The organism is Kitasatospora sp. UYEF31 (assembly GCF_057291755.1).
Genome location: NZ_JBXAWK010000027.1, coordinates 1 through 57,671 on the forward strand (window position 1 = coordinate 1; position 57,671 = coordinate 57,671).

The window sequence follows — 57,671 nt, forward strand, 5'->3', positions numbered from 1 at the left end:
TGCTGCTGAGCGTCGGTCACAAGATCAATCTACCGGCCAGGCAAGACCACTCCGCACCAGACCGCAGCTCACCGACCATCCAAAACAGTCACCTTCGGCGAGTGATCACCCTCAAGCAGTTCGCGATATGCAGTGGGTGATACAACTGGCGACCTGCCGTTGAGCGCAGCATCTACATCGGCACTGCGACCACCGGTCAGCGAATCAGAAATTGCATTTGTGTCTACGGCTACTTCATTGGAGCTGTACGGCGCGAGCCCGAGCGGGTCACTCCAGAGCAGCGGGTTGTCGACGTAGCTGTGCTGATTAGGTGCAGGGACCAGGCCCAGTGGGTCAGGGCTGAAGTAGTGGCTGCTGTTTGGGTCGTAGTAACGGAACAGATTGTAGTCCAGGCCGGTCTCCGCATCGTGGTACTGCCCAGGGAACCCGAGTAGACACGACCCGTCGATCTGGGCCCCGGAAGGCACGCCCCATAAAGTGGCGCTCCGCCGCCAGTCGATCTCTCCGTCTGGGGCAACCAGCTCGGTCGCGGTGCCGACCAGATCGGTGACGATGGCGTGGAACCGGACGTCGACCACATCCTGCTCCGCGTCAGCGAAAGCGCGCCGCTCGGTGGTCTGGGTCAGCGGTCGGTGGCTGCCCGGATCGTATTCCCAAGTGATCGACGCCCCATTCGCAATGGTTTGCCCAGCCAGCCGGGAACCGTCCCAGCAGAAGTACACCGCGTCGGCCACCGAACCGTCAGCATCTTGACGCTGTTTGGCCGTACGGCGGCCCAGCGGGTCATACAGATACCGCCACCGCGCGCCGTCCGGGGTGGTCACTCCGGTCATCCGATCGTCGGCGTCCCAAAAATACCTCCACTCCTTCACGCGGCCGGACAGCAACTTGCGGGTGTGCCGTACCACCCTGCCCTGCTCGTCGTGCTCATAGCGGGTGCGCCCGGCCCTGCGGATCAGCGTGCCGGAGAACGTACGGGCTCCATGCGCTCCGTTGTCCGGCCCCGGATGCTCGGCGGACGTGGTGTTCCCGAGGCTGTCGTACACGTACCGCTCCGACCAGCCCCGCGCGTGCACGGCTGTCACCCGCCCGCTCACGTCCAGGTCGAAGCGCTTGATCCCGGTGGTCGCGTCATCGATCTGAGTGAGGTAGCCGTCGGCGCGATAGGTGTAGTCCCGGCGGACCGCCTCACGCGGCGCACTCGCGGGATCCATCGCGGCGACGAATTTACTGACCGGGTCACCCACCCGCAGGGCCTGCATCGTGAGCCGGTCGGCGGAGTCCCACTCCTGGGCGAGCTCCACGGTCGGGCTGATCCGGCGAGAGGTCTCCCGGCCGCACTGGTCGTAGGCGAAGGACATGTCGTTGCCGCCCGTGGACAGAGATGTCGGGCGCCCGGCGGCGTCCCAGGACCAGGTGCTGACTTGCCCGGCTGGAGTCCGGCGTTCGGTGCGGCGGCCCAAAAGGTCGTACGTACTGGACAGCGTCCGGCCGTTGGAGGTCTCCGACAGCACCCGGCCCATCACGTCGTACGTGAAGGACAGATCGGCGTCGGGGTTCACGGTGCGGGACAGACGGCCGGCGGTGTCGAATTCAAATGTCGTGGTTCGGCCGGTGTCCACATGTAGTTGCTCAACGACACTGCCGCAGACATCCCGGGTGTACTCGACGCGTTCTCCCGCACCGTTGGTCCGGGCCGTCAACTGCCCGGCTGAGTCAAATCCGTAGGCCAGAGTGCGGCCGTTGAAATCGGTCTCGCCGGTCAGCCGCCCGGCCGGGTCGTACGCATACGTCCAGGCCAGGCCATGGGGATTGGTCACGCCGGTCAGCCGCAGTTCGGTGTCGTAGGCGAACTCGTACCGCACCCCGTCGGCGGTGGTCCGGGCGGCGGGCAGGTCGAAGGCCGCGTACTCCATCGTGGTCGGGTTCCCGGCCGGGTCCCGGTGCCGCAGCAGGTTGCCCTCGCCGTCGTACTGCCACTCCTCCCGGCGGCCGTCCGGGTATTCCCGCCAGGCCGGTCGGCCCTCGACCGTCCAGCCGAAGCGGACGGTGCCACCCAGTGGGTCGGTGACGGTGGCAGTGCGGCCGTAGGCGTCGCGGGTGCAGCGGGTGATCCCGGTAGGGCCGGAGATCTCCAGCGGCAGCCCCGCCGGGTCACAGACGACTGACACGGAGGTGCCGAGGGGATTGGTGACCGAGGTGAAGGCACCGCCCGCGCCGTGCGAGTACTCCGTCCGTGCGCCCATCGGGTCGTTGGCGGCGATGCGATTGCCGTAGGCGTCGTATTCGTAGGTCCGCACCAGTCCGTCGGTGCCGGTGACTTCGACCGGGTTGCCCAGGTCGTCGTAGACCACGGTGACCGTCGAGCCGTCGGGACGCGTGACGGTCAGGAGGTTGCCCAGATCGTCATAGGTTGCCCGGGTCGTGCGACCCAGTGGGTCGGTGATCGCGGTCAGGTTGTTGTACAGGTCCCATTCCTTGACCACGCTGTGGCCCAGTGGGTCGGTCTCCCGGACGATCTGCCCGGCCGCGTTGTATCCGAAGACCGACACCTGCCCCAGGGAGTTGGTGTGCACGGTGGTGCGGGCCGACCGGTCGTAGGCGAAGACACCACTGAGATACCCGCCGCTGCCCGAGGTCCTGACGCACCGTCCGGCCAGGTCGAACTCGTAGCGGTAGTCCATGCCGTTGCGGTCGGTCCACGACGTGATCCGGTGGTCGGCGTCATAGCCGAACACCAAAGGCTCCCCAGAGGAGTTGTAGACCTCGGCCAGGTTCCCCGCCGCGTCGTAGCCGTAGCGGACCAGGTCGGTGCCGTCGGCACTGTCAGCGTCATCGGCCCGGTCGAGCAGCCGCAGGCCGGTGATCCGACCACCCTCGGTGTCCACGCCGATCCGATAGCCGCCGCTGTGCCGGATCCCGCACAGCATCCCGCGCCCGTCGTAGTCCAGGTCGATCCGGTTGCCGTTGCGGTCCTCCAGCGCGCGCAGCGGCAGCACGACCGCCGCGCCGGAGCGCTGCGGCGGAACACCGTCCAGCGGGGCGAAGTACGCGCCGCAGCCGGTCTGCGGATCGGCGACGACCATCTGCCCGGACGCCGCGCCGTCCCAGCCCAGCGGCAGCGCCGGGCCGGCGACGGGCCACACCCTGCCTCCCGCCTGCGGGACGGGGTAGTGCAGCACGAGGCCGTCGGCGGTGGTGTGCACCACCCCGTCCTGCGACAGTTCCATCCGCTGGTCCAGCATGGAGGCCCAGGACGGGCCGAACCAACGTCCCTGCCGGAAGGACGAGTTGTGCCGTCGGGCCAGGACCAGCGACAGGAAGCCGGGCAGCCTGACGTCGGTCTGTTCCAGGACCATTTCGCCGGTCGCCACGTCGATCGGGTCGTCCTTGCAGACGATCTTGTCCTTCGTGATGCCCTTGGAATTGACCGGTGTGATCTCGGCCGGATCCCCCTTGGGCCGGGTCCCTTTGGGCCCCGGCAGTGCGGCGGTGGTCCCGCCCAGCAGTACGTCAAGGAGCGTGACCGGCTTGTCGAGGAGGAGGTCGGTGCCCGCTGTGGTGAGCGCGCCCACCGTCATCCGGCCGGGGATCGAGGTCAGTTTGGTGAACTTGGCCGGCAGGCCGCCCAACGGCCCCATGAACGCGCCGCCGACCATGCCCGGCAGGGCGACGTCCTTCACGTGCGCCAGTGACAGGTCGACGCCCTTTTGGTCACCGAAGACCATCTTGAACGGCTGGGCCACGGCCAGGTCCAGCGTCACCGCGGTCAGTCCGCCGATCACAGACCCGGTCACCGCCATCGCCGCGAACCCGACAATCGCGGCGGCGAGAGTGCCCTCCGCGGCGATCCCCGCGGTGACCGCGATCCCGCGCGCCGCGGTCATCGCCGCCGCGGCTACCCCGGCCGACCGGCCGGCGCGTACTACAGCGGAATGTTCCCGTGCCGCCCCCGACCCGCCGGTGCCGAAGCCAGTGCCTCCGCGATCCGCCGGCGCGTGTGCTTCGGGTCGATCACCTCGTCCACCACACCCAGCTCCACCGCCCGGTCCACGCCGCCCGCGATGCGCGTGTGCTCCTCCACCAGTCCCGCGAGCACCGCGGGGCGGTCCTCCGCGGACGCCGCCGCCAGCGGGCGCCGGTGCAGGATCCCCACCGCCGCCTCCGCGCCCATCACCGCGACCTGGGCCGTCGGCCACGCGAACACCGCGGTGGCGCCCAGCGAACGGGAGTTCATCGCGATGTACGCGCCGCCGTACGACTTCCGGGTCACCAGCGTGATGCGCGGCACGACAGCTTCGGCGAACGCGTAGAGCAGCTTGGCTCCACGCCGTACGACGCCTTCCCATTCCTGTTTCACCCCCGGCAGATAGCCGGGCACATCGACCACCACCACCAGCGGGACGCCGAACGAGTCACACATCCGCACGAAGCGGGCCGACTTCTCCGCCGACAGTGAGTCGAGGCAACCACCTTTGCGGATCGGATTGTTCGCGACAATCCCGACCGTCCGGCCGCCGAGCCGTCCGAGCCCGACGACCATGTTCGGCGCCCACTTGGCCTGCAACTCCTCGAAGTCGCTGTCCCCGTCCAGGATCGCCGCGACCAACGGCTTGACGTCGTAAGCGCGTTGCGGCCGTTCGGGAAGCAGCGACTGGAGGTCGCGGTCCTCCTGGACCGAAGCAGGGTCGAACATGCCGGGCTTCGCGAGCAGGCCGGTGAGCCGCCGGGCCCGGAGCAGCGCGTCGGCCTCGTCGGCGGCGAGCACGTGCACCACACCGGACTTGCGGCCGTGCGCGTCAGCGCCGCCCAGGCCCTCCATGTCGATCTCTTCGCCGGTGACCGACCGTACGACGTCGGGCCCTGTGACGAACACCCGGCCCAGCGGCGCGAGGATGACGATGTCCGTCAGCGCGGGACCGTACGCGGCACCACCGGCCGCCGGGCCGAGCACCACGGAGATCTGCGGGACCCGGCCGGACGCGGCGGTCATCGCCGCGAACATCAGGCCGATGCCGTCGAGCCCCTGGACGCCTTCGGCGAGGCGGGCCCCGCCGGAGTGCCACAGGCCGATGACGGGGGAGCGGTCGCGAAGCGCCGTCTCGATCGCGGTGACGATGTGCCGCGCGCCGACCGTGCCGATCGCACCGCCCATCCTTGACGCGTCCGTGCAGTACGCGACGACGGGTGTGCCGTCGATGCGGCCCTTGACCGTACGGACCCCGCTGTCGTCGGCGACGGTGAGCGGGACCAGCGAACCGGGGTCGAGGAGTCCGGACAGCCGCAGCATGGGGTCGCGTGGGTCGGCGATCGTGTCGGGCCGGCCGCGCTGCCCCGGAATTGTCGTCATTGCCGCGACGGTCCCGGCGTTGGTTGTCAAGAGATCCCCAGTTCGTTGTCGATGAGGTCGAAGATGTCATCGTCGGAAGCCGTGTCGAGCCGGTCGGACAGCGCCGCGTCCTCGGCCGCGCCCGGGTCGAGCTGGTACAGCAGTTCCCGCAGCCGGCCGGCGATCCGGTCCCGGTCCGTGTCGCTCAGGTCGCCGGCTGTCTCAGCCGTCTGGTCGAGCAGGGTCAGGAGTGCCGCGGACGCGTCCACCGGCGCGGGCGCGAGCTCCCGGCCGAGATACGCGGCCAGCGCGGCGGCGGTCGGGTAGTCGAAGATGAGCGTCGACGGCAGCCGCAGCCCGGTGGCGCTGTTGAGCCGGTTGCGCAGCTCGACCGCCGTGAGCGAGTCGAACCCCAGCTCCTTGAACGCCCGGTCGACGGAGATGGTCCCGGCCGCCGTGTGACCCAGGACGGCCGCGGCGTTGCTCTGCACGAGGTCCAGGAGCAGCGCCTGGCCTCCGTCGGCGGACAGTCCGGCGAGCCGGTCCGGCAGCGAAGTGACCGCAGCGGCAACGCTGTTGCTCCGCGCAGGTGCCCGCACCAGTCCGGCGAACAGTGCGGGCAGCGTGCCGTCGGCCGCGCGGTCCCGCAGGGCACCGACGGCCAACCGCATTGCCACGGACAGCGGCTGACGCGTACTCAGCGCCGCGTCGAACAGGGCCAGGCCCTGTGCCGACGCCAGCGGCAGCGCGCCGGTCCTGGCCAGCCGCGTCACGTCGGCCGCGTCCAGGTGCCCGGTCATCCCGCCGGCCTGCTCCCACAGTCCCCACGCCACCGAGACACCCGGCAGGCCGAGGGCCTGGCGGTGGTGCGCCAGGGCGTCCAGGAAGGTGTTCCCGGCCGCGTAGCCGGCCTGGCCCGCGGTGCCGAGCGTTCCGGCGGCCGAGGAGAACAGCACAAATGCCGCCAACTCGCTTTCCAGCGTGAGCTCGTGCAGGTTCCAGGCCGCGTCGGCCTTGGGCCGCAGGACGGTGTCGATGCGGTCCGGCGTGAGGGAGCTGACGACTCCGTCGTCGAGGACACCCGCCGTGTGGATGACAGCGGTCAGCGGCTGTCCGGCGGGGATCGTGGAGAGCAACGACGCGAGCGCGTCCCGGTCGGCGGCGTCACAGGCCGCGACGGTCACCGAAGCGCCGAGCGTACGGAGTTCATCCGCGAGTCCGGCCGCTCCCGCGGCCTTGGGGCCCCGGCGGCTGGTGAGCAGCAGGTTCCGTACGCCGTGCGACGTCACCAGGTGACGGGCCACCAGACCGCCCAGCGCACCTGTCGCGCCGGTGACCAGGACGGTCCCCGCCGGGTTGAGCGGAGCCGGCAGGGTCAGCAGCGTCTTGCCGGTGTGCTTGGCCTGCCCCAGGAAGCGGAACGCCTCCGGCGCGTGGCTGATGTCCCACGCGGTGATCGGCAACGGCTGCAACACTCCACGGTCGAACAGGTCTAGCAGTTCGGCGAACATCTCGCTGATCCGGCCGAAGTCGACCTTCATCAGGTCGTACGCGGCGTAGCTGACCCCCGGGTGCGCCGCCCCGACGACGCCCGCGTCGCGGATGTCGGTCTTGCCCATCTCCAGGAAGTGTCCGCCGCCCGGCTGGAGCCGCAGCGACGCGTCCACGTACTCGCGGGCCAGGGAGTTGAGCACGATGTCCAGGCCGCGCCCGCCGGTGGTCCGCAGGTAGTGCGCTTCGAAGTCGAGGTCCCGGGAGGACGCGATGCGGTCCTCAGCGACGCCCAGCGCCCGCAGCCGGTCCCACTTGCCGGGACTGGCCGTGCCGTACACCTCAAGCCCGAAGTGCCCGGCGAGCTGGATCGCCGCCATGCCGACGCCGCCGGTGGCCGCGTGGATCAGCAGGGACTGTCCGGGCCTGGCGTCGGCCAGGTCGACCAGGCCGTAGTAGGCCGTGAGGAAGACGACGGGGACGACGGCCGCCTGGTTGAACGACCAGTCCCGCGGCATCGGGGAGAGCAGCCGCTGGTCGGTGACCGCGACGGGTCCGGCCGCACCGGTGGGGAACAGGCCCATCACCCGGTCGCCGACGGCGAAACCGGTGACGCCGGCCCCGACCCCGGTGACGACACCCGCGCCCTCACCGCCGATCCGGGCGTCGTCACCCGGGTACATGCCCAGACCGACCAGGACGTCCCGGAAGTTCAGTCCGGCGGCCCGCATCGCGACCCGGACGTGACCGGCCGCCAACTCGCCCGCCGCTTCCGGCGATTCGAGCAGTGCGAGGTTTGTCAGCGTTCCCTTGCGGGTCACGTCGAGCCGCCACGCGGGCTGCCCGGCCGACGGCGTCAGGACCTGTACGGCGTCCTGCCCGCGAACCAGGCGCGGCACGTGCAGGTTGCCGTCGCGCAACGCGAACTGGGCCTCCCCGGAGGCGAGCGCGTCCGGCAGCGCGGCCAGCGAGGCGGGCACCCTGTCGGTGTCCACGAGCGTGAACCTGTCCGGGTTCTCGGACTGCGCGGAGCGCACCAGACCCCAGACGGTGGACGCGGCGAGGTCGGAGATGTCCGGGCCCGGGTGCACGGCGATCGCACCGTGTGTGACCACCACAAGCCGGGAGGCGGCGAACCGCTCGTCGGCGAGCCACTGCTGAACGAGGCTCAGCGTCCGGTGCGCACAAGCGCGGGCCCCGGCGACCGGCGGACCGTCCCCGGTGACTGTGACCAGGACTGTCCGCGGGATGTCACCGGTCAGTTCAGCGAAGCCGGCGTACGGAGTGCTGCCCGCGAGCGCGTCGGCCAGTCCCAGTGGGTCCGCGCCGACGATCGCGACAGGCTGGCCGGCAGCCGGAAGAAGCGGCAGCGACGGCCACTGCACCAGGTGCAGGGGGAGTGCTGAGGCACCGGTGACAGCGCGGGTGACCAGCCGGTCGACAGTCGCCACCGGTGCGCCGGCGGGGTCCGTGAGCGTGATCGACACGGCGTCCGTGCCCGCCGGGGACACCTTTACACGCAGGGCCGTAGAACCCGCGGTGTGCAGCTGCGTGCCGCTCCACGAGAACGGGAGCAGGACCTTCCCGGAAGCGTTCGCGCCGAGAACCGCGTCGAGTGCGACGGTGTGCAGCGCGGCGTCCAGGAGTGCCGGGTGGATCCCGAACCGGCCCGCGTCGACACCAGCCGGCAGCCGGACTTCGCCGAACAGGTCGTCGCCGAGCCGCCAGGCCGCGGTGAGGCCCTGGAACGACGGGCCGTACTGGTAGCCGGATTCCGCGAGGCGTCCGTACAGCCCCTCGATTCCGACCGGCACGGCCCCGGCAGGCGGCCACACACCGTCGGATCCGGCAGCGGCAGCGGCGGAAACCGTCAGCACACCGGTCGCGTGCCGGACCCACGGCTCGACGCCGTCGGCCGAGTGCACCCGGGACCGGACGGTGACCGTACGGGATTCATCGTCGCCGGGCGCCCCCACGGCCACCTGGAGCTGAACGGCCGCCCCCGCCGGAACGACCAGGGGCGCCTCCAGCGTCAGTTCTTCGACGCGCGGAGTCCCGGCCTGCTCGCCGGCCCGGACGGCCAGCTCCACAAAGGCGGTTCCGGGCAGCAGTACGGTGCCGTCCACGGCGTGGTCGGCCAGCCACGGATGGGTGGGTACGGAAAGCCGCCCGGTGAGGACCACGTCCCCGTCCTCGGAGAGCTCGACGGTCGCGCCGAGCAGCCCGTGCGCGACCGCGTCGAGACCCGCTGACACGATGTCAGGCGCGGCGGCCGACGGCTCCAGCCAGTAGCGGCTGCGCTGGAACGGGTACGTGGGCAGGTCGACCCGTACGCCCGCGGTCAACGCGGACCAGTCGACTGTGACGCCGTGCACATGGGCCTGGGCGAGGGATGCGGTGATCCGCCGCAGCCCGCCCTCGTCGCGGCGCAGCGTGCCGAGCGCGACGACCTCGGCGGTGTCCTGGATCGCGTGCGTGAGCACCGGGTGCGGGCTGGACTCGATGAACGTGCCGTAGCCGTCGGCGGCCAGCGCGCGGACGGTCTCCTCCAGGCGGACCGGCTGCCGCAGGTTGCGGAACCAGTACTCCGGCGTGAGCTCCGTCGTGTCGGCGAGAAGCCCGGCGGTCACCGTCGAGTAGAACGCGATGTCCGAAGAAAGCGGCGAAATCCCGGACAGGGCCTTCAGGATCGGCTTGCGCAGGTCTTCAACGTGCGCGGAGTGCGACGCGTAGTCGACGGGGATGTCCTTGGCGCGGATGTCCAGCGCCGCGCAGTAGGCGAGGAGTTCATCCAGCGCGGACCGGTCACCGGAAACCACCGTGGACGCCGGGCCGTTCACGGCGGCGACGCCGATGCCGTCCCACTGTGCGAGCAGGCTCTCGGCCTCGGCGACGGGCAGCGGCAGCGAAACCATGCCGCCCCGCCCGGCGATGGCGGCGATGGCCTGACTGCGCAGCGCGACGATCCGCGCGGAGTCCGCCAGGCTCAACGCCCCGGCGACGTACGCGGCGGCGATCTCGCCCTGGGAGTGGCCGACGACCGCGTCCGGGTGGACGCCGTACGAACGCCACAGCGCCGCGAGGGAGATCATCACGGCCCACAGTGCCGGCTGGACGACGTCGACCCGGTTCAGGTCGGGCGTCCCGGGCCCACCGCGCAGGACGGCGGTCAGGTCCCAGTCGGTGTGCGGGGCCAGCGCTGCGGAACAGTCAGCGATCTGCCGGGCGAACTCAGGCGAATCATCCATGAGTTCGCGCGCCATGCCGGTCCACTGCGCACCCTGGCCGGGGAACACGAAGACCGTCCGTCCGGTCTTGCCGGCGACACCTTCGATGACGTCGGAGGAGGCGGTGCCGGAGGCCGCGGACTCCAGTGCCGTACGGAGACCGTCCCCGCCGAGCACCACCGCGCGGTGTGCGAACAGACTCCGCGACGTGGCCAGCGCGTAGGCCGCCTGCGCCGGGTCGGGCAGGTCCGCGAGCCGGGCGGCCTGGGCCCGCAGGGCTTCGGCGGTCCTGGCGGACAGCAACAAGGGGGAGTCGGTCGCCGGGGCGGTCCCAGCCGGCGCGGCGGCCTGCGCCTCTTCCAGCGGTGCCTCTTCCCGCGGTGCCTCTTCCAGCACGATGTGCGCGTTCGTCCCGCCGATGCCGAACGACGACACGGCGGCCCGCCGGGCCTGCTCCCGGACCGGCCAGTCCTGAGCGGTCGTCAGCAGCTCCACCGCGCCCGCCGACCAGTCCACGTGCGGGCTCGGCGTCCCGGCGTGCAGCGTGCGCGGCAGTACGCCGTTGCGCAGCGCCATGACCATCTTGATGATGCCGCCGACCCCGGCCGCCGCCTGGCTGTGGCCGATGTTCGACTTCAGCGAACCCAGCCACAGGGGCCGGCCCGCGGCACGACCCTGCCCGTACGTGTTGATCAGGGCCTGCGCCTCGATCGGGTCGCCCAGCTTCGTGCCCGTGCCGTGCGCCTCGACGGCGTCCACCTGGTCCGGCGTCAACCGGGCGTCGGCCAGTGCCGCCCGGATGACCCGCTGCTGTGCGGGGCCGTTCGGCGCGGTCAGCTGGCTGCTCGCGCCGTCCTGGTTGACGGCTGTCCCCCGGACGACGGCGAGGATCCGCCGGCCGTTCCGCCGGGCGTCCGACAGTCGTTCGACAAGCAGCAGGCCGACGCCTTCAGCCCAGCCCGTACCGTCGGCATCGGCGCTGAACGCCTTGCAGCGGCCGTCGGCGGACAGACCGCGCTGACGGCTGAACTCCACGAACGTGCCCGGCGTCGCCATCACGGTCACACCGCCGGCCAGCGCCATCGAGCACTGGCCCGCGCGCAGTGCCTGCACAGCCAGGTGCAGTGCGACGAGCGAAGCCGAGCAGGCGGTGTCCACCGACACCGAAGGCCCTTCAAGACCAAGGGTGTACGAGATCCGGCCGCACGCGACGCTGCCCGCGCTTCCCGCGCCGAGGTAGCCCTCGTAACCGTCGGGCGCCGTGCCGAAACGCGACGCGTAGTCGCCGTACATGACACCGGTGAACACGCCCGTGGCCGAGCCGCGCAGTGACACGGGGTCGATCCCGGCCCGCTCGACCGCCTCCCACGCGGTCTCCAGGAGCAGTCGCTGCTGGGGGTCGGTGGCCGTCGCCTCGCGCGGGCTCATCCCGAAGAACTCGGCGTCGAAGTCGGCGGCACCGTAAAGGAATCCGCCCTCGCGGGCGTACGACGTACCGGCCTTGGCGACGTCCGGGTCGTACAGGTTCTCCAGGTCCCACCCGCGGTCCGTGGGGAAGCCGCCGACCGCGTCCGTGCCGTCGGACACGAGCTTCCACAGGTCCTCGGGGGAGCTGACTCCGCCCGGGTAGCGGCACGCCATGCCGACGATCGCGACCGGCTCCTGCTCCCGGGCCTCCACCTCAGCCAGTCGCTGCTTGGTCTGCCGCAGGTCGGTCGTCGCCCGCTTGAGATAGTCGCGGAGCTTTTCTTCGGTGTTCGCCACGGGTGGGGCTTGCCTTTCGGGACAGAAGTCTTTGGTACGGACGCCGGTATGTGCTAGTACAAAGTCGCGCGTTCTGGAATCACAGGCCCAGTTCCCGGTCGAGTGCGTCGAACAGTTCGTCGTCGGTGGCCTCGTCGAGGCTGTCCGGGTCGGTCTCCGCGGGCTGGCCGTCCGCCAGCTTCCAGAGCAGTGCCTGGAGCCGGTCGGTGACCTTGACCAGACCGTCGTCCTCCGCCGGGAGCAGCGCGAGCAGTTCCTCAAGCCGGTCGAGCGTCTCCAGCGCGGGCCGCGCCGACGCCTGTTCGTTCGAACCGGCCAGCCCGTACAGGAATCCGGCGACCGCGGTCGGCGTCGGGTGGTCGAACACCAGCGTGGTCGGCAGCCGCAGCCCGGTCGCCGCGTTCAGCCGGTTCCGGAACTCCACCGCCGTCAGTGAGTCGAAGCCCATGTCGAGCAGGCCCCGGTCCTGGTCGACGGCGCTGCCGTCGCGGTGCCCGAGGACCGTCGCCGCCTGGGCCAGGACGAGGTCGAGCAGCAGCCGGTGCTGCTCCGGCTCGGACAGTCCGGCCAGCCGGCCGGCCAGGTCAGGACCGCTGTCCGCGGCGTCGGCGGCCGAAGCCTTCGTACGGGTGGACACCCGGACGAGGCCGCTCAGCACCGCCGGGACCCCGTCGCTCCCGGCCCGGGCCCGCAGGCCCGCCGTGTCCACGCGTGCCGGGAACAGCACCGCCCGGTCCGTGGCCAGGGCGGTGTCCAGGAGCGCGAGCCCCTGGTCGGCCGGCAGCGCGAGGATGCCCGACCGGGTGATCCGCGCGAGGTCGGCCTGGTCGAGTGTGTCGGCCATGCCGCTGTCCCACAGGCCCCAGCCCAGGGACGTCGCCGGGAGCCCGAGTGCCCGGCGGTGCTGGGCGAAGGCGTCGAGGAAGGCGTTGCCCGCCGCGTAGTTCGCCTGCCCGGACGTTCCCAGCGTTCCGGCGATCGACGAGAAGAGGACGAACGCGCGGAGTCCGTCGGTGAGTTCGTGCAGATTCCAGGCCGCGTCGACCTTGGGCCGCAGGACGCCGTCCATCCGCCCGGGCGTGAGAGTGCCGATGATCCCGTCGTCCAGCACCCCCGCCGTGTGGATGACAGCGGTCAGCGGGTGCTCGGCGGGGATCGTGGAGAGCAACGACGCGAGCGCGTCGCGGTCGGCGGCGTCACAGGCCGCGACGGTCACCGAAGCGCCGAGCGTACGGAGTTCAGCCGCGAGTTCGGCCGCTCCCGCGGCCCGCGGACCCCGGCGGCTGGTCAGCAGCAGGTTCCGTACGCCGTGTGACGTCACCAGATGGCGGGCCACCAGCGTGCCGAGGACACCGGTCGCACCGGTGACCAGGACGGTTCCCTCAGCGTCGAAGGACACCGGCACAGCCGCGGCGGTCTGTGCCCGGGCCAGGCGCGGCACCCGCAGGCTGTCCTTCCGTACGGCGATCTGGGGTTCACCCGTCGCCACGGCGGCGGCGAGGAGCTCGGAACCGCCGTCCAGGTCCACCAGCGTGAAGCGGTCCGGGTGTTCGGCCTGTGCGGACCGGACAAGACCCCAGACCGGCGACGCGTCCAGGTCGGTGACGTCCTCCTCCGGACCCGCCGCGACGGCCCGTCGGGTGACGAAGACGAGGCGTGTGTCCTGCGTGGATTCGTCGGCGGTCCACGCCTGCGCCAACTCCAGCACCCTGGAAGTCAGTTCCCGGGCAGCGGTCGCTGAGGCGGCTGCCGTTCCGTACCCGACCGGCACCAGGACGACCTCGGGGAGGCCCATGGCGACAAGCAGACCGAGCCCGTCACAGGTGGCGGAATCCGCGAGCCCGGACGGCACGGAGCCGAAGCCCTCCAGGACCGTCCACCCGGCGGATTCGACCACCGGAGTGGGCACGGCCGGCCAGTCGAGCACAAAGAGCGGGTTCGCCGGCGCGCCGAGCGCGGCCAGCTCCCGGACATCCGCGCCCCGGACGGACAGGGCCCGGACGGCGGCGACCGGCGCGCCGGCCGGGTCCGTGACCGTCAGGGCGTAGGTTCCCGGGCCCGTCGGGCACAGGTGCACCCGCAGGCTGGTCGCCTGCGTCGCGTACAGGGCGACGCCCGCGAAGGAGAACGGCAGCGGCAGCCCGCCGTCACCGTCGAGCGCGGCCAGCGCCAAGGGGTGCAGCGCCGCGTCGAGCAGCGCCGGGTTGATGCTGAAACCGTCCGCACCCGGCGGCAGCGAGACCTCCGCGAACACCTCGTCACCCAGACGCCGGACCGACCGCAGCCCCTGGAAGGCCGGGCCGTAGCCGTAGCCCAGCGCCGCCAGCCGCTCGTACGCGCCGTCGAGGGGGACGTCGACAGCGCCGCGCGGCGGCCAGTCCCGCGGGCCGGAGTCAGCGGGAACGACCGTTCCCAGCAGACCGGTTGCGTGGGTCGTCCACGGCTCGTCGTCCACCTGGGTGAAGACCGAGACCGTACGGCGACCGTCGCCGTCCGCCGCGCCCACGGCGAGCTGCAACCGCCGCTCACCGGTCCGCGGCAGGACCACCGGGGCCTGGAGCGTCAGTTCCTCGACCAGCCCGGAACCGACCGATTCCCCGGCGTACAGCGCGAGTTCGACAAGCGCCGCGCCAGGCAGCAGGACCGTACCGGCTACTGCGTGGTCGGCCCACCAGGACTGCGTAAGCAGACTGAGACGGCCGGTGAACAACTGACCGCCGTCGGCCAGGGCCACCGAAGTGTCCAGGAGCGGGTGGCCGGTCTCCGACCGGACTGCCGGTGCGGAGCGGGCCAGCCAGAAGTTCTCGTGTTCAAAGGCGTAGGTGGGGAGTTCCACCGCCGGCGCGGCCACCGTCGGGCCGTAGACGCTGTTCCAGTCCGGGGACTGGCCGCCGGTGTACAGCCTGGCCAGCGCGGTGAGCGCCTGCTCCGCCTCGGGGCGGGTCCTGTGCAGGACGGGGATGAGCGCCGCGTTGTCCAGGGTGTTCGCGGCGAGGGTGCTGAGGGTGCTGTCCGGGCCGAGTTCGAGGTACGTGGTGGTTCCGGCGGCTTCCAGGGTGACCAGCGCGTGCTGGAAGCGGACGGTGTCGCGCAGGTGTCCGGTCCAGTAGTGGGGGTCGTCGAGGCGGTCGGCTGGTTCGCCGGTGACGGTGGAGATGATCGGGATGGTCGGCTTGTTGTAGGTGAGCTGTGCGGCGATTTCCTGGAACTGGTCGAGGACCGGGTCCATCAGGGGGGAGTGGAAGGCGTGGCTGACGGTGAGCGGTTTCGCCTTGACGCCCTTGGCTTTGAGGGAGACCGCGACCTGTTCCAGGGCCTTGAGGTCGCCGGACAGGACGGTCGCGTCGGCTGAGTTGAGTGCGGCGATCGCAACCGAGTCGTTCAGGTACGGGGTCACTGTGGCTTCGTCGGCCTGGACGGCGAGCATGCCGCCGCCGGCGGGGAGGGACTGCATCAGGCGTCCGCGTGCGCACACCAGTGCGGCGGCGTCGTCCAGGGACAGGACTCCGGCGGTGTGGGCGGCGGTGATTTCGCCGATGGAGTGTCCGGCGAGGAAGTCCGGGGTGACGCCCCAGGAGGTGACGAGGTGGAAGAGTGCGGTCTCCAGGGCGAACAGGGCGGGTTGGGTGTAGGCGGTCCGGTGGATCAGGTCGCTGGTGACGGCGTCGCGTAGGGGGACGTCGAGGTGCCGGTCGCAGGCCGCGTAGGCGGCGTCCAGTGCTTGGGCGAACACCGGGAACTCCGCGGCCAGTCCGGCTCCCATACCGATGCGCTGCGCGCCCTGACCGGTGAACAGGAACGCCGTTCTGCCGTTCCCGGTCATCCCCGTGACGGCCCCGACGGTGCGGAAGTCTTCGCGGCCGCGGCCCACGAGCACCGCCCGGTGCGCGAACTCCGCACGGGTGTCCGCCAGCGCCCGGCCCACCGCGGCGGGGGCCAGGTCGGCCCGCGCCGCCAGGAACTCCCGTACCCGATCGACCTGACCGGTCAGCGCGGCGGCGCTCCGCGCGGAGACGGGCAGCAAGGTGATCTTCTCTTCGGCGACCGGGGGGACTGCGGCGGGCACGCCCTCCAGGAGTACGTGCGCGTTGGTCCCGCTGATCCCGAACGAGGAGACGCCGGCCCGGCGCGGACCGTTCTCCAGCGGCCAGTCCTGAGATTCCGTCAGGAGGCTCACCGCTCCCGCCGTCCAGTCGATGTGCGGTGACTTCTCGGCCGCGTGCAACGTGCGCGGCAGCACACCGTGACGCATGGCCATGACCATCTTGATGATCCCGGCGACACCGGCGGCGGCCTGCGTGTGCCCGATGTTGGACTTCAGCGAACCCAGCCACAACGGCCGGTCCGCCGAACGGTCCTGACCGTACGTGTTGATGAGCGCCTGCGCCTCGATCGGGTCGCCGAGCTTCGTGCCCGTACCGTGCGCCTCGACGGCGTCCACCTGGTCGGCGGTCAGGCCCGCGTTGGCCAGTGCCTGGCGGATGACCCGCTCCTGCGCCGGTCCGTTCGGGGCCGTCAGGCCGTTGCTCGCACCGTCCTGGTTGACGGCCGTACCGCTGACGACGGCCAGGACCTGGTGCCCGTTGCGGCGCGCGTCCGACAGGCGCTCCACCAGGAGCAGTCCGACACCCTCGGCCCAGCCGGTCCCGTCGGCGTCCGCGCCGAACGCCTTGCAGCGGCCGTCCAGCGACAGACCGCGCTGGCGGCTGAACTCCACGAACGTGCCCGGCGTCGCCATCACGGTCACACCGCCGGCGAGCGCCATGTCGCACTCACCCTGGCGCAGCGCCTGGGCGGCCAGGTGCAGGGCGACCAGCGAGGAGGAGCAGGCGGTGTCGATGGTGAGCGCGGGGCCCTCAAGGCCGAGCGTGTAGGAGATCCGCCCGGAGTGCACACTGCCCTGGTTGCCCGTCAGCAGGACACCCTCAAGGTCCTGCGGCATCGAGCCCACGTGCGGGGCGTAGTCGTGGTACATCACCCCGGTGAACACACCCGTACGGCTGCCACGGGCCGACGCCGGGTCGATGCCCGCGCGCTCGAAGGCCTCCCACGAGGTCTCCAGGAGGAGCCGCTGCTGCGGGTCCATCGCCAGGGCCTCACGCGGCGAGATCCCGAAGAACGACGGGTCGAAGTCGCCCGCGCCGTGCAGGAAACCGCCCTCGCGGGTGTACGACGTGCCGGGCTTCCCGGACGACGGATCGTACAGGGACTCCAGGTCCCAGCCCCGGTTGGACGGGAAGCCGGATATCGCGTCCGTGCCGCCGGACACCAGCCGCCACAGGTCCTCGGGCGATGCCACACCGCCCGGGAACCGGCAGGCCATGCCGATGATGGCGATCGGATCGTCGTCGACGGCCGTGGCGCGGACCGCCACAGCCGCAGTGGACACGCCGGACACCTGGGCGCGCAGGTGCCCGACCATCGCGGCCGGAGTCGGATAGTCGAACGTCAGCGTCGCCGCCAGGCGCAGGCCCGTCGCTGTGTTCAGCCTGTTCCGGAACTCGACCGCGGTCAGCGAGTCGAAACCGATCTCCTTGAACGCCTGCGTCGCCTCGATGCCGTCGGCACCGGAGAGGCCGAGCACCGCTGCGGCCTGACTGCGGATCAGGTCCAGGAGCGCCTTGTCGCGGTCGGCTCCGGACAGGCCGGCCAGCCGCTGGGCCAGCGACGAGGACGCCCCGGCGGGGCGCTTCGCCCGTACGGCCGGCGACTTGACCAGGCCGCGCAGCAGGTGCGGAACACCCTCCGTGGCGGCGTTCGCCCGCACGGCGGTGGTGTCCAGGCGCAGCGGCAGCACATGCGCCGCCGTCCCGGAGACCGCCGCGTCGAACAGGACAAGTGCGTCGTCGGCGTCCAGCGGGGCGATGCCCGCGCGGGCCATCCGGCCCAGGTCGGCCTGGTCGAGTGTGTCGGCCATGCCGCTGTCCCACAGGCCCCAGCCCAGGGAAGTGGCCGGGAGGCCCTGCGCCCGGCGCTGTTTCGCCAGGACGTCGAGGACGGTGTTCGCGGCGGCGTAGTTGCCCTGCCCGGCCGCGCCGATGACGGCGGAGACGGAGGAGTACAGGACGAACGCGCTTAGACCGGAGGTGAGTTCGTGCAGGTTGAGCGCGGCGTCGACCTTGGGCCGCAGAACACGTTCCAGGCGCTCGGGTGTCAGGCTCTCGACGGTCCCGTCGTCGAGTACGCCGGCCGTGTGCACAACAGCGGTGAGCGGATGCGCGGCGGGGACGGTCTTCAGGAGGGCGGCCAGGGCCTTCCGGTCGGACGCGTCACAGGCCGCGACGGTGACCGTGGTGCCCAGCATCCGCAGTTCGTCGGCGAGTTCGGCCGCGCCCGCCGCGGCGGGGCCGCGACGGCTGGTGAGGAGGAGGTGCCGGACGCCGTACTTCGCGACCAGGTGCCAGGCGAGCAGGGTGCCCAGGCGGCCGAAGGCGCCGGTCACCAGGACCGTGCCGGACGCGTCGAACGGGGGCCGCCCGGTGGGCGTTCCGTCAGTCGCGCGGGCCAGCCGGGGCACCCGTGCGCGACCTTCCCGGATGACGGACTGCGGCTCGTCGGACGCGATCACGGCAGTCAGCGCGAGCCGGGAGGCTTCGGTGTCGTCGCCGATGTCCACCAGGGTGAACCGGCCGGGTGACTCCGACTGTGCCGACCGCACCAGGCCCCACACGGCGGCACCGGCCAGGCTGTCGTCCGTCGCGCGGTCCGCGAGGACGACAAGGCGCGCGGTGGCGAACCTGTCCTCGGCGAGCCAGCGCTGAAGAGTGTCGAGGGCGTTGCGGGCGGCGTCGTGCACGTCGGTTGTCGCGTTGGACTGCGCGACGCGCAGCAGCACCGTCTGCGGAACGGCCCGGCCGCCGTCGATCGCGGCTGTGAGCGCGGATAGGTCCGGGTATTCCACCGAACCCAGCCGTACGACGTCACCCGGCCGCACCGGTCCTGACGGCACGGCGTCCACGAGGTCCAGGGTGAACAGCGCGGTGTCCGACGGCGCGGTCAGGGCCGCGGCAGACACCGGACGCAGCGTCAGGGCCCGCACAACGGCCGTGGGTTGACCATCCGCAGCTGAGACGGTGAGCTTCAGCGCGCCGTCCCGCGCGGGGGTGATCCGCACGCGCAGAGCCGAAGCGCCCGGCGTGTTCAGCGAGAAACCCTCGAAGGAGAACGGCAGCAGCGTCTGGCCGCCGTCGCGCAAGGCCTCGTCCACGACGATGTGCAGCGCGGCGTCCAGGAGCGCCGGATGCAGGCCGAAGCCGTCGGAGGCGACGTCCTCGGGGAGCGCGACTTCGGCGAACAGCTCCGCACCGAGCCGCCAGGCGGCCTGGACGCCCTGGAACACCGGACCGTAGTTGTAACCGTGCCCGGCGAGACGTTCGTAGAGGCCGTCCACCGGGAGTTCGGCGGCACCGGCCGGCGGCCATGCGGACGGAGCCTGGAGTTCAGGCTCGCCGTAGACCACAGAGCCGGTCGCATGGCAGGTCCACGGCGCGTCGTCGTCGGCGCGGGTGTGGACGGCGAGGGTGCGACGGCCGTCGTCCTCCGGAACGCCCACGGCGATCTGCAACTGGAGACTTCCGGCCTCCGGCAGGACCACCGGGGCCTGGAGCGTCAACTCCTCGACCATATCGGCACCGAGGCGACGGCCCGCCTGCGACGCCAGCTCAAGGAACGCCGTGCCCGGCAGCAGGACGGCACCGGCGACCGCGTGGTCGGCCAGCCACGGCTGGGCCTGCAACGACAGGCGGCCGGTGAACAGGTGGCTGCCGTCGGTCAGCGAGACCGAGGCCCCGAGCAGCGGGTGGTCCGCCGCACCCAGCCCGGCTGACGTGATGTCAGCGGACGGGGCCCAGCCCTCCAGCCAGTAGCGCTGCTGGTCGAACGCGTACGTGGGGAGGTCGGCCGAGGTGGCGCCGGTGCCGAAGTAGGCCGCCCAGTCCACGGCGGTGCCGGTGACGTGCAGTCGGGCCACGGCGGCGGTGACGGTCTCCGCTTCGTCCCGGGTCTTGTGCAGCAGGGGGACCAGGACAGCGTCGAGGCTCGCTGCGGCGAGGGTGCTGAGGGTGCTGTCCGGGCCGAGTTCAAGGTACGTGGTGACGCCCGCCGCGTCCAGGGTCTGAAGCGCGTGCTGGAAGCGGACGGTGTCGCGCAGGTGTCCGGTCCAGTAGTGGGGGTCGTCGAGGCGGTCGGCTGGTTCGCCGGTGACGGTGGAGATGATCGGGATCGTCGGCTTGTTGTAGGTGAGCTGTGCGGCGATTTCCCGGAACTGGTCGAGGACCGGGTCCATCAGGGGGGAGTGGAAGGCGTGGCTGACGGTGAGCAGTTTGGACTTGGTGTCCTTCGCGCCCAGTGCCTTCTTGACCTGTTCCAGGGCCTTGAGGTCGCCGGACAGGACGGTCGCGTCGGCTGAGTTGAGTGCGGCGATCGCAACCGAGTCGTTCAGGTACGGGGTCACTGTGGCTTCGTCGGCCTGGACGGCGAGCATGCCGCCGCCGGCGGGGAGGGACTGCATCAGGCGTCCGCGTGCGCACACCAGTGCGGCGGCGTCGTCCAGGGACAGGACTCCGGCGGTGTGGGCGGCGGTGATTTCGCCGATGGAGTGTCCGGCGAGGTAGTCCGGGGTGACGCCCCAGGAGGTGACGAGGTGGAAGAGTGCGGTCTCCAGGGCGAACAGGGCGGGTTGGGTGTAGGCGGTCCGGTGGATCAGGTCGCTGGTGACGGCGTCGCGTAGGGGGACGTCGAGGTGCCGGTCGCAGGCCGCGTAGGCGGCGTCCAGTGCTTGGGCGAACACCGGGAACTCCGCGGCCAGTCCGGCTCCCATGCCGATGCGCTGCGCGCCCTGGCCGGTGAACAGGAACGCCAGCTTCCCGCCGACGGGCGAGCCCGTGCCCTCGGTCGAACCCCCGGCGAGCGCGTCCAGAGCCTGGAGGACTTCCGTCCGCGAACTGCCGGTCACAGCAGCCCGGAAGGGGAATGCCGTCCGCGTCGTCGCCAGGGCCCGCGCGGTGTCCGCGAGGTCCACATCGGAGCTCAGCAACTCCCGCAGCCGCGCGGCCTGGCCGGGCAGCGCCCGGGCGGTCTTCGCCGAGAGCAGCAGCGGCACAGCCGGGCCGACACCCGCCGGGCCGACACCCGCCGGGCCGACACCCGCCGGACCGGCCTCCCGTACCGGAGCCTCTTCGATGACAGCGTGCGCGTTGGTCCCGCTGATGCCGAAGGACGACACACCGGCACGCCGGGGTTCGGCGCGCGGCGACCAGTCCTGAGCCTCAGTCAGCAGCCGGACGGATCCCCCCTCCCACTCCACATGCGGGGTCGCCTCCGCGGCGTGCAGCGTGCGCGGCAGTACGCCGTTGCGCAGCGCCATGACCATCTTGATGATGCCGCCGACACCGGCCGCTGCCTGGGTGTGGCCGATGTTCGACTTCAACGAGCCCAGCCACAGCGGACGGTCGTCCGGACGGCCCTGGCCGTAGGTGTTGACGAGCGCCTGCGCCTCGATCGGGTCACCGAGCCGCGTACCCGTGCCGTGCGCCTCGACGGCGTCGACCTGATTCGACGTCAGCCCGGCGTTGGCCAGGGCCTGCCGGACCACCCGCTCCTGCGAAGGACCGTTCGGCGCGGTGAGACCGTTGCTCGCGCCGTCCTGGTTGACGGCAGTGCCCCTGATGACCGCGAGGACTTCGTGCCCGTTGCGCCGCGCGTCCGAAAGGCGCTCTATGAGGAGCAGGCCGACGCCCTCCGACCAGCCCGTACCGTCCGCGTCCGCACCGAACGCCTTGCAGCGGCCGTCGGCCGACAGGCCGCGCTGACGGCTGAACTCCACAAAGAGCCCGGGGGAGGCCATGACGTTCACACCGCCCGCGAGCGCGAGCGAGCACTCGCCCTGCCGCAGCGACTGCACGGCCAGGTGCAGCGCCACCAGCGACGACGAGCAGGCCGTGTCCACCGTGATGGCCGGGCCCTCAAAACCGAACTGGTAGGAGATGCGGCCCGACGCGACACTGACCGTGTTGCCGGTCAGCAGGTAGCCGTCGAGCCCCTCGGGGGCCTCGTGCAGGCGCGGACCGTAGTCCTGCGTCATCGCGCCGACAAAAACGCCGACACTCTGGCCGGCCAGCGTCGCCGGCACGATCCCGGCCCGCTCGAACGCCTCCCACGACGTCTCAAGAAGCAGTCGCTGCTGCGGGTCCATCGACGCGGCCTCCCGCGGCGTGATGCCGAAGAACGCCGGGTCGAACTGGTCCGCGTCGTGCAGGAACCCGCCGCCCCGCGCGTAGGTGCTGCCGGTCTTGGCGGGGTCCGGATCGTACAGGTTCGCCAAGTCCCAGCCGCGGTTGTCCGGGAACGCCGTGATGGCGTCGCCGCCGTCGGCGACCAGCCGCCACAGTTCCTCGGGCGAGGTGACCCCGCCCGGGAAGCGGCAGGTCATCGACACGATCGCGATGGGCTCGTCCGACGCGCCGAGCGCGGCCGTGACCGGCCTGGCCGCAGGCACGGAACCGGCGAAGCGCGTACGGAGGTGCGCCGCGAGCGCCGCCGGTGTCGGGTGGTTGAACACCAGCGTGGCCGGGAGGCGCAGACCGGTGGTGTCCCGGAGCCGGTTGCGCAGTTCCAGCGCGGAGACCGACTCGAAGCCCAGGTTCTTGAAAGCGAGTTCAGCGTCGATCTTCGCCGGGGCCGACGACCCCAGCACTCCGGCGATCTGCGCGCACACCAGGTCGAGCAGCACCTGCTCCTGCGCCGCCACCGACAACCCGGCCAACGTCGCCGCGAACTCGGCTGCCAGCCCGGTCAGTTGCTTGGTTTCCGGACCGGAGACCTGGACGCCCCGCAGCTGCTTCAGCGACGACTCCAGCTCCGGCAGCCCCGGCTGATCCCGCTTCAGCGAACCCACGACAACAGCCTCGACACCCGCCGCGTCGGCGATCGCCTCCACGCCCATGGTCAGGATCGGGTGCGCGCTGATCTCGACGAACCGGGTGTGCCCGGTGTCGATCAGCGCCCGTACGGCCTCGTCGAAACGCACCCGGCTGCGCAGGTTCCGGTGCCAGTACCCGGCCGTCATCTCCCGGGTGTCGAGCAGACCGCCCGTGGTCGACGCGTAGAACGGGATCCGCGACGGGCCCGGCACGACTGACGCGACGGCAGCCGTCATCTGCTCCTTGATGGGGTCGGCCATCGGAGTGTGCGTCGCGAAGTTCACCGCGATCGGCATGGCCCGTACGCCTTCGGCCCTCAGCTCGGCCACCAGCCCGGTGACAGCGGTGACCGTGCCGGCCACCAGGACCCACCCGGGACTGTGCACGGCGGCCAGCTCGACATCGCCGTGCCACTTGGCCAGGCGCGGCTCCACAGCTTCCGGCGGCAGCAGGACCGAAGCGGTCAGCCCCGTCCCTTCGAGGCGGTCCTGCATGGCCTGGCCCCACCTGGCCGAGACTTTCGCGGCGTCGGACAGCGACAGCGCGCCGCTCACATACGCCGCGGCCACCTCGCCGATGCTGTGCCCGACCACCGCGTCAGGCTCGACACCCCGCGCGCGCCACACCGCGGCCAGGGAAACCGCGACCGCGAACAGGGCGGGCTGGATGTCCTTCGTCTGCTCCAGGGCCGGCGCGCCCGCGACCCGGCGCAGGACGTCGGCCATGCTCACGCCCGTGTGCGGCAGGAGCGCCTCGTCGCACGCGCGGAAAGTCTCCGCGAACACCTCGTCCGAGTCGAGGAGGTCCGCCGCCATCCCGGCCCACTGGTGGCCCTGACCGGGGAAGACGAAGACGGTTCGCGGGGCCGCGGCGGATTCGGTCGTCACAAGCTCGCTCACCATCGTGGAGTCCTGCCTCTCTGGGTATTCCGGTGTGCCACTGCGGACGCGTGGGCCCGGGTGAGGGGCCCCCGCGTCACCACTCCCTACGGAAGGAGCGAAGCGGCCTTGCTTTTCAGGCGCAGAACGCCCAGCACGGCGTTCAGCACCGCCCGCTGCGGCAGGTAACCGCCGTGCATGTCGAGCACCGAACGCATGCTCCACAGCCGTGAAGCGGTGACGTGCTGCGGCGAACCGTGCACGTCGTCGTGCTCCAGGAGACGCAGATCGCCGACGTTCGCCCGGAGCAGCGCCAGGTCGCCCGGCGGGATGATCTCGTCCCGCTTGCTGGCGATGTACGCGAGGGGCACTGTCAGCTTCTTGAGCTGATCCGCCGTCAGAGCCCAGCCTGCCATCCCGGCCAGGACGGTGTCGGACTTGCCGCCCGTCAGGTGCGCGAGCGTGTCGACGGTGACCTGCGGGACGTTCGGCCGCCACGCCTCGTCGGTGAAGAAGTCACCGATCGGCGCGCCCGCGGTGACGACACCCTTGATCCGCGGGTCCACCAGCGCGGCGTTGATCGCCATGTGCCCGCTGAAACTCATCATCAGCGCGTACGTCTTGTGCACGTCAGCCCGGTCCGCCACGGCGTCGAGCAGCCCGGAGACCATCGTGTGACTGTCGGCTCCGTACCGCAGCGTGTTCTCGCCGACACCCGGCATCTCCAGCGCGATCGCCGCGACACCGAGCTTTGCGGCAGCCAGCAGCACCGGGCCGAACTGCTCCTTGATGCTGACGATCCCGCCGCTGAGCAGCAGCACCGGCTTGCGGCCGGTCGCGCTGCCCGGCGCGGTCAGACCGCAGGCCCAGGCCTTGACGGTGCCGCCGGGGAGTTCGACCGTGAGCTTCTCGACCGGCGACTTGGCCGTCTGCCGCCAGCGGTCGAACGTGTCGACGCAGCGCTCCAGCGCGTCCTGCCGGGCGGCCCCGTCGACGAACGGGAACCTGGCCAGGTTGTAGGCGCGGTTGGCGTCGAGCAGCTTGCCGTCGCGCTCCAGGGCGTCACCCGCGCGGACCCACTCGGCGGTCCACGAGCCGGCCGCGCCCTCCTCGTCACTGTCGACGCGGGCGAGCACCGCTTCGTAGCGCTCCTGCGGAATGTTCTGGATCTTCGCGTGGACGGTGATGAACTGCTTGAGCTCGTCGACGTTGTTCACAGTGCGGCACCGGCTTCGCGCTTGGCTTCGGACGTGGCTGCTGCTTCGGCAGGCACTTCGGTTGTGACAGAGGCTCCGGCACCGGCTTCGGCTGTGACAACCGCTGCGGCGCCTTCCGCGGTGACCGCGGCGGCCCCGGCCACCGGCTCCGCGCCCTCGGTACTCCCGTACGACTCGAGGAGTTCCTTGATCTCGCCGAGCACGTCCGCCGCCTCCGCGCCGTCGATCACGCGGTGGTCGAAGGCCAGACTCAGCCGCATCACCGGGGCGATGACGACCTTTCCGTCACGTGCCACCGGCTTGTCCACGATCCGGCCCACGCCGAGCGTGACCGTGGTCCCGCCGACCGACTGGAAACCGTCCACCGGACGGTGGCCGAGCGACGTGACCGCGAACGTGCCGAAGAACTTCGGCCGCGCGGACAGCGGGCGCACCAGCGCCCGGTAGAGGAGCCGGCCGACCGGCGACGGCATCGAGTGCAGCTTGCGCGCCCCGGCGAACTCCGGCATCACGTCCGGGTCACCGCTGCGGAAGTGGTCGACCCGCTCCTGGACCGTGTCCAGATCCGCGCGGTCCGAGTCCGGCACGATCCCGGCGAGCACCGCGCGCTGACCGTTGATCTTCTTGTCGAGCATGAACTTGCCGTGCACCCCGGGGTAGTGGGCCACCCGCTGGCGCCACGTCCCGCGGATCGCCGCGTTGGCGTCCGGGTGCGCGGCCAGGACCCGGGAACCGGCGTGCAGGATGTACGTGACCACCGACAGCCGACGGCCCGAAGCCTTCGCCGCCGCCCGGTGGGCGTTGACCGCCGTCATGTCGATCTCGGTGTCGAGGAACACCGGGGAGTGCCGGCGGATCTCGTCGAGGAAGAACAGCGTATGACGCCGCTCGCGCGTGACTGTCGCGACCTTCACGGAAGCATTCCTCCAGGACTGGCGTGCTGCCGGGAGCCATGTCGCCCCGACGGATACCCCCTCATCATTCGAAGGCCGCCTAAAGGCGCGCTTGCCACCGTCCAAAGCCGCACTCCGGAGGGCGGGTGCGCAGGGTTGACGGGAAGCCACCCGGCGGGCAAAGGACACCGGACCGGCGGAGGACGATCCGCCGGATTCGGAGCCGCCGCCGGGGTCGGGCACACTTGACCGGGTGAACGGAACCGTACTCATCCTCGGCGGACGCAGTGAGATCGGCCTGGCCGTGGCCCGCCGCCTCATCGGCCACGGCGCCCGCACCGTCGTCCTCGCCGCGCGCCGCAGCCACGAACTCGACGACGAGGAGGCGATGCTCCGCAAGGCCGGCGCCGTCACCGTCGACCGCGTCGAGTTCGACGCCGACGACACGGCGGGACACCGCCGCCTCCTGGCGGACGTCACCGCCCGCCACGGCACCCTCGACGTCGTGGTCACGGCCTTCGGCATCCTCGGCGACCAGCAGCGCGCCGAACGCGACGCCGCGCACGCGATGGCCGTCGTCCACACCGACTACACCGCGCACGTCAGCGTCCTCACCCACCTCGCCCAGCTGATGCGCGCGCAGGGACACGGCCGGATCATCGTGTTCTCCTCCGTGGCGGGCGTCCGCGTCCGCCGCGCCAACTACGTCTACGGCTCGGCCAAGGCGGCCCTCGACGGCTTCGCCTCCGGCCTGTCCGACGCACTCCACGGCAGCGGCGCGCACCTGCTGCTCGTCCGCCCCGGCTTTGTCATCGGCCGGATGACCGAGGGCATGAAGCCGGCCCCCATGTCGAGCACGCCCGACCAGGTCGCCGAAGCCACCGTCGGAGCGCTCGTACGCGGACGCGGCGAGGTGTGGGTCCCGGCGACGCTGCGCCCGGTCTTCGGCGTGCTGCGGGTGCTGCCCAGGGCGGTGTGGCGGCGGATGCCGCGCTGACTCCGTCTGTGTCCGCAGGGCCTGAGGTCCGGCTGCGACCGATCAGGGCGGTCAGCCACCCTTCGGTTCGGCCGTCGCCGCGCACTGCCATCATTACGGACATGACCACCCCTGTACTCGAGCGCAACCCTGATACGGCGCGCCGCGCGGCACCTATCATGCCGGTAGACATCCGATCTTTTGAAGGAGCTCCGTGGCCGTCACCGACGAGGCGATCGTGAAGATCAAGGAGATGATCGTCTCCGGCACGCTGCGCCCGGGGGACCGGCTGCCCAAGGAAGCCGACCTCGCCGACCAGCTGGGCCTGTCCCGCAACTCCCTGCGGGAGGCGGTCAAAGCACTCTCCCTGATCAACATCCTCGACGTCCGCCAGGGCGACGGAACCTACGTCGCCAGCCTCGAACCGTCGCGGCTCATGGAGGCGCTGAGCTTCATTCTGGACTTCCACCAGGACGACGCGGTCCTCCAGGCCTTCCAGGTCCGCGCGATCCTGGAGCCGGCGGCGGCGGCGATGGCCGCCCGACTGATCTCGGCGGCGGAGATCGCGGCCCTCGGCGACCTCCTCGACTCGCTCGGGACCGACCCCGGCATCGAGGAACTCGTCGCCAACGACCTGGAGTTCCACCGGCGCATCTCGGCCGCCTCCGGCGTCCCGCTGCTCTGCTCGCTCCTGGACAGTCTCACCGGGCCCACCGCGCGGGCCCGGATCTGGCGCGGCATCACCCAGCACGAAGCGGTGAAGCAGACGGACACCGAGCACCGGGCGATCCTGGCCGCGCTCGCCGCGCGCGACGGCGACCTGGCCCGCGCGTGGGCGACCGTGCACGTGTCGAACGTGACGCAGTGGCTGGAGAACGCGCGCTGACCTGGCGTCCCCCACCCGCCACCGGCGTGGAGAACCCGCGGTCCCCCGTCCCGCGCCCGGCCGGCGCGCGGCCTACCCCAGCCCGTACACCCGCGTCGCCGTCCCGTTGAACACAGCGGCCTGCTCGGCGGCCGACAGTCCACCGGTCAGCGTCCGCGCCGCCCCGACCACACCCGCGTAGTCCGACGCGAGGTCGCACAGCGGCCAGTCCGAGCCGAACATCAGCCGGCCGGGCCCGAAAGCCCCGAGGACGACCTCGGCGTACGGCCGCAGATCCCCCACCTGCCACGTGGCCCAGTCCGCCTCCGTCACCAGTCCGGACAGCTTGCACACCGTGTTCGGCAGCGCGGCCAGCGCGCGCACATCCGCGGACCACGGCTCCAGCGCGCCCGACACGATCGGCGGCTTCCCGAGATGGTCGAGGACGAACGTCAGTCCGGGCAACCGCCGCGCCGCGGCCACCGCGGCCGGGAGCTGGCCCGGAAGAACCACCAGATCGTACGGAAGACCCGCGGCGGCGACCGCGGCCAGTCCGCGCAGGACATCACCACGCAGCAGCCACTCCGGGTCCGGTTCGTTCTGCACCTGGTGCCGGATGCCCGCCAACCTGGAACCGCCCGGCAGTTCGCGCAGCTGAGCAAGCGCTGAAGCGACGTCGGGATCCGTCAGATCGGTCCAGCCGACCACCCCGGCGACCAGAGCGCTGCCGTGTGCGATCGCCAGGAACTCCGGTGTCTCCGCCGCGACGCCCACCGTCTGGACCAACACCGTACGGGTCACCCCGGCGCCCACGGCCAGTGGTTCAAGGTCGGAGACCGCGAAGTTCCGGCGCAGCGGCGCCAGTTCCCCGCCGGTGATCCAGGCCTGGTCGCGGACACCCAGATCCCACACGTGGTGGTGGGCGTCGACGATGCCCGTCACAGTTCCCACGCCACCGGCAGTCCGGCGTCCGCGCCGGCGGCGGAATAGTCGTGGACGACGTCGAGCAGCTCGGCCATCTTCGCCTGCCAGACGATGTTCACCGGGAGCTTGTCCAGCTCGGCGGTCATCCGGCCGTAGTCCGCGCAGTCGAGCAGGTGGAACAGGTGCGTACCGCTGCGCCAGATCGTCCAGGACGACACCCCCGCCGCGCGGATGGCCGCGGTCAGCTCCGGGGGGACGTGGCGGTGCGCGTCCTCGTACTCCCCGATCCGGTCGGCGCGGACGCGGGTGTGCAGGGCGACCCTCATGACGGCTCCTTAGACGGGGACTCCCCGATGATGACAACCTCCAGCACCCGCGGGCCGTGCACACCCTCAACACGTTCCAGCTCGATGTCGCTGGTGGCGGACGGCCCGGAGACGAACGTCAGCGGGGCCGCCGGATCGAGCCGCGACAGCGCCTCGGGCACGTCGCCGGCGATCTGGTCCTCCCGTACGACGCACAGGTGGTAGTCCGGCAGGAGGGTCAGCGCGCGACGGCCCTGACCGGGCCCGCAGTCCAGGACGACCGTGCCGGTGACGGCGATGCCGACGGCCACGGTGGTGATGACCCCGTGGGCGGCGTCGAGCTCCTCGGCGCTCAGGAGTGACGTGTCGTCAAGAAGCTTCCACGGAACGTCCGCCAACAGTTCGCGGGGAAAACCGGGTGGCACGACAAGGCTGGTCACACAGCGTGCGGCGAGCAGTCGCGCGATCGCCGCGGCGGCCTCCGTGGGGGAAACCCGTACGACAGTGGCCTTGTAGTCGGCCACCCGCCCGGCGAACAGGGAGACGACATCGGCCCCGGCGTGGCTGCGCCGGTAACCCCGGGGCACCGGCACCTCCTCAGGCGAGGACTCCCGTACGTCGTCCAGCGCTGTTCTGATCCTGCGCAGGACCACATCACGCGTCGCCATCACGGCCGCCTTCCTGGGTCCGGGCCCACCAGGCGCGGAACGTCTCGGCCGGGGGAGTCGGAGTGTCGCGGGCGTCGGACCAGCCGTGCAGCGGGCCGGGGAGGCGGCCGATGCGGCCCTTGCGGCCGACCACCCGGCCGCCGAGCGAGGCGGCCTTCTGCAACGCGCGCAGCCGGCGCGGGGAGGCCAGGACGTGCCGGGCCGCCGACATGGCCAGGGCTTCACCGGTCGGCAACAGCCTGGCCCGGCGCTTGGATTCGACGACCTTCGCCCGCAGGTGCACCAGCACCTCCGGGATGTTGATCTTCACGGGGCAGGCGTCGTAGCAGGCCCCGCACAGCGTCGAGGCGAACGGCAGTGATTCGGCGTGCTCCACGCCCACCAGCTGTGGCGTGAGCACCGCGCCGATCGGGCCCGGGTAGACGGAGCCGTACGCGTGACCGCCCGTGCGCTCGTACACCGGGCACACGTTCAGGCAGGCCGAACAGCGGATGCAGGCCAGCGCCTGCCGGCCGACCTCGTCGGCGAGGGTGGCCGTACGGCCGTTGTCCAGGAGGATGAGATGGAAGTCCTGCGGGCCGTCGCCGGGCGTGACGCCGGTCCACATCGAGGTGTACGGGTTCATCCGCTCACCGGTCGACGAACGCGGCAGCAGCTGGAGGAACACCTCCAGGTCGGAGAACTCCGGGACGACCTTCTCGATCCCCATGACGGTGATGAGGGTCTGAGGGAGTGTCAGGCACATCCGGCCGTTGCCCTCGGACTCCACCACACACACCGTGCCGGTCTCCGCGACCGCGAAGTTCGCGCCCGAAACCGCCACCTTCGCCCGCAGGAACTTCTCCCGCAGGTGCACCCGCGCCGCCTCGGCCAACGCCCTCGGCTCGGAGGTCAGTTCAGCGGGAGCGGGGCGGCCGAAGCCGCCCATCTTCGTCCGGAAGATCTCCTGGACCTCGGACCTGTTGCGGTGGATCGCGGGGACCAGGATGTGCGACGGGCGGTCGTCGGACAGCTGCACGATCAGCTCGGCCAGGTCCGTCTCGTACGCGGCGATCCCGGCCTCCGCCAGTGCCTCGTTGAGCCCGATCTCCTGGGTGGCCATCGACTTGACCTTGACCACCTCGGTCTCCCCGGTGGCCCGCACCAGACGGGTGACGATGCGGTTCGCCTCGGCCGCGTCCGCCGCCCAGTGGACCGTGCCGCCCGCAGAAGTGACCTTCTGCTCAAGGGCGATGAGGTAGGTGTCCAGATGCCGGGAGGTGCGCCGCTTCAGCGCGGCGCCGGCGTCCCGCAGCGCCTCCCAGTCGTCCAGCTCACCGGTCACCGCGATCCGCTTGTCGCGGATCGTGCCGGTCGCCCGCCGCAGGTTCCGGCGCAGCTGACTGTCGTCCAGGGCGGTGTGCGCGGCGTCCGGGAAGGACGGCGCGCCCAGCCACACGACGTTATCCACGGGAGTCCCCTTCCACCGAAGCCAGGACCTCTGCCAGGTGCAGCGTGCGGACACCCGTTTTCAACCGGGAGAGCCCGCCGCCGATGTGCATCAGGCACGAGTTGTCCCCGGCGGTCAGCACCTCGGCCCCGGTGTTCATGACACAGCGCATCTTGTCACCGAGCATCGCGGTGGACGTTTCAGCGTTCTTCAGCGCGAACGTGCCGCCGAAACCGCAGCAGGACTCCGCCGACGGGAGCTCGACCAGGTCGATCCCCTTGACGGCGCGCAGGAGTTGGAGCGGTTTGTCGCCCACCCGGAGCATCCGCAGGGAGTGGCAGGTGGGGTGGTAGGTGACCTGGTGCGGGAAGTACGCGCCCACATCAGTCACACCGAGCACGTCGACCAGGAACTCCGAGAGCTCGTAGACCTTCGGGGCCACCTCGGCCACCTGGGCGTTGTCCGGGTCCAGGACCCCGTGGTAGTCGCGGACCATGCCCGCGCACGAACCCGACGGGGTGACGATCGCGTCGTACGGAGCGAAGACCCCGGCGAACCGCCGCACCATCGGCAGCGCTTCGGGGCGGTAGCCGGTGTTGAAGTGCATCTGTCCGCAGCAGGTCTGCTCCTGCGGGAACTCCACATCGTGGCCCAGCCGGCGCAGCAGCTTCACGACCGCCTTGCCGGTCTCCGGGAACATCGTGTCGTTGAAACACGTGATGAACAGGGCTATGCGCATCAGACAACGTCTCCCGGAACCGGCACTCCGGCGGGCAGCAGCCCCTCGGAACGCAGTTCCGCCCACAGTGCTTGGGGGATTGTCAGCGCCAATAGCTCCGCCGCGTCCCGGACTTCCGCAGCCGACCGCAGACCCACCAGCACACCCGACACCGCCGGATGCCCGAACGCGAACCGTACGGCCGCCGCGCGCAGCGGAACGCCGTGCCGGTCGCAGACGGTCTTCATCCGCAGGGCCCGGTCCAGGAGCTCCGCCGGAGCCGTCGCGTAGTCGAACGTCGCGCCCGGTTTCGGATCCGCGAGCAGGCCCGAGTTGAACACCCCGCCGGCCACAACGCTGACGTTCCGCTCCAGCGCCGCCGGCAGCAGGTCGGTGAGGCCGTCCTGGTCGAGCAGCGTGTAGCGCCCCGCGAGCAGCACCACGTCGATGTCCGTCTCCCGGACGAACCTGGCGGGCAGCGCGGACTGGTTCATCCCGACGCCGACCGCCCGGACGACACCTTCCGCCCGCAGCTTCTCCAGCGCCGGATACGCCTCGCCCAGCGCCTGTCCGGCGTGCTGGTCCGGGTCGTGCAGATAGACGGTGTCGATCCGGTCCAGGCCCAGGCGCTCCAGGCTCGCCCCGATGCTGCGGCGTACGCCGTCGGCGCTGAAGTCCCAGCGCCGCCGGTGGGTGGCGGGCACGGCGAAGCCGTTCGCGAGGTCGTCCCCGGCGCTGTGGGGGAGCGGGTCCAGGATCCGGCCGACCTTGGTGGAGAGGGTGAACTCCGCCCGGGGCCGGTCCCGCAGCGCCGCGCCGAGGCGGCGCTCCGACAGGCCCAGGCCGTAGTGCGGGGCCGTGTCGAAGGAGCGGATCCCGGCGTCCCAGGCAGCGTCGACGGCTTCCGCCGCGGCCGCGTCGTCAACCGGGGTGAACAGGTTGCCGATCCCGGCGGCGCCGAAGGCCAGCTCGCTGACGGTGGCGGCACTGCCGCCGGGCGGATGGTGGTGCACGGTAGTCCCTCCTGCTGCGTCGTTCAGGTACAAAAGTCCCCTCCGGAGATCGTTAAGGGGGTTTTTGTCCATGACCGACGCGATGAATTCCGGGGTCAGCTTCCGGCCGGGCGCAGGCGCAAGCCTGCCATGCCGCCGTCTACGGCCAGCGCGGTGCCCGTGACGGACGCGGCGGCGGGGCCGGCGAGGTAGACGATGGCCGCTGCCACCTCGTCGGCGGTGACCAGGCGGCCCAGCGGCTGGCGGGCGTTCAGCGCGGCCCGCTCCGCCGCCGGGTCGGCGGCGTCGTCGAGCAGCCTGCCGACCCACGGGGTGTCCGCCGTGCCCGGGTTGACGCAGTTGACGCGGATGCCCTCCCGTACGTGGTCCGCGGCCATCGCCAGGGTCAGGGACAGCACGGCGCCCTTGCTGGCGGAGTAGAGCGCCCGCTGCGGAAGCCCGGCCGTCGCGGCGATCGAGCAGGTGTTGACCACGGCGGCGTTGTCCGAAGCCCGCAGGTGCGGCAGGGACGCGCGGGTCATCCGTACGATGCCCAGGACGTTGACGTCGAGGACCCGGTGCCACTGCTCGTCGTCGTTGTCGGCCACCGTGCCGACCGCGCCGATGCCGGCGTTGTTGACCAGGATGTCGATGCCGCCGAGGCGGGCTGCGGCAGCCGCTACGGCAGTGCGGACTGACGTGTCGTCAGTGATGTCGCAGACTAGGCCGTGCAGACCCTTGTCCAGGTCGCCGGGCCGGATGTCGAGCACTGCGACCTCCGCGCCCCGGGCGGCGAGCAGCCGCGCGGTCGCCAGGCCGATCCCGGCGCCGCCGCCGGTCACGACTGCTTTGAGTCCGGCGAGATCTGTCATGCCATCACCTTCTGCGGGGCGGCGGCCCAGACGGGACCGTCGGGGAAGCTGAAGAGCTTGAGCGTCCCGGGCCGCATCTGTGCGGAGAAGCCGGGGGCGAGCGGGGCGGCGTAGTGGCCGCGGACGATGGAGACCGGGTCGAGGAAGTGCTCGTGCAGGTGGTCGACGTATTCGATGACCCGGTCCTCGGTGGTGCCGGACAGTGCCACGTAGTCGAACATCGAGAGGTGCTGCACCAGTTCGCACAGTCCGACGCCGCCGGCGTGCGGGCAGACCGGGACGCCGAACTTCGCGGCGAGCAGCAGGATCGCGAGGTTCTCGTTGACCCCGCCGACCCGCGCCGCGTCGATCTGGAGGATGTCGACCGCACCGGCCTGGAGCAACTGCTTGAAGATGATGCGGTTCTGCACGTGCTCGCCGGTGGCGACCTTCACCTTGCCGACCCCGGCGCGGATCGCCGCGTGCCCCAGGATGTCGTCCGGGCTGGTGGGCTCCTCGATCCAGTACGGGTCGAACTCCCCGAGCGCGTTGGTCCATTCGACGGCCTCGGCGACGTTCCACCGCTGGTTGGCGTCGATCGCGATCCGGATGTCCGGGCCGACGGCCGCTCTGGCCGCCCGGCAGCGCCGGATGTCGTCGTCGAGGTCGGCGCCGACCTTCAGCTTGATCTGGGTGAAACCGTCGGCGACCGCGGCCTTCGCCAGCCCGGTGAGCTTCTCGTCGGAGTAGCCCAGCCAGCCGGGGGAAGTGGTGTACGCCGGGTAGCCGCGCCGCAGCAGGTCGGCTTCCCGTACGGCAGCGTCCTCCCTGCCCGAACGCAGCAGCCCCAGCGCTTCGGCGGGGGTGAGCGCGTCGGCGATGTACCGGAAGTCGACCTGGGAGACGAGCCATTCGGGCTCGGCGTCGGCCAGGAGCTTCCACAGCGGCTTGCCCGCGCACTTGGCGGCCAGGTCCCAGACGGCGTTGACGACCGCGCCGATCGCCATGTGCATGACGCCCTTCTCCGGGCCGAGCCAGCGCAACTGGCTGTCGCCGACCAGCTCCCGGGAGACGGAGCCGGGGTCGGCGCACAGCTCGAGCACGGACCGGCCCACGAGGTACGGCCGCAGCGCGCCGATCGCCGCCACCTGGACGTCGTTGCCGCGCCCGATGGTGAAGGTGAACCCGTGGCCCTCGACGCAGTCCACGGCGTCGGTGCGCAGGATGACGTAGGCGGCCGAGTAGTCGGGGTCCGGGTTCATCGCGTCCGACCCGTCCAGGTCCCGGGACGTGGGGAAGCGGACGTCGTACGTCTCGACGGCGGTGATCCGCGTGGGTGAGGGGGACACAGGTTGGCCTCTCAGGTCTTTCGGTGCGGAGTGCGCGAACAGCACGGTCAGGCCTGACCGAAGGTCTGCCGCTGGCGGCCGAGGCCGTCGATCTCAAGCTCGACGACGTCGCCGGCGCGCAGGTAGGGGTTGCCGGGCAGACCGAGGGCGACACCGGCGGGCGTGCCGGTGTTGACGACGTCGCCGGGTTCCAGGACCATGTGCCGGCTCAGGTAGTGCACGATGTGTGCGACGCTGAAGATCATGTTCTTGGTGCGGCCGTCCTGGCGCTGGACGCCGTTGACGGACAGACGCAGCGTCAGGTCCTGCGGGTCCGTGACCTCATCGGCCGTCACCAGCCAGGGCCCGAGCGGGTTGAAGGTCTCGCAGGACTTGCCGAGGTCCCACTGTGATGAGTACTCCAGCTGGAACGCGCGCTCGGAGACGTCGTTGCTGACGGCGTATCCGGCGATGACCCCCAGGGCCTCCTCCGGGGACTCCAGGTAGCGGGCCCGGCGGCCGACGACCACCGCGAGCTCCACCTCCCAGTCGGTCTTCACCGAGTCGCGGGGGATGAGGACGTCGTCGTACGGGCCGACGACCGTGCCGGGGTCCTTCATGAACACGACAGGGCGGGGCGGGATGTCCGCGCCCGTCTCCTCGGCGTGGTCCCGGTAGTTGAGGCCCACGCAGACGACCTTGCCGGGGCGGGCGACGGGGGCGCCGACGCGCAGGCCCGCGTGGGCGAGGAGAGGCAGTGTGCCTTCCGCAAGTGCCTCGCGCACCCGGTCCGTTCCACCGCCGGCGAGGAAGGCGCCGGTGATGTCGCCGGTGAGACCTGAAAGGTCGTAGGTCAGGCCGTCGGTGTGCAGGACTGCGGGGCGCTCGCCGCCGCGGGGACCGAGCCGGAGCAGTTTCATTCCAGGGTCCTTCCTCCGGAAGTGACAACCCGGATCTTTACATCGGATGACTTGGCGGTGGCTGGCTTGACTCTACGACTGAAGCAGCGACTAGGCAAGGAATCATCGGATGTATAGCTACTCTGGATCGTGCGCCGAAACTGTGTGGGGTCACGAGGGGTGGTCGCGTGGGACGGGGGCCGGAGGATGCACATCGGATGAATCACTGGTGTCGCGCCGGTTTCCAGGGGGGCGGTTGTCGACATGCCCATCATCGGATGTCTCTCTTGTCGCGCATCGTCAATTGAGACTGACGCACCGTCAAGTGGACTGTGGGGCATGGTATTTGTCATTCTGTGCGGCATTACACACCGGCCGCGCCGCAGCGTACCCCGGCAATCATCCCAGGGCTTCCCTTGTTCTGGAGTGCGCCATGCACATAGTGTCGTCGTCGCCGGAGAGACCTCCGATGACACTGCTCCACCCGCACGACCCGGGCCGTCCCCCTAGACGCCCGGTGGCACCCCACAGCCTTCCGGCGCAGCACAGCAGCCGGAAGCCTTGGCAAGGAGAGCACGTACCGTGAAGCTCCACTCCCTCCGCACCGTCGCCGCGATAGCCGGTGTGGTGCTCCTCGCAGCAGGTTCGACGGCCTGCAACCGGGACAGCGACGACGGCGGCAAGTCCGCAGACGGCGCGCCCGGCAAGCCGAAGCTCGGCATCGACCTGCCGCGTTCGGACTCCGACTTCTGGAACTCGTACAAGAAGTACGTGGAGACCGGTATCAAGACGGAGAAGCTGAGCACCCTGCCGCTCAGCAGCTCGCAGAACGACGTCACCAAGCTCGTCGCGAACGTCCAGACCTTCCAGACCCAGGGCGTCAAGGCCGTCGTGATGGCCCCGCAGGACACCGGCGCCATCGTCTCCACCCTGGACGAGCTCGCCGCCAAGAAGATCCCCGTCATCAGCGTCGACACCCGCCCGGACAAGGGGCAGGTCTACATGGTGGTCCGCGCCGACAACAAGGCGTACGGCACCCAGGCCTGCAACTACCTCGGCAAGAAGCTGAACGGCAAGGGCAAGGTCGCCGAACTCCAGGGTGACCTCGCCTCGGTCAACGGCCGCGACCGCTCCGAGGCGTTCGCCTTGTGCATGAAGACGAAGTACCCGGACATCAAGGTGTTCGAGCTGCCGACCGACTGGAAGGGCGACGTCGCTTCCGCGAAGCTGCAGGGCATCCTCGCCGCGAACCCCGACCTCAACGGCATCTACATGCAGGCCGGCGGAGTCTTCCTCCAGCCGACCCTCGCTCTGCTTGAGCAGAAGGGCCTGCTGAAGAAGGTCGGCGACCCGGAGCACATCACCATCGTCTCCAACGACGGCATCCCGGACGAGTACAAGGCGATCCGCGACGGGAAGATCGACGCGACCATCTCGCAGCCGGCCGACCTGTACGCCAAGTACGCGCTCTTCTACGCCGACGCGGCCGCGCAGGGCAAGACGTTCCAGCCGGGCCCGACCGACCACGGCTCCACCATCATCCAGCTGCCCAACGGCCTGGAGGACCAGCTCCCCGCGCCGCTGGTGGACATCGGCGGAGTGGACAACCCCGGCCTGTGGGGCAACCAGATCGGCAAGTAGAAGTCGCAGGCCCCGGCCTCCCCACCCCCTCGGGGAGGCCGGGGCCTCCTCCCGGTCTCCGGAAAGGCCGTCTTCCCCACAGAGAAGGAACAAGCACTATGGCGGACGAGCAGAAGCAGCCGGGTGCCGGCGGCACCGCGCTTGTCGAAGCGACCGGGATCACCAAGCGGTTCGGCGCCACCGTCGCGCTCGACCGGGCCCGCATCACCGTAATGCCCGGCGAGTCCCACGCACTGGTGGGCCGCAACGGAGCCGGCAAGTCCACGCTGGTCTCGATCCTCACCGGTCTCCAGCGGCCCGACGAGGGGCAGTTGCGCTTCAACGGCGGGCCGGCGCCCGCCGTCGGCGACACGGACGCGTGGCGGGCGAGGGTCGCCTGCGTCTACCAGCACTCCACCGTCATCCCCGAACTCACCGTCGCGGAGAACCTCTTCCTCAACCGGCAGAGCGGCCGGGCCTTCCGCCCCATCAAGTGGGCGGAACTGCGCAACCGCGCCGGCAGCCTCCTCGCCGAGTACGGCGTGGACATCGACCCCGCCGCCCGCATCAGGGATCTGACAGTAGAGCAGCGGCAGTTCGTCGAGATCGCCCGGGCCCTGTCCTTCGGCGCGCGGTTCATCATCCTCGACGAACCCACCGCGAAACTGGACTCCGGCGGCATCACCCGGCTGTACGGGAAACTGCGGGAACTCCAGGCGCAGGGAGTGGCGTTCCTGTTCATCTCGCACCACCTCCAGGAGGTCTACGACCTCTGCTCGACGGTCACCGTCTTCCGCGACGCGCGGCACGTGGTGACCGCGCCGGTGGCCGAACTGGGCAAGCGCGCCCTGGTCGAGGCCATGACGGGTGAAACCACCACGGCCGCGGAGCGGACCGGACGGCCCGGCACAGCCGTCGGGACGAAGTCCCTCCCGCTCCTCAAGGTCGACGCCCTGACCCTGAGCGGCTCGTACGAGGACCTGACCTTCCAGGTCAGGCCCGGGGAAGTGCTCGGCATCGCGGGATCGGCCGCCAGCGGCAGCGTCCCGCTCGGCGAAACCCTCGCGGGGCTGCGCAAGGCGACGTCCGGCGGCATCACAGTCGCCGGGAAGAAGGTCAGGCCGGGGAACGTCTCGGCGGCCCTGAACGCCGGGATCGGCTTCGTCCCCGAGGACCGGCACATCCACGGCCTGGTCCTGGGCCGCAGCGTCGCGGAGAACGCCACCCTCACCGTCACCGGCCAGCTCGGCCCGTACGGAATCGTCCTGCCGTCCCGGACCCGGGCGTTCGCCACCCGCATGATCAACGACCTGGACATCAAGACCTCAGGCCCGGGACAGGACGTCGCCGGACTGTCCGGCGGCAACCAGCAGAAAGTGGTCATCGCCCGCGCGCTGGCCACCAAACCCCACGTGCTCGTCGCCGTCCGGCCCACCGCCGGCGTGGACGTCAAATCCAAGGAGTCCCTGCTCGGGACCATCCAGGGCGTCGCCGGCGAAGGCCGCGCGGCCCTGATCGTCTCCGACGAACTGGACGACCTCCGCAGCTGTGACCGGGTGGTCGCGATGTTCCACGGCCGCATCGTCGCCGAGTTCGGCAGCGGGTGGACCGACCAGGAGCTGGTGGCGGCCATGGAGGGCGTCACCGGCAGCACCGCGGCAGCGGCTGAGGCAGCGTCAAGGACAAGCGCCACAGCGGCTGAACCAGCGTCAAGGACAAGCGCCACAGCGACTGGGGCGACGTCAGGAACAAGCACGACAGGAACGGAAGCGAACCATGCCGACCATGGATAAGTCACCAACCCCCGGGATGCCGGCCACCGCCGGACCGCCGGTCCCCACCGGAGCCCGGCGTCTCCAGCGCCCCACCCCCGGCTTCGACCTGGCTCGCTACCGGGACTTGTCCCTGCTGCCCGTACTGCTCGTCCTGTGCGTCATCGGCTTCGCCGTCTCCTCGGCGTTCCTGACCAAGGACAACCTCCTGGGCGTCACCCAGCAGTCCACTGAACTGGGCATCCTGGTCCTGGCCCAGGCGCTCATCCTCATCATCGGGAAGATGGACCTCTCGCTGGAGTCCACCATCGGCGTCGCGCCGGTCATCGCGATGTGGATGGTCCTGCCGTCGGAGGGCGCCCGCTTCGTCGGCCTCGGTGTCCTGCCGACGTGGACCGCGATACCCGTGTGCCTCCTGGTCGGTCTGACCATCGGCCTCATCAACGGGTTCCTGATCATCAAGCTCAGGCTCAACGGCTTCATCGTGACCCTCGGCATGCTTACGATGCTGCGCGGCCTCCAGACGGGCATCTCCGAAGGCCAGTCGATCGTCACCGTCCCCGAATCGTTCCGCTACCTGGGCAAGACCGCCTGGTTCGGCGCACCGGCCTCGGTGTGGGTCTGCGGACTGCTGTTCGCGGTCGGCGGCGCGGCACTGGCGTGGCTGCGGCACGGCAGGGCGCTGTACGCGATCGGCGGCAACCCCGACGCCGCCCGCGCGGCCGGGATCAAGGTGGACACGATCACCTGGACGGTCCTGGGCATCGGCGGACTGCTCGCCGCGTTCGCCGGAATCCTCTACACCGGCCACTACGGCTCGGTCTCCGCGACGCAGGGCGACGGCTGGATCTTCCAGGTCTTCGCCGCCACGGTCATCGGCGGCGTCAGCCTCAACGGCGGCCGCGGCAGCCTGTTCGGCGCGCTGACCGGCGTCCTGACCCTCCAACTGGTCGTCAACGTGATGACACTCGGGGGAGTCCCGGCGATGTGGAACAAGTTCCTCAACGGCGCGATCATCATCATCGCCCTGACGGTCTCGCGTTTCACCTCCGGCGAAAAGCAGGACTAGGTCCTGGTGGGGCCGTCGTTGGTGCAACGTGGCCGGGGATGCGAGGCTGTCCTCGTTCACGAGCACACCACTGAGCCGGAGGAAACCATGGCCACCGTACGCACCGCCCGCACCGCATGGGAGGGTTCGCTGCTTGAGGGCAAGGGGACCGTCTCGATGATCTCCTCGGGCCTGCCCGACTACCCGGTCTCCTGGCCGGCCCGGTCCGCCGAGCCCAACGGCAAGACCAGCCCCGAAGAGCTCATCGCAGCCGCCCACTCCAGCTGCTTCTCGATGGCGCTGTCCAACGGCCTGAGCAAGGCGGGCAACACGCCCACCCGCCTGGAGACCCAGGCCGACGTGACGTTCCAGCCCGGCACCGGCATCACGGGGATCCACCTCACCGTCACCGGTGACGTCCCCGGTCTGGACGAGGCCGGTTTCGCCGCCGCCGCTGAGGACGCGAAGAAGAACTGCCCCGTCAGCCAGGCGCTGACGGGCACGACGATCACCCTTACGGCGAAGCTGGGCTGACACGCGCCCCTGAGCCCCGTGTGTTCCCGGTCACCCGGGGCACGCGGGGCTCTTTGCTTCCGCCACACCGGAGTTCCGCCACACCGGAGTTCCGCCCCACGGCGGAAAAGACTCTGGTACGGATTTCCCGCAGCGAGCCGCAGCACGCCTATTTCCCGCCGGTGCCCAGGGACTGCATCGCCTGACCCGTGACCTTCATGATGCAGTCAAAGTCAGCGTCCTGATGCAGCAGGACCAGGTCCTGGAGTTCGGCGGTGGCCGCGAGGACCAGGTCGACGGCTCCGGCGGAGCGGTGCTGCCCCCGGTTGGTCAGCTCCTCCTGGACCTCCCAGGCCCGGGTGTAAGCGCGATCGTCCACCGGAACCCAGCCGAACAGCTCACGTAGTGCTTCGATGAGCGCTGCCCGGTCTGCCTTCGAGCGGGCGCTGTAGAGGAACTCCAGCTCCGTGACCGGGCAGACCGCGATCAGCCCCGCGCGGGCCGCGCTGCTCCACGGTTCGTGTGCTTCAGGCGCCTTGAGGAGCCGGACCAGCGCGCTGGTGTCGATCAGGTAGTCCGCGGTGCTCAACGCCGGTACTTCCCTTTGTCCATCAGCAGTTCCGCGTCCACGGCCCCGTCAGCTACCAGGTCTTGCAGCCGGATGAGGGCGAGGGCCCGGCGGCGGGTTGTCAGCACCTCCCGCATCGCTCCGTTGACCGTGTCCTTCTTGGTGCCGGTGCCCAGTATCTTCGCGACATCCATGACCAGCTGGTCGTCAAGATCGATCATCGTCTTGGCCATGATGCCCTCCAGGGTGTACGTCGGTATTGCTGAGTATACCCGTCTGTATACATCGCATCGAGGCCTACCGGGACGCGCTGCGGCAGGCCCTCACCGACGGCGAAGAACTGATCGCGGACCTGGCGGACGCCGTCGCCGGCCGCGGACTCACCCCGGGGAGTGAGCCTCCGGGCTGACACTCACGATCACTTCGTATGAGACTGAGGCATGGTTGACGAAGCCGTCGGCCCCGCCTGTTGAACGGTCAATGGCGGATTGATTGAACCCTTAATCCGATCAATTCTCCATGCTCAGTGTGCTCTTTTTTTCGCGCCCGATTGCCGGTCCTTTTCTGTGGTGAATCGTCTAGGGTGACCTCGATCTGACTGTATTTCAGATAGATGGGTACGTCCTGGACGGCAAAATAAGATCACGGTGTGTGATCACGCGGCCCGGTTGGTGCGCTTCGTGCTGGCGGAATGTCACCGACAGTCGACACTCCGCGCCCGTCCGCCGGTTCGGCCAACCGAATGGACTAAGCGGAGTAGACGAATGAGGCAGAGCGCGGCGAGTACGGAACCACCGGCAGTGCGTTGTGGAAAGACTTTCTGATTGATCCCCTCGAGACGGGCTAGCGGGCCCTGTCTCCCAGAGAGAGTGATCTGCCTTTATGAGAATTCAGCGCACGTATGAAGCAGGCCGGTCGAGCGGTGTGTCGCGCCGCGGGTTCCTCGCCGGGGCCGGTGCCACCGCGGCCGCGCTCGCGGTCTCCTCGAAGTGGACCGCTTCGGCGGCGGCGCCGCGGCACGCACTGGCCTCCGGGGACCGGGTGCCCGCGCTCATCATCGGCAGCGGATACGGCGGCGCGGTCGCCGCGCTGCGGCTGACGCAGGCCGGCGTCAACACACACATGGTGGAGATGGGGCAGAACTGGACCACCCCCGGCCCCGACGGCAAGATCTTCACGAAGATGCTCAGCGCCGACAAGCGGTCGTTCTGGTTCAAGAACAAGACTGAACTGCCGTTCAGCAACTTCCTGGGCTTCCCGACCTCCACGGACCTCCCCATGTACGCCGGTGTCCTGGAGTCGGAGCACTTCGCCGGCACCCGCGTCTACCAGGGGCGCGGTGTCGGCGGCGGCTCGCTGGTCAACGGTGGCATGGCGGTCATGCCCCGGCGGAACTACTTCGAGGAGATCCTGCCGTCGGTCGACTCGGAGGTGATGTACTCGACGTACTTCCCCCGCGCGAACGCCGCACTGGGCGTCAACCACATCGACCCGGCGTGGTTCGAGTCGGCCGAGTGCTACAAGTTCGCCCGGCTGAGCCGCCGGGTCGCGCAGTCCTCCGGCTTCGCGACGACGTTCGTGCCCAACGTCTACGACTTCAACTACATGGAGCAGGAGCAGGCCGGCCAGGTGCCGCGTTCGGCGCTGGACGGCGAGGTCATCTTCGGCAACAACGCCGGGAAGAAGTCCCTCGACAAGACCTACCTCGCGGTGGCCGCCGCCACCGGCCGGCTCACGATCTCCGCCCTGCACACCGTCACCGGCGTGGCCCCGGCCCCCGGCGGCGGCTACACCGTCGAGATGGAGGAGATCAACACCCGGGGCGACCGGATCGCCCTCAAGACGGTCACCGCTGACCGGGTGTTCTTCGCGGCCGGCAGCGTCGGGACCAGCAAACTGCTCGTCTCCATGCGCGACCAGGGGAGGTTGCCCGACCTGCCCGCGGCCGTCGGCGCGGGCTGGGGCAACAACGGCAACGTCATGGTGGGACGCGCCAACCACATCTGGGACACCACGGGAGCCCTCCAGTCCTGCATCCCGGCCATGGGCATCGACAACTGGGACGACCCGAACGGCCCGGTCTTCGCTGAGATAGCGCCGTTCCCGGCCGGTACGGAGCTGTGGCTGAGCCTCTACCTCGCGATCACGAAGAACCCGAACCGCGGGAAGTTCGTGTTCAACCCGACGACCGGCAAGGTCGACCTCACCTGGACGCCGGGGATGACCCAGCCGTCCATCGACGCTGCGAAGCGGGTGTTCGACAAGATCAACAAAAAGCAGGTCACGGTCTACCGCTCCGACCTGTTCGGCCTCAACAAGGTGTGGGGTGACGACTTCACCTACCACCCGCTCGGCGGCTGCGTGCTGAACCAGGCCACCGACAACTACGGGCGGCTGCCGGAGTACCCCGGCCTGTACGTCACGGACGGCTCACTGGTCCCCGGGAGCACCGGCGTGAACCCGTTCGTCACGATCACCGCGCTGGTCGAGCGCAACATCGAGAAGATCATCGCCACGGACCTGACGGCTCCTTGACGGAAGGGCGCTGGATGCCGGAATCAGGCATTCAGCACCCTTGGACCATGAAATGTCGGGTCGTTGGGCGCAAGCTCAGGGGGCGTCACTGTCGTTGGGTCAGGAGGGGCCGTCCCGTCGCTGCAACCGTTCCGGTCACGTCGTCGTCTGATGTTCCGTCAGCGAAACCGGTCACCACCTGCGCCGTCTGTTTTCCGGAGCGGGTACGGTGACCTGCCAGCGTGCGGCGGTGCGGTACCGAATCGACGACAGCTTCCCCGGGAGAGACCTTGACGCCAGCCTCCGGTTCCAGCGGCCACCGGTCCGGTGCGCACGGGCGGCGGGCCCGGCGGAGTCCGGAGGCCGGGCCCGTGGCCCCGGTGGGCCCCGCCGCCCCGGAGGCGGGTGGGGTGCCGGCGGACGACGGTCCGGCAGGTGACGGCACAGGCAGCCGCCGGCGCGGCAACGTTCGCGGCAGGCCGCGCCGGTTCCGCAAGCTGAAGATCACCGCACTGGTGCTGTCCCTGCTGCTCGTCGTCACCGGCGGGGTCGCGTTCGCGCTCTACGGGAAGCTGAACGGCAACATCAAGCACAGCAAGCGGAACTCCAGCGACTTCGAAGTCCCCAAGGAGCCGCCGGACCAGTTCGGCCGTACGCCGTTGAACATCCTGCTCATCGGCTCGGACGGCCGGGACAACCCGGAGAACTGCAAGCTCGGCGGTGCGTGCGACGGCGGTCCCGCGCGCGCCGACGTCCAGATGCTGCTGCACGTGTCCGCCGGCCGCAGCAACGCGTCGGTCATCAGCGTCCCGCGGGACACCCGGGTGGACATCCCCGCGTGCACCGACCCGAAGACGAAGAAGACCTACAAGGCGACGAACAACCTCATCAACGAAAGCCTGGGCAACGGCGGCCCCGGATGTGTCGTCGGTACGTGGGAGAAGCTCGCGAAGATCCACATCGACCACTTCATCATGGTCGACTTCAGCGGCGTGGTGTCGATGGCCGACGCTGTCGGCGGGGTCGAAGTGTGCGTCGACAACAACATCAAGGACGACTCGGTCGAGTACCGGGACGGGGTACGGCACGAAGTCGGCTCGCACCTGAAACTGCCCAAGGGCAAGAGCACGGTCCAGGGCGAGAAGGCGCTCCAGTGGCTCCGCACCCGCCACGCCTTCGAGGACGGCGGTGACATCGGCCGGTCGAACGCCCAGCACATGTACATGAACTCGATGGTCCGGACGCTCAAGGCGAACAGCACGATCACCAACCCGGTCAAACTGTTCAAGGTCGCAGAGGCGGCGACCAAGGCGCTCACCGTGGACGACGGCCTCGGCGGCATCCCCAAGCTGACCGGTCTGGCACAGACGCTGAACAAGGTCCCGGCCGACCGCATCACCATGACGACGATGCCGCACGACCCGGACCCCAGGGCCCCCGACGCACACCTGGTCCCGGCTCCGTCGGCGGAGAAGCTGTTCGCCCTGGTCCGCAAGGACGTGGCCTTCGACAAGAACGGCCCGCCGCCCGGTTCCGAGCCGGCCCCGGCCGGCCCTGCCCCCGCGCCCGGCACTCCGGGGCCGGACAAGGCCGCCGTACGCGTCACCGTCGTCAACGCCACGAAGACCGCCGACCGCGCCGGACCTGTCGCCGACGGGCTGACCGCGCAGGGCTTCACCCAGGTCACCAAGGAGACGACGACCCTCCGGCGGACTACCAGCACGTTGATCTACCCGGCGAAGGACAAGGACCAGGCGCAGGCCGTAGCCGACGCGCTCGGCCTGCCCGCGACGGCCCTCCAGGCGAGTACCGCCGCGACACACGTCACCGTGCAGATCGGGACCGACTGGACCGGCGGCGCGACGTACAAGGGCGCGGCGAACACACCCGAGGGGCAGCCGGCCAGGCCAGCGCCCGCGTCCAGCGCCCCGCCCGCGGGGGAACTGCCGGCCGGTTCGTCGGCGCTCAACGGCGCGGATGAGAGTGCCTGCATGAAGGTCAATCCGGCGAAGGACCCCCGCGGCGTGCCGATCTACATCTGGTAGCCACCGCCGGTGCCACCTCCACCTCCACCGCGGCGACCGTCGGCATCCGCCGCCGGGCCCGGCTGACCGGACAAGTCCTGGATCTTCAGTGGTCTTCTAGACTTGCCCCATGGCCCGCCACCACTCCCTCTCCGGCACCGCCCCCTGCCCCTGCGGCCTCCCCGCGGCCTACGCGGACTGCTGCGGCCGGCTCCACAGCGGCGAAAAGGCGGCCCCCACCGCCGAACTCCTCATGCGCTCCCGCTACAGCGCCTTCGTCGTCCTCGACGAGCCCTACCTGCTGCGCACCTGGCACCCGGACACCAGGCCGGCGCGCCTGGGTCTGGACGCGAAGACGCGCTGGACCGGGCTGGAGATCGTCAGCGCCACTGAGGGCGGCCCCTTCCACACCGGGGGCACCGTCGCCTTCCGGGCCGCCTACACCGAGCGCGGCCGTGCGGAGACCCTCGACGAGCACAGTCGCTTCGCCCGCCACGAGGGCGCCTGGGTCTACGTGGACGCGCTCCCCGGGCGTTGATCCCCACGCCTCTCCTCAGCCGGGGCCCCCCGGGAGAGCAGCCAGCGGGCGGCGCCCGCCGGGGCGGCGTCCCGGGTGTCGCCTCCCCGCGCGCCCGTCCCTTACCCGGGCTAACGTACGGACCATGACCGAACTGCGTGCGTCGTGACCTGGGTCGTCGCCCACCGGGGCGACCCACTGGTGCTGCGGGAGAACACCCTGCCGTCGATCAGGTCGGCGATCGCGGACCGCGCCGACTGCGTCGAGATCGACGTCAAACTCACCAGCGACGGCGTGCCGGTCCTCCTGCACGACCACACGCTCACCCGGTTGTGGGGTCACAGACGCCGCGTGGCTGAAACCCCGTACGACGATCTGGGCAGCCTGACGGACGGCGGGTTCCGCATTCCGACGCTGCGTGAGGCGCTTGAGCTCGCCCGCGACTCGCGGGTGCCACTGATGGTCGACCTCCCCGGGCTCGCCGAAGGGCGGGCGTCGGTGGGTGTCGTCCGGGAGCTCGACTGCTACGAGTGGGCCGTCTTCTGCGGCGACACCGACGCCCTCGCCTATGTCCGGTCCGTCGCGCCCGGCGCCGTCATCGCGCTGAGCTGGAACAAGCCGTTCCGGCCGCGTGCCAACGTCTTCCAGCTCATCCGGCCCGACTACTTCAACCAGAAGTCCTGCTGGGTCACCCGGCGGAGCGTCGAGCGTACGCACCGCATGGGCATGAAAGCGTGCACCTACACCGTCGACCACGCCGCGGAGATGGCCCGGCTGGCCGATCTCGGCGTCGACGCGGTCATCACGAACGACCCCCGGACCCTCAGCACCGTCCTGGGTCGGAACCTCAGCTGACGCTACGTCAAGATGGGCCTGGACCACAGGCCCACGGACAGGAGCGCACAGTGAAGGTGTACACCGGCATGGACCCGCGGACACCCCTGCGGGACGTCGGAGCGTACGCGCGCCGCGTCGAAGCGGCGGGCTACGACGGGCTCCAGGTCTCGGAGACCGTGCACGACTCCTTCGCGCTCGCGCTCCTCGCACTGGAGCACACCGACCGGATCACCGTACGGACTTCCGTCGCGCTGGCCTTCGTCCGGTCGCCGCTGCTCACGGCCTACACCACGTGGGACCTCTCCCGGTTCTCCGGCGGACGGTTCCACCTCGGCCTGGGCACCCAGATCCGGCAGAACATCGAAGAGCGCTACGGGATGCCGTGGTCCGAACCGGCGGCGCGGATGCGCGAATACGTGGGAGCGGTCCGTACGGCGTTCGGATCGTTCCGCAGCGGGGAGCGGCCCGGATTCACCGGCGAGCACTATCAACTCACCCGCATGCAGCCCTACTTCAACCCGGGGCCGGACTCCGGAACCACTGAGCCGCCGGTCTACCTCGGCGGCGTCAACCGGAAGATGTGCGAGCTGGCGGGCGAACTCGCCGACGGGTTCGTCACCCACCCGACCAACTCCGACCCCCGCTACCTGGAGTCCGTCTGCCGCCCGGGCCTGGCGGCCGGGGCCGCTTCAGCCGGCCGTCGTACGGGGGAACTCGAACTCGTCGCCGGCATCAAGGTGGTCGCCGGCGCGACCCGCGGCGACCTGGACCGCGAACGGGAGCGCCAGCGCAGGCTGTTCGCGTTCCTGTACTCGACACCGGCCTACCGCAAGACCCTGGAGCTGTACGGTTGGCCCGACCTGCAACCCGCACTCGCCGACCTGGTGCGCCGCGACCGGTGGGACTCCCTGGGAAAAGTCGTCACGGACGAAGTCCTCGACACCCTCGTCCCGATGGGCCTGTACGGGGAACTCCCCGGCCTCATCGCCGCGCGCTGGGGCGGCCTCGCGGACGGTGTCACCGTGCCGCTTCCGGCCGACCCCGCGCACGACGGGCAGATCGCCGAGGTGGTCAAGGCACTGCGGAGCCGCTGACTCAGCGCCTCGACCTGGACCGGCCACCGGAGAACATCCGGAAAATGAGCAGCAGGACCAGCGCCCCGCCGATCGACGCGACCCAGGTCCGCAGGTCGAAGAAGTGCTTCTCGAACGGGCGGTCCAGGAGTTTGGCCGAGATCCAGCCGCCCAGGAAGGACCCCGCGACTCCGATGGCGATGGTGATGATGAACCCACCCGGGTCACGCCCCGGCATAAGCATCTTGGCGATGACACCGGCGATGAGGCCGAGAAGTATCCAGGCGATGATTCCCATGTCGGGATGTGTCCTTTCGTAGCCGGGGCCCGTCCACGGGGGGAACGGGTCACCCGGTGCCGCCGGTTGTCCGGCGGCCGGTCGGAACGCTGTGTCAAGCTACGGGGCGGTCGGTTCGGACGGGGGGACGGCAGTGAACGGAATACCGGACGTGTCAGGCGGACAGGCGGCCGCACCGGGCACCGTGGGCCCGGCCCTGCGCCCGCGCGGCCTGGTGGACCTGCGGAGGCTCACCTCCGGTCCGTCCGCCCTCGCCTACCCAGCCGGCGCGGTGATAGTCGTGTCCGGTCTGCCCGGCAGCGGCAAGAGCACGCTGCTGCGCCGCTGGTCGGAGGCTTCGCCCGAAATTACGGCCGTCGTCGATCCACGGGACGTCCACGAGTCCTGCGAGTCGAGGATGCCCGCCTGGATCCCGTACGCCGTCTACCGGCCCTGGGCCCGCGTCGAACATGTGCGCAGACTCCGCGCCGCGGTGTGCACCGGGGGCGCGGTCCTGGTGCACGACTGCGGCAGCCGGCCGTGGCTGCGCAGGTGGCTGGCCCGCTCCGCCGGGCGGCGCGGGCGCGAGCTGCACCTGGTGTTCCTCGACGTCGCGGCGGCCGAGGCGCTCGCGGGCCAGGATGCCCGGGGCCGCTGGGTTCCGGTCCGGGTCTTCGACCGGCACCGGCGACGGATCGACCGGCTCCTCGGCACGGTGACCGGTCCGGGCCTTATCCCCCGTCAGGGGCTCGCGCCGGTGCGGCCGGTGCGGCCGGTGCGGCCGGTGCCGGCGGTGCGGCCGGTGCCGGCGGTGCTGGCGGAGACGGCTTCCGTCGTGCTGCTCGACCGGGGACTGCGGGGGAGTGTCGCGGCGCTTGAGTTCCACGCGGCCGGGCTCTGACTTTCCGTCCGTCCGTCGGTCAGCCATGACTTGGCGCTTCGCCGGTCGTCCATGACTTGCTTCGTCGCCGGTCAGTCAGTGCTTGAGCCCACCGCGGCCGCGCCGGCGCCGCCCACCTCACCGGGAACTACGCCCCCGTCGACCGCGAGACCACGAACACGGAACTGAAGGTGACCGGCGTGATCCCGCCGGAACTCACGGGCACGTACATCCGCAACGGTCCCAACCCGCGCACCGGCGGGTCGGGCCACTGGTTCCAGGGCGAGGGCATGCTGCACGGCGTCCGGCTCGGCGCCGGCCGCGCGAAGCGGTACCGCAACCGGTGGGTCGCCACGGCGCCCGGCGAGACGTTCGACGAAGCGGGGGACCGCGACCTGACCGTCAGCAGGGCCAACACCCACATCGTCCGGCACGCCGGGCACACCCTGGCCCTGTTCGAGGCTTCGTTCCCGTACGAGGTCACCCAGGACCTCGACACCGTCGGCCCCTACGACTTCGACGGCCGGCTGCCCGGTCGCCACGGCGATGTCCCAAGCGTGTACCGCCGCGTCGGGCACCGCGCCGAAGTGCGCTCTGAACTCACGGGCCGGGCGGAAGGGGGTGATTCCGCGACCTGCCCTGTGCCAAAGTGAGGCCATGTTTGAACAACACTTCACAATGACGAAGCCGCAACGGACTCCCATGCTCGTCCTGGGCATCCTGTTCTTCTGCCTCGGAGTCATCGGCATCGCCCTCGGCGGCATTCTCCCGGTCATGGTCGTGATCGGCCCGGTCCTCATCCTGCAGTTCTTCCTCTCCGCGAAATGGGGTGTGACCGCCAACCAGTACGGACTGACCATGAAGGGCCTCACCACCCAGCAGTTCGCCTGGCAGCAGATCGCGAACATCGAACCGACCAGCGTCCTCGGCAGCAAGGGCCTCAAGCTCCGCCTCGTCGACGGCAAGACCAAGCGGATGCGCGCCCCGATCACCGGCCTCGGCGGCAAGGACCCGGAATTCGACGCCAAGGCCGCCTGGCTGTGGCAGACCTGGCAGGTCCAGACCGGCCGGGCGCCGGCGCCGGGGGCGAACCAGGGCTACTGATCCCGCCCGGTCCGCCCGTTCGGCCCTCCCCGCGTGCACTACTCCCCGGACCCGCCCACGATGGGGATGAGCACGTACGGCGGACCCGGAGGGGCGGATCGGAACAGTGGCACGGACGGTCCCCAGTCCCATCCAGGACCTGCTCGACGACCTGCACACCCGCATCCGCGACCAGGACGCCGGTGAGCTCGCGACCTACATCCCCGCCCTCGGCAACGCCGACCCGGCCTGGTTCGGCGTCGCCCTGGCCACCGTCGACGGGCAGGTCTACGAGACCGGCGACACCCAGGTCGAATTCACCGTCCAGTCCGTGTCGAAACCCTTCGTCTACGCCCTCGCCCTCGCCGACCGCGGCCTGACCGCCGTCCTCGAACGCGTCGGTGTCGAACCCACCGGCGAAGCGTTCAACGCCATCAGCCTCGAACCAGGCACCGGACGCCCGCTCAACCCGATGGTCAACGCGGGCGCGATCGTCACCGCGTCCCTCGTCCACGGCGACGACCACGGACAGCGCTTCCAGCGCATCCTCGACGGCCTGTCCGCGTTCGCCGGGCGTGACCTGCGCGTCGACCACGGTGTCCTGGCCTCCGAAGAACGCACCGGCGACCGCAACCGCGCCCTCGGTTACCTGCTGCGCAACTCCGGAGCCCTCCACGGTGAAGTCGACGAGGCCCTGTCCGTCTACTTCCGGCAGTGCTCCGTCCTGGTCACCGCCCGCGACCTCGCCCTCATGGCCGCCACCCTCGCCTGCGGCGGCGTCAACCCGGCCACCGGCACCCGGGTGGTCGGCATCGACACAGCCGAGCACGTCATGACGGTCATGGCCACCTGTGGCACGTACGACTTCGCCGGTGAATGGATGCTCCGCACCGGCCTCCCGACCAAGAGCGGCGTCTCCGGCGGACTTGCCGCGGCCCTCCCGTCCCAGCTCGGCATCGGCCTGTTCAGCCCCCTCATCGACCGGCGCGGCAACAGCGTGCGCGGCACCGCCGTCTGCGAGGAACTCGCCCGCCGCTTCGGGCTCCACCTGCTGCGCCCGGCGATCCGCGCGGCCCCCGACGCACCGCAGCTCCTGCACGCCGACACGGTGGTGTCCCGCCGGGCCCGCCGCGCCGCCCACCACGAAGTCCTCCGCCAGGCCGGGACAGCCATCACGGTGTGCCGGCTCCAGGGCGACCTCGGCTTCGCCGCCGCCGAACTGGCCGTCCGCACGATCAGCGCCGACGCCACCGTGATGGGCTGGCTGATCCTCGACATGCGGAGGGTCGGCCGTACGGAATCGGTCGCCGTCGCACTCCTCGACGCGCTTATGGCCGAGCTGCGCGTCCAGGGGGTCGCGTCGGTGGTGGTCCAGACGGACCGCCGGTCCCAGCTGGCCGCCGCGGAGGTCTGGCACACCGGCCTGGACGACGCACTCGAGTGGTGCGAAGACGCGTTGCTGGCGCGGGAGTTGGGGCCCGACGAGGTCGACCGGTCGGTGGATCCGGTCGAGCAGGACCTGCTCAGCGGGCTGGCCCCGGGCATGGCGGCGGCCATCGTGCCGCTGCTTGAGGAACGGTTCCTGGCGCAGGGCGAGTCACTGACCGGGTTCGGCGGCGGCTGCGAGGACGTCTCGGGGACTCTGTGCTTCGTCTCGTCCGGCAGCCTGCTGGTCGAGGAGCCCGTCGCGGGCCTGCCGGGCGCGGGTCCGCGCGGGACCCCGTCCGGCGCGCCGGACGCGACGGGGCCTGAGGTGTCGGTGGACTCGGCGGCGGCACTGGGCCCGGGGGGGCCGACCGAGGACCTCCTGGGGTTCCCGGCCGCCGTCTTCGAGCGGATCGGCGCGATGTCCGCCGGGACCGCCGTGCTCGACCTGGCGCTGATCGACGACTCCGGGGTCCCGCAGCGCCTGACCGCCGAACTGCCCACGGTCTGCCACATCCTCACCCGGGGCGCGCTGCGGGTGCTGGAGAGCACCCAGCCGGCGATCGCGCAGGCACTGCATTACGCGGTCGCGCGGGACCTGGCGGCCAGGATGCACCGGGCGGCGGCGGAGAACCGGGTGCTGCTCGCGGGCGGCGACTGACACGAGGCCGGGTCCTCAGCGGCCCGTTGCGACCGCGGCCAGGTCCGGCAGCCCGAACTCCCCGACCAACTCGTCGAAGACCGCTTCCTTCCCGGCTCCGAACTTCCGGATTTTTACCCGGTAAACATCAGCCGGCACGAACTTCGGCGGCGTGGACTTGCTGTGGAAGCTGTCCGCGTACATCACCAGGCGCTCTTCGGCCGTCTCCGCCAGGTAGTCGGCGACGGGAATCGGCAGGGCCTGGTCGATGACGTCCTGCTTCGTCAGACCGACCCCCACGTGGCACGAACAGAACCGGCCCAGGCGGTCAGGCAGCCCCTCCGCGCGCAGGATCTCGTGCCCGAGCACGCCGTGGCGGATGTAGCCGCCCTTGACCCGCCGGCCCGCGTCGTCGTACAGGCGGTAGACGCCGATGTCGTGCAGTTGGCAGCCCACCCGTACGAGATCCGCGTCGACCCCGGGCTTGTGCTGCACTGCCAGCAACTGCCGGGCGATCTCCCCGACGATGACGCAGTGGTTGTACACCAGGTCGAAAGCCTCCTGGGAGGGCGCGTACTTGAGGTGCAGGGCGCGGATTTCCTCGGCACTGGGGAGATCGTTCATGACTGCATCGTAGGTTCCAGCGGTGGTGACGGAGCCGGACTGAGCGGGACTCACCCCTCCCGGTTCCACGACCCCAGCACCATCAGCGTCTTCGTCCCCGTCACGTGGTCGTTGCGACGCAACTGGTCGATCACCTGCTGGAGGTGCGCGATGTCCCGGACCCGCACGTGGATCAGCGCGTCCGGGTCGCCCGCGATCGTGTAGACGGCCTGGACTTCGGGCGCCCCCGTACTCGTCCTGATGATCTCGTCCACGGGAGTGCTGCCCGGGTAGCGCAGCTCGATGAACGCCTCGATTCCCCAGCCGAGCTTCGTGTGGTCGATCTGCACCGAGAACCCCGTGATGACCTCGTCGGCGCGCAGCCGGTCGACGCGGCGCTTGACCGCCGCGACCGAGAGGCCGACGAGGCCGGCCATCTCGGAGAACGTCCGGCGGCCGTCCTCCCGGAGCAGCTTCAGCAGGCGATGGTCGATCTCGTCGATGTCGGTCACGTCCGGCACTCCGTTTTCAGGCCTCATGCGCACAATCAAAACTTCAAATCCGTACAACTGAAGCAAATATTTTGCGTCTTCACGGCATTCTCCCGCAAGGTACTTGTGTAGGTGCTGAGGTTGTTGGTGTGCTGTGCCGACCCCACCCCACATGCCTTTACCGGAGGCTTCCGTGCGCACAGACCTGCCAGGCGTTTCGCTGGACGACAAGTACACCGCCGACCACGGGCGTGTGCTGATCTCCGGCGTCCAGGCGCTCATCCGCCTGACGCTGGAGCAGCGCCGCCTCGACACCGAGCGCGGGCTGGACACACGGGTGTTCGTCTCCGGTTACCAGGGCTCCCCGCTCGGCGGCGTCGACCTGGAGATGGGGCGGGCCGCGAAGTTCCTCAAGCCCGCCGGAGTCGTCTTCCAGGCCGGGCTCAACGAGGAACTCGCCGCGACGGCCGTCGCCGGGACGCAGCTCCTGGGGCAGGTCCCCGGCCGCCGGCACGAGGCGGTCACGGGCTTCTGGTACGGCAAGAACCCCGGCCTCGACCGCGCCGCCGACGCGATCCGGCACGCCACCATCGCGGGCACCGCGGCCCTCGGCGGGGCCGTCGCCTGGATCGGCGACGACCCGGGCAGCAAGTCCTCCACGGTCCCCAGCTCCTGCGAGCCCATGGTCGAGAGCCTGGCGATGCCGCTGCTCGCGCCGTCCTCAATCGGCGAGATCGTCGAGTTCGGCCTGCACGCCGTCGCGATGTCCCGCGCCTGCGGACTGTGGACCGGGCTGAAGATCGTCGCCGACATCGCCGACGCCTCAGCGACCGTCGACGTGTCGGAATGGCGTACGGCCATCCCTGAACCACACAGGCCCGAGCCCGACCGCACCCCCCGCTCCGCACCCCCGACGCTCGTCGGCCCGGCGTCGCTCGACGCCGAATTCGACATGCTCACCCGCCGCCTCGACCTGGCCCGCGCTTACGCCCGGGACAACAAGCTGAACCGTGTCGTACGGGACGACCCGGGCGCGAAGCTCGGCATCCTCGCCGCCGGGGTTTCCTACGCCGTCGTCCAGCGCGCACTCGCCGATCTGGGAATCGAGGACACCGAATCACTGGGCATCCGGGTGATCCGCCTCGGCATGCCGTTCCCGCTGATCGCCAAGGAGCTGATCGCCTTCACCGAAGGCCTCGATGAGGTCCTTGTCGTCGAGGACAAGGTGCCGTTCCTGGAGGGGCACCTGAAGAGCGCGCTGTACGCAAGGGCCGATGCGCCGCGGATCACCGGCCGGCGTGACCCCGAAGGCCGCCCGCTGCTCACCGCCCGCGGCACCCTCGGCGCCGACGAGGTAGCGCAGGCCGTCGCGGCCAGGATCGGCACCGACCGGCTGCCCGTCTCAGCCACCGCGCACCTCAACGCCCTCGCGCCCAAGCGGCGGCCCCGCATCGCGCTGCCGATGGTCGCCGCCCGTACGCCGTACTTCTGCTCAGGCTGCCCGCACAACACATCCACCCGCACGGCCGACGACACCCTCGTCGGCGTCGGCATCGGCTGCCACATCATGGTCGCCCTCGACGGCAAGGGCCGCGGCAATCAACTGGGCATCACCCAGATGGGCGGCGAGGGCGCGCAGTGGTTCGGGCTCGCGCAGTTCACCGACGACCGGCACTTCGTGCAGAACATCGGCGACGGCACCTTCCACCACTCAGGCTCCCTCGCGGTCCGCGCGGCGGTGGCCGCGGGTGTGACCATGACGTACAAGATCCTCTACAACGACGCGGTCGCCATGACGGGCGGTCAACGGGCCGAAGGCCGCCTGTCCGTAACGGACTTGACCCGCTGGCTCGCGGTCGAAGGCGTGCGCCGGATCATCGTGACCACCGATGACCCGAAGGCCTACCGGGGTGTACGGCTCGACCCGGTCGCCACCGTCCGCCACCGCGACGACTTCGCCGCCGCCGAAAGCGAACTCACCGCACTGGACGGCGTCACCGTCCTCATCCACGACGACCGCTGCGCCGCCGAGGAACGCCGGCTGCGCAAGCGCGGCGAACTCCCCACCCCCGCCGAGAAGGTCGTCGTCAACGAGCGCGTCTGCGAGGGCTGCGGCGACTGCGGCGACAAGTCCAGCTGCCTGTCCGTGCACCCCGTGGACACCGAGTTCGGCCGCAAGACACACATCCACCAGGGGTCCTGCAACTCGGACTTCAGCTGCCTCAAGGGTGACTGTCCGTCATTCCTGCTGGTCGAACCGGGGGCCCGGAAGAAGCGCGGGATCCCCGCGCTTGACATCGAACTGCCTTCACCTGTAAGGCGGTTCACCTCGGATGTGCTCGTCCGGATGCCCGGCATCGGCGGCACCGGCGTCGTCACCATGTCGCAGATCCTCCAGATGGCCGCGCACATCGACGGCCGCCACGCCGCCGGTCTTGAGCAGACCGGACTCGCCCAGAAGGGCGGTCCCGTCGTCTCCGACCTGCGCATCTCCGCCCGGCCCGTGACCGGAGCGCTGCGCGCGTCCAAGGCGACGGCCGACGTGCTGCTCGGCTTCGACCTGCTCGGCGCCGCCGCCCAGTCCAACCTCGCCGTGGCGGCCGCGGACCGTACGGTCGCCGTCGTCAACACCGCCATCGTCCCGACCGCGGCGATGGTCACGAACCAGATCTCCGTCCCCGGCACACCCGACGACGCGCTGCGGCTCATCACCTCCGCGGTCCACGATGTCCTCCACCTGGACACCCAGGGCCTGGCCGAAGACCTCTTCGGCGACCACATGCCCGCCAACATGATCCTCGTCGGCGCGGCCTGGCAGTACGGCTGCCTCCCGCTGAGCGCCGAAGCGATCGAGAAGGCCGTACGGCTCAACGGCGCAGCCGTCGAGAACAACCTCACCGCCTTCCGCTGGGGCCGCGCCCTGGCAGTCGACCCCGTCGGCACCCGCGCGCTGGCCGCGCCCGCGCGGCGGCCGGTCGTCCACATCGACGCCGCGTCGGCCGACCTCGCCGAAGGCCTCGGCGGCTTCCTCGCGCTGCGCATCGCGGACCTGACCGGCTATCAGGACGCCTCCTACGCAAAGCGGTTCGCCGCCGACGTGCACGCGGTGCACGACACGGCGGTCGAGCGTACGGGCCCGGAGGCCGGCGAGCGCATCGCCGTCGCGTACGCCAGGTCGCTCTACCACCTCATGGCCTACAAGGACGAGTACGAAGTCGCCCGACTCCACCTCGACCCGGTCGAAAAGGCCCGCCGCGACGAGGAGTTCGGCCCCGACGCGGACGTCTCGGTCATGCTGCACCCGCCGGTGCTCAAGGCCCTGGGGATGAACCGCAAGATCCGCCTCCGCCGCACGGCCGGTCCCGCCTTCCGGGTCCTGCGCGCCGCCCGCCGGCTGCGCGGGACACCGGCGGACGTGTTCGGCTACGCCAAGGTGCGCCGCATCGAACGGGCGCTCGTCGTCGAGTACCGCGCGCTGGCGGTCGAGGCGCTGCGCCGCCTGGCGAAGGAGAATGCGGACGCGGTGGCTGAGCTGCTGGGGCTGCCGGAGGGGATCCGGGGGTATGAGGACATCAAGCTCGCGCGGGTGGAGGAGTACCGGGCGAAGGCCGCCGCCGGGCTCGCGGGGCTGACGGTGGGTGAGCCGACGGTGGGGGAGCGCACGACTGCGGCCGTCTGACCGAACCGTGCCGTTCCTGGGAGTTCCCGGGACCTTGTCCGTCAAGCAATCAGCACCCAGGAGCACCCCGTGGCCGTCGACCGCCTGCTGCCCACTTCGGAAGCCGAAGACCTCATCGACCTCGTACGCACGGTCGCCGACAAGGAACTCGCGACACGGGTCGTGTCCCACGAGCGCGAAGAGAAGTACCCCGAGGGGCTGTTCACGGTTCTGGGCGAGGTCGGACTGCTGGGCCTGCCCTACCCGGAGGAGCACGGGGGCGGCGGCCAGCCGTACGAGGTCTACCTCCAGGTCCTTGAGGAACTCGCCGCGCGCTGGGCGGCAGTTGCCGTCGCCACGTCGGTGCACACGTTGGCGTGCTTCCCGATCGCCACATTCGGCACGCGGGAGCAGCAGGCCCGCTGGCTGCCCGCGATGCTCGAAGGCGGCATGGT

37 protein-coding genes and 1 pseudogene (1 of these 38 running past the window's edge) are annotated in these 57,671 nt (G+C 70.6%); 18 read left to right on the top strand and 20 right to left on the bottom strand.

The window, feature by feature from the left end:
- Positions 1 to 68: 68 nt before the first annotated feature.
- The 6 genes from AC0Z36_RS15610 to AC0Z36_RS15635 form a co-directional block, all read right to left on the bottom strand.
- Positions 69 to 3,887: a DUF6531 domain-containing protein gene (locus AC0Z36_RS15610; RefSeq protein WP_485463475.1), complete on the bottom strand. Its 3,819-nt coding sequence runs from the start codon at positions 3,885 to 3,887 to the stop codon at positions 69 to 71.
- A 38-nt stretch (positions 3,888 to 3,925) separates the two neighbouring features.
- Entirely contained in the window at positions 3,926 to 5,350 is a 1,425-nt protein-coding gene (locus AC0Z36_RS15615; RefSeq protein ID WP_485463476.1) for an acyl-CoA carboxylase subunit beta, read from the bottom strand.
- 26 nt (positions 5,351 to 5,376) lie between these two features.
- Complete coding sequence (locus tag AC0Z36_RS15620; protein WP_485463477.1) at positions 5,377 to 11,811, bottom strand: SDR family NAD(P)-dependent oxidoreductase; 6,435 nt, start codon at positions 11,809 to 11,811, stop codon at positions 5,377 to 5,379.
- Positions 11,812 to 11,890: 79 nt separating this feature from the next.
- On the bottom strand, positions 11,891 to 23,632 hold the full coding sequence (locus AC0Z36_RS15625) for an SDR family NAD(P)-dependent oxidoreductase (RefSeq protein ID WP_485463478.1): 11,742 nt from the start codon (positions 23,630 to 23,632) through the stop codon (positions 11,891 to 11,893).
- A gap of 83 nt (positions 23,633 to 23,715) precedes the next feature.
- Positions 23,716 to 24,825 carry an alpha/beta hydrolase gene (locus tag AC0Z36_RS15630; RefSeq protein WP_485463479.1) on the bottom strand — a complete coding sequence of 370 codons (1,110 nt, stop codon included), beginning with the start codon at positions 24,823 to 24,825 and terminating at the stop codon, positions 23,716 to 23,718.
- Entirely contained in the window at positions 24,822 to 25,739 is a 918-nt protein-coding gene (locus AC0Z36_RS15635; RefSeq protein WP_485463480.1) for a 2-oxo acid dehydrogenase subunit E2, read from the bottom strand. The genes AC0Z36_RS15630 and AC0Z36_RS15635 overlap by 4 nt, the downstream gene beginning before the upstream one ends.
- Positions 25,740 to 25,971: 232 nt before the next feature.
- On the opposite strand from AC0Z36_RS15635, the gene dprE2 reads away from it, so the two are divergent.
- Complete coding sequence (dprE2, locus tag AC0Z36_RS15640; RefSeq protein WP_485463481.1) at positions 25,972 to 26,715, top strand: decaprenylphospho-beta-D-erythro-pentofuranosid-2-ulose 2-reductase; 744 nt, start codon at positions 25,972 to 25,974, stop codon at positions 26,713 to 26,715.
- A 193-nt stretch (positions 26,716 to 26,908) separates the two neighbouring features.
- Entirely contained in the window at positions 26,909 to 27,580 is a 672-nt protein-coding gene (locus AC0Z36_RS15645) for a FadR/GntR family transcriptional regulator (RefSeq protein WP_485463482.1), read from the top strand.
- A gap of 72 nt (positions 27,581 to 27,652) precedes the next feature.
- On the opposite strand, the gene AC0Z36_RS15650 is transcribed toward AC0Z36_RS15645, so the two are convergent.
- From AC0Z36_RS15650 to AC0Z36_RS15690, 9 genes are all read right to left on the bottom strand, one after another.
- The gene (locus tag AC0Z36_RS15650) at positions 27,653 to 28,510 is read right to left on the bottom strand and encodes an amidohydrolase family protein (protein ID WP_485463483.1); all 858 of its coding nucleotides are present in this window, start codon (positions 28,508 to 28,510) and stop codon (positions 27,653 to 27,655) included.
- The gene (locus AC0Z36_RS15655) at positions 28,498 to 28,809 is read right to left on the bottom strand and encodes an L-rhamnose mutarotase (RefSeq protein WP_485463484.1); all 312 of its coding nucleotides are present in this window, start codon (positions 28,807 to 28,809) and stop codon (positions 28,498 to 28,500) included. The genes AC0Z36_RS15650 and AC0Z36_RS15655 overlap by 13 nt, the downstream gene beginning before the upstream one ends.
- On the bottom strand, positions 28,806 to 29,456 hold the full coding sequence (locus tag AC0Z36_RS15660; protein WP_485463485.1) for a LutC/YkgG family protein: 651 nt from the start codon (positions 29,454 to 29,456) through the stop codon (positions 28,806 to 28,808). The genes AC0Z36_RS15655 and AC0Z36_RS15660 overlap by 4 nt, the downstream gene beginning before the upstream one ends.
- Positions 29,443 to 30,906: a LutB/LldF family L-lactate oxidation iron-sulfur protein gene (locus tag AC0Z36_RS15665; RefSeq protein ID WP_485463486.1), complete on the bottom strand. Its 1,464-nt coding sequence runs from the start codon at positions 30,904 to 30,906 to the stop codon at positions 29,443 to 29,445. The genes AC0Z36_RS15660 and AC0Z36_RS15665 overlap by 14 nt, the downstream gene beginning before the upstream one ends.
- Entirely contained in the window at positions 30,899 to 31,624 is a 726-nt protein-coding gene (locus AC0Z36_RS15670; RefSeq protein WP_485463487.1) for a (Fe-S)-binding protein, read from the bottom strand. Before AC0Z36_RS15670 ends, AC0Z36_RS15665 begins: the two co-directional genes overlap by 8 nt.
- Positions 31,624 to 32,616 (bottom strand): aldo/keto reductase, encoded by a 993-nt coding sequence (locus AC0Z36_RS15675; protein ID WP_485463488.1) that lies wholly within the window; start codon positions 32,614 to 32,616, stop codon positions 31,624 to 31,626. The genes AC0Z36_RS15670 and AC0Z36_RS15675 overlap by 1 nt, the downstream gene beginning before the upstream one ends.
- Positions 32,617 to 32,711: 95 nt before the next feature.
- Positions 32,712 to 33,467 (bottom strand): SDR family NAD(P)-dependent oxidoreductase, encoded by a 756-nt coding sequence (locus AC0Z36_RS15680; protein ID WP_485463489.1) that lies wholly within the window; start codon positions 33,465 to 33,467, stop codon positions 32,712 to 32,714.
- Positions 33,464 to 34,795, bottom strand: a complete 1,332-nt coding sequence (locus tag AC0Z36_RS15685; RefSeq protein ID WP_485463490.1) for an enolase C-terminal domain-like protein — start codon at positions 34,793 to 34,795, stop codon at positions 33,464 to 33,466. The genes AC0Z36_RS15680 and AC0Z36_RS15685 overlap by 4 nt, the downstream gene beginning before the upstream one ends.
- A 47-nt stretch (positions 34,796 to 34,842) precedes the next feature.
- Complete coding sequence (locus AC0Z36_RS15690) at positions 34,843 to 35,694, bottom strand: fumarylacetoacetate hydrolase family protein (protein WP_485463491.1); 852 nt, start codon at positions 35,692 to 35,694, stop codon at positions 34,843 to 34,845.
- A gap of 561 nt (positions 35,695 to 36,255) precedes the next feature.
- On the opposite strand from AC0Z36_RS15690, the gene AC0Z36_RS15695 reads away from it, so the two are divergent.
- The 4 genes from AC0Z36_RS15695 (at position 36,256) to AC0Z36_RS15710 (ending at position 40,647) form a co-directional block, all read left to right on the top strand.
- Positions 36,256 to 37,314: a sugar ABC transporter substrate-binding protein gene (locus AC0Z36_RS15695; protein ID WP_485463492.1), complete on the top strand. Its 1,059-nt coding sequence runs from the start codon at positions 36,256 to 36,258 to the stop codon at positions 37,312 to 37,314.
- Positions 37,315 to 37,412: 98 nt separating this feature from the next.
- Positions 37,413 to 39,086, top strand: coding sequence for a sugar ABC transporter ATP-binding protein (locus tag AC0Z36_RS15700; RefSeq protein WP_485463493.1), 1,674 nt, complete (start codon positions 37,413 to 37,415; stop codon positions 39,084 to 39,086).
- A gap of 16 nt (positions 39,087 to 39,102) precedes the next feature.
- On the top strand, positions 39,103 to 40,134 hold the full coding sequence (locus tag AC0Z36_RS15705; RefSeq protein WP_485463525.1) for an ABC transporter permease: 1,032 nt from the start codon (positions 39,103 to 39,105) through the stop codon (positions 40,132 to 40,134).
- Between the two features lie 87 nt (positions 40,135 to 40,221).
- Positions 40,222 to 40,647: an OsmC family peroxiredoxin gene (locus AC0Z36_RS15710; RefSeq protein ID WP_485463494.1), complete on the top strand. Its 426-nt coding sequence runs from the start codon at positions 40,222 to 40,224 to the stop codon at positions 40,645 to 40,647.
- 148 nt (positions 40,648 to 40,795) lie between these two features.
- Here AC0Z36_RS15710 and AC0Z36_RS15715 read toward each other — a convergent pair whose 3' ends face one another.
- Together AC0Z36_RS15715 and AC0Z36_RS15720 are read right to left on the bottom strand one after the other, a co-directional pair.
- Positions 40,796 to 41,215 carry a PIN domain-containing protein gene (locus AC0Z36_RS15715; RefSeq protein ID WP_485463495.1) on the bottom strand — a complete coding sequence of 140 codons (420 nt, stop codon included), beginning with the start codon at positions 41,213 to 41,215 and terminating at the stop codon, positions 40,796 to 40,798.
- Positions 41,212 to 41,427, bottom strand: a complete 216-nt coding sequence (locus AC0Z36_RS15720; RefSeq protein WP_485463496.1) for a type II toxin-antitoxin system VapB family antitoxin — start codon at positions 41,425 to 41,427, stop codon at positions 41,212 to 41,214. Before AC0Z36_RS15720 ends, AC0Z36_RS15715 begins: the two co-directional genes overlap by 4 nt.
- A 26-nt stretch (positions 41,428 to 41,453) precedes the next feature.
- On the opposite strand from AC0Z36_RS15720, the gene AC0Z36_RS15725 reads away from it, so the two are divergent.
- The 6 genes from AC0Z36_RS15725 to AC0Z36_RS15750 all read left to right on the top strand — a co-directional run bounded on the left by AC0Z36_RS15725 (position 41,454) and on the right by AC0Z36_RS15750 (position 48,180).
- Positions 41,454 to 41,603 carry a hypothetical protein gene (locus AC0Z36_RS15725; protein WP_485463497.1) on the top strand — a complete coding sequence of 50 codons (150 nt, stop codon included), beginning with the start codon at positions 41,454 to 41,456 and terminating at the stop codon, positions 41,601 to 41,603.
- 473 nt (positions 41,604 to 42,076) lie between these two features.
- On the top strand, positions 42,077 to 43,729 hold the full coding sequence (locus AC0Z36_RS15730) for a GMC oxidoreductase (protein ID WP_485463498.1): 1,653 nt from the start codon (positions 42,077 to 42,079) through the stop codon (positions 43,727 to 43,729).
- A 269-nt stretch (positions 43,730 to 43,998) separates the two neighbouring features.
- A complete protein-coding gene (locus AC0Z36_RS15735; RefSeq protein WP_485463499.1) occupies positions 43,999 to 45,753 on the top strand; it encodes an LCP family protein in 1,755 nt (584 codons plus the stop codon).
- Between the two features lie 109 nt (positions 45,754 to 45,862).
- Positions 45,863 to 46,270: a YchJ family protein gene (locus AC0Z36_RS15740; RefSeq protein ID WP_485463500.1), complete on the top strand. Its 408-nt coding sequence runs from the start codon at positions 45,863 to 45,865 to the stop codon at positions 46,268 to 46,270.
- 144 nt (positions 46,271 to 46,414) lie between these two features.
- Positions 46,415 to 47,104: a glycerophosphodiester phosphodiesterase gene (locus AC0Z36_RS15745; RefSeq protein WP_485463501.1), complete on the top strand. Its 690-nt coding sequence runs from the start codon at positions 46,415 to 46,417 to the stop codon at positions 47,102 to 47,104.
- Positions 47,105 to 47,154: 50 nt separating this feature from the next.
- Positions 47,155 to 48,180: a TIGR03617 family F420-dependent LLM class oxidoreductase gene (locus AC0Z36_RS15750; RefSeq protein ID WP_485463502.1), complete on the top strand. Its 1,026-nt coding sequence runs from the start codon at positions 47,155 to 47,157 to the stop codon at positions 48,178 to 48,180.
- Between the two features lies 1 nt (position 48,181).
- Here the strand turns inward: AC0Z36_RS15750 and AC0Z36_RS15755 are convergent, their stop codons facing one another.
- On the bottom strand, positions 48,182 to 48,457 hold the full coding sequence (locus tag AC0Z36_RS15755; RefSeq protein ID WP_485463503.1) for a GlsB/YeaQ/YmgE family stress response membrane protein: 276 nt from the start codon (positions 48,455 to 48,457) through the stop codon (positions 48,182 to 48,184).
- Between the two features lie 151 nt (positions 48,458 to 48,608).
- Here AC0Z36_RS15755 and AC0Z36_RS15760 point away from each other — a divergent pair, with 151 nt between their 5' ends.
- The 4 genes and pseudogenes from AC0Z36_RS15760 (at position 48,609) to glsA (ending at position 52,485) form a co-directional block, all read left to right on the top strand.
- Positions 48,609 to 49,337 carry an AAA family ATPase gene (locus tag AC0Z36_RS15760; RefSeq protein ID WP_485463504.1) on the top strand — a complete coding sequence of 243 codons (729 nt, stop codon included), beginning with the start codon at positions 48,609 to 48,611 and terminating at the stop codon, positions 49,335 to 49,337.
- A 140-nt stretch (positions 49,338 to 49,477) separates the two neighbouring features.
- Positions 49,478 to 49,969: pseudogene (locus AC0Z36_RS15765) on the top strand (carotenoid oxygenase family protein); the annotation flags it as partial.
- A gap of 25 nt (positions 49,970 to 49,994) precedes the next feature.
- Entirely contained in the window at positions 49,995 to 50,420 is a 426-nt protein-coding gene (locus AC0Z36_RS15770) for a hypothetical protein (protein ID WP_485463505.1), read from the top strand.
- A 106-nt stretch (positions 50,421 to 50,526) separates the two neighbouring features.
- Complete coding sequence (gene glsA, locus AC0Z36_RS15775; protein WP_485463506.1) at positions 50,527 to 52,485, top strand: glutaminase A; 1,959 nt, start codon at positions 50,527 to 50,529, stop codon at positions 52,483 to 52,485.
- A 15-nt stretch (positions 52,486 to 52,500) separates the two neighbouring features.
- Here the strand turns inward: glsA and AC0Z36_RS15780 are convergent, their stop codons facing one another.
- Both AC0Z36_RS15780 and AC0Z36_RS15785 read right to left on the bottom strand, forming a co-directional pair.
- Positions 52,501 to 53,088, bottom strand: coding sequence for an HDIG domain-containing metalloprotein (locus tag AC0Z36_RS15780; RefSeq protein ID WP_485463507.1), 588 nt, complete (start codon positions 53,086 to 53,088; stop codon positions 52,501 to 52,503).
- A 50-nt stretch (positions 53,089 to 53,138) separates the two neighbouring features.
- On the bottom strand, positions 53,139 to 53,579 hold the full coding sequence (locus AC0Z36_RS15785) for an Lrp/AsnC family transcriptional regulator (RefSeq protein WP_485463508.1): 441 nt from the start codon (positions 53,577 to 53,579) through the stop codon (positions 53,139 to 53,141).
- 172 nt (positions 53,580 to 53,751) lie between these two features.
- On the opposite strand from AC0Z36_RS15785, the gene AC0Z36_RS15790 reads away from it, so the two are divergent.
- Positions 53,752 to 57,237 (top strand): indolepyruvate ferredoxin oxidoreductase family protein, encoded by a 3,486-nt coding sequence (locus AC0Z36_RS15790; RefSeq protein WP_485463509.1) that lies wholly within the window; start codon positions 53,752 to 53,754, stop codon positions 57,235 to 57,237.
- Positions 57,238 to 57,306: 69 nt separating this feature from the next.
- Positions 57,307 to 57,671, top strand: the start of a protein-coding gene (locus AC0Z36_RS15795) for an acyl-CoA dehydrogenase family protein (RefSeq protein WP_485463510.1). The gene runs 775 nt beyond the window's last position; only the first 365 of its 1,140 coding nucleotides appear in the window; it begins with the start codon at positions 57,307 to 57,309; its stop codon lies off the right edge, out of view.

What these genes read in the sequence shown, in the direction of transcription:
- AC0Z36_RS15610 (WP_485463475.1), bottom strand. Translation starts at nt 3,887, where the DNA reads ATGACCGCGGCGCGCGGGATCGCGGTCACCGCGGGGATCGCCGCGGAG.
- AC0Z36_RS15615 (WP_485463476.1), bottom strand. Translation starts at nt 5,350, where the DNA reads ATGACGACAATTCCGGGGCAGCGCGGCCGGCCCGACACGATCGCCGAC.
- AC0Z36_RS15625 (WP_485463478.1), bottom strand. Translation starts at nt 23,632, where the DNA reads ATGGTGAGCGAGCTTGTGACGACCGAATCCGCCGCGGCCCCGCGAACC.
- AC0Z36_RS15655 (WP_485463484.1), bottom strand. Translation starts at nt 28,809, where the DNA reads ATGAGGGTCGCCCTGCACACCCGCGTCCGCGCCGACCGGATCGGGGAG.
- AC0Z36_RS15660 (WP_485463485.1), bottom strand. Translation starts at nt 29,456, where the DNA reads ATGGCGACGCGTGATGTGGTCCTGCGCAGGATCAGAACAGCGCTGGAC.
- AC0Z36_RS15670 (WP_485463487.1), bottom strand. Translation starts at nt 31,624, where the DNA reads ATGCGCATAGCCCTGTTCATCACGTGTTTCAACGACACGATGTTCCCG.
- AC0Z36_RS15680 (WP_485463489.1), bottom strand. Translation starts at nt 33,467, where the DNA reads ATGACAGATCTCGCCGGACTCAAAGCAGTCGTGACCGGCGGCGGCGCC.
- AC0Z36_RS15690 (WP_485463491.1), bottom strand. Translation starts at nt 35,694, where the DNA reads ATGAAACTGCTCCGGCTCGGTCCCCGCGGCGGCGAGCGCCCCGCAGTC.
- AC0Z36_RS15700 (WP_485463493.1), top strand. Translation starts at nt 37,413, where the DNA reads ATGGCGGACGAGCAGAAGCAGCCGGGTGCCGGCGGCACCGCGCTTGTC.
- AC0Z36_RS15705 (WP_485463525.1), top strand. Translation starts at nt 39,103, where the DNA reads ATGCCGGCCACCGCCGGACCGCCGGTCCCCACCGGAGCCCGGCGTCTC.
- AC0Z36_RS15710 (WP_485463494.1), top strand. Translation starts at nt 40,222, where the DNA reads ATGGCCACCGTACGCACCGCCCGCACCGCATGGGAGGGTTCGCTGCTT.
- AC0Z36_RS15720 (WP_485463496.1), bottom strand. Translation starts at nt 41,427, where the DNA reads ATGGCCAAGACGATGATCGATCTTGACGACCAGCTGGTCATGGATGTC.
- AC0Z36_RS15730 (WP_485463498.1), top strand. Translation starts at nt 42,077, where the DNA reads ATGAGAATTCAGCGCACGTATGAAGCAGGCCGGTCGAGCGGTGTGTCG.
- AC0Z36_RS15740 (WP_485463500.1), top strand. Translation starts at nt 45,863, where the DNA reads ATGGCCCGCCACCACTCCCTCTCCGGCACCGCCCCCTGCCCCTGCGGC.
- AC0Z36_RS15755 (WP_485463503.1), bottom strand. Translation starts at nt 48,457, where the DNA reads ATGGGAATCATCGCCTGGATACTTCTCGGCCTCATCGCCGGTGTCATC.
- AC0Z36_RS15770 (WP_485463505.1), top strand. Translation starts at nt 49,995, where the DNA reads ATGACGAAGCCGCAACGGACTCCCATGCTCGTCCTGGGCATCCTGTTC.
- AC0Z36_RS15780 (WP_485463507.1), bottom strand. Translation starts at nt 53,088, where the DNA reads ATGAACGATCTCCCCAGTGCCGAGGAAATCCGCGCCCTGCACCTCAAG.